The sequence below is a fragment of the Niveispirillum sp. FG148 genome, assembly GCF_057809655.1.
Genome location: NZ_JBMDKJ010000007.1, coordinates 1 through 57,671 on the forward strand (window position 1 = coordinate 1; position 57,671 = coordinate 57,671).

48 protein-coding genes and 1 pseudogene (1 of these 49 running past the window's edge) are annotated in these 57,671 nt (G+C 64.6%); 27 read left to right on the forward strand and 22 right to left on the reverse strand.

Annotated elements, in window-relative coordinates; translation table 11 throughout:
- The 3 genes from ACODTW_RS09670 to ACODTW_RS09680 form a co-directional block, all read right to left on the reverse strand.
- On the reverse strand, nt 1-2,526 hold a 2,526-nt coding region (locus ACODTW_RS09670; protein WP_488945770.1), incomplete at its 3' end, for a calcium-binding protein.
- Nucleotides 2,527-2,673: 147 nt separating this feature from the next.
- Complete coding sequence (locus ACODTW_RS09675) at nt 2,674-5,235, reverse strand: calcium-binding protein (RefSeq protein WP_488945771.1); 2,562 nt, start codon at nt 5,233-5,235, stop codon at nt 2,674-2,676.
- A 152-nt stretch (nt 5,236-5,387) separates the two neighbouring features.
- Entirely contained in the window at nt 5,388-8,696 is a 3,309-nt protein-coding gene (locus ACODTW_RS09680) for a beta strand repeat-containing protein (protein ID WP_488945772.1), read from the reverse strand.
- Nucleotides 8,697-8,946: 250 nt separating this feature from the next.
- Between ACODTW_RS09680 and ACODTW_RS09685 the strand changes: the two genes are divergently transcribed.
- Nucleotides 8,947-9,558 carry an RT0821/Lpp0805 family surface protein gene (locus ACODTW_RS09685; protein WP_488945773.1) on the forward strand — a complete coding sequence of 204 codons (612 nt, stop codon included), beginning with the start codon at nt 8,947-8,949 and terminating at the stop codon, nt 9,556-9,558.
- Between the two features lie 26 nt (nt 9,559-9,584).
- On the opposite strand, the gene ACODTW_RS09690 is transcribed toward ACODTW_RS09685, so the two are convergent.
- Both ACODTW_RS09690 and ACODTW_RS09695 read right to left on the reverse strand, forming a co-directional pair.
- Nucleotides 9,585-10,019, reverse strand: a complete 435-nt coding sequence (locus ACODTW_RS09690; RefSeq protein WP_488945774.1) for a hypothetical protein — start codon at nt 10,017-10,019, stop codon at nt 9,585-9,587.
- A 107-nt stretch (nt 10,020-10,126) separates the two neighbouring features.
- Nucleotides 10,127-10,963 carry a helix-turn-helix domain-containing protein gene (locus ACODTW_RS09695; RefSeq protein WP_488945775.1) on the reverse strand — a complete coding sequence of 279 codons (837 nt, stop codon included), beginning with the start codon at nt 10,961-10,963 and terminating at the stop codon, nt 10,127-10,129.
- 116 nt (nt 10,964-11,079) lie between these two features.
- Here ACODTW_RS09695 and ACODTW_RS09700 point away from each other — a divergent pair, with 116 nt between their 5' ends.
- The gene (locus tag ACODTW_RS09700) at nt 11,080-11,487 is read left to right on the forward strand and encodes a hypothetical protein (RefSeq protein WP_488945776.1); all 408 of its coding nucleotides are present in this window, start codon (nt 11,080-11,082) and stop codon (nt 11,485-11,487) included.
- Between the two features lie 87 nt (nt 11,488-11,574).
- Complete coding sequence (gene dnaE, locus ACODTW_RS09705) at nt 11,575-15,066, forward strand: DNA polymerase III subunit alpha (RefSeq protein ID WP_488945777.1); 3,492 nt, start codon at nt 11,575-11,577, stop codon at nt 15,064-15,066.
- Nucleotides 15,067-15,084: 18 nt separating this feature from the next.
- Here dnaE and ACODTW_RS09710 read toward each other — a convergent pair whose 3' ends face one another.
- On the reverse strand, nt 15,085-15,654 hold the full coding sequence (locus ACODTW_RS09710; RefSeq protein ID WP_488945778.1) for a hypothetical protein: 570 nt from the start codon (nt 15,652-15,654) through the stop codon (nt 15,085-15,087).
- Nucleotides 15,655-15,839: 185 nt separating this feature from the next.
- Here ACODTW_RS09710 and ACODTW_RS09715 point away from each other — a divergent pair, with 185 nt between their 5' ends.
- From ACODTW_RS09715 to ACODTW_RS09795, 17 genes and pseudogenes are all read left to right on the forward strand, one after another.
- On the forward strand, nt 15,840-16,817 hold the full coding sequence (locus ACODTW_RS09715; RefSeq protein ID WP_488945779.1) for a tetratricopeptide repeat protein: 978 nt from the start codon (nt 15,840-15,842) through the stop codon (nt 16,815-16,817).
- A gap of 247 nt (nt 16,818-17,064) precedes the next feature.
- A complete protein-coding gene (rpsB, locus tag ACODTW_RS09720; protein ID WP_488945780.1) occupies nt 17,065-17,838 on the forward strand; it encodes a 30S ribosomal protein S2 in 774 nt (257 codons plus the stop codon).
- 145 nt (nt 17,839-17,983) lie between these two features.
- Entirely contained in the window at nt 17,984-18,907 is a 924-nt protein-coding gene (tsf, locus tag ACODTW_RS09725) for a translation elongation factor Ts (RefSeq protein WP_488945781.1), read from the forward strand.
- Nucleotides 18,908-18,978: 71 nt separating this feature from the next.
- Nucleotides 18,979-19,750: pseudogene (pyrH, locus tag ACODTW_RS09730) on the forward strand (UMP kinase).
- A 1-nt stretch (nt 19,751) separates the two neighbouring features.
- The gene (frr, locus tag ACODTW_RS09735) at nt 19,752-20,312 is read left to right on the forward strand and encodes a ribosome recycling factor (RefSeq protein ID WP_488945782.1); all 561 of its coding nucleotides are present in this window, start codon (nt 19,752-19,754) and stop codon (nt 20,310-20,312) included.
- Nucleotides 20,313-20,343: 31 nt separating this feature from the next.
- Nucleotides 20,344-21,084, forward strand: coding sequence for an isoprenyl transferase (locus ACODTW_RS09740; RefSeq protein WP_488945783.1), 741 nt, complete (start codon nt 20,344-20,346; stop codon nt 21,082-21,084).
- A 4-nt stretch (nt 21,085-21,088) separates the two neighbouring features.
- Nucleotides 21,089-21,994, forward strand: coding sequence for a phosphatidate cytidylyltransferase (locus ACODTW_RS09745; RefSeq protein ID WP_488945784.1), 906 nt, complete (start codon nt 21,089-21,091; stop codon nt 21,992-21,994).
- Entirely contained in the window at nt 21,976-23,172 is a 1,197-nt protein-coding gene (locus ACODTW_RS09750) for a 1-deoxy-D-xylulose-5-phosphate reductoisomerase (protein WP_488945785.1), read from the forward strand. The genes ACODTW_RS09745 and ACODTW_RS09750 overlap by 19 nt, the downstream gene beginning before the upstream one ends.
- A 25-nt stretch (nt 23,173-23,197) precedes the next feature.
- Nucleotides 23,198-24,352, forward strand: coding sequence for an RIP metalloprotease RseP (rseP, locus tag ACODTW_RS09755; RefSeq protein WP_488945786.1), 1,155 nt, complete (start codon nt 23,198-23,200; stop codon nt 24,350-24,352).
- Between the two features lie 17 nt (nt 24,353-24,369).
- Nucleotides 24,370-26,697, forward strand: a complete 2,328-nt coding sequence (gene bamA / locus ACODTW_RS09760) for an outer membrane protein assembly factor BamA (RefSeq protein WP_488945787.1) — start codon at nt 24,370-24,372, stop codon at nt 26,695-26,697.
- Nucleotides 26,698-26,711: 14 nt separating this feature from the next.
- Nucleotides 26,712-27,317 (forward strand): OmpH/Skp family outer membrane protein, encoded by a 606-nt coding sequence (locus tag ACODTW_RS09765; RefSeq protein WP_488945788.1) that lies wholly within the window; start codon nt 26,712-26,714, stop codon nt 27,315-27,317.
- A 32-nt stretch (nt 27,318-27,349) separates the two neighbouring features.
- A complete protein-coding gene (gene lpxD / locus ACODTW_RS09770; RefSeq protein WP_488945789.1) occupies nt 27,350-28,399 on the forward strand; it encodes a UDP-3-O-(3-hydroxymyristoyl)glucosamine N-acyltransferase in 1,050 nt (349 codons plus the stop codon).
- Nucleotides 28,377-28,850 (forward strand): 3-hydroxyacyl-ACP dehydratase FabZ, encoded by a 474-nt coding sequence (fabZ, locus tag ACODTW_RS09775; RefSeq protein ID WP_488945790.1) that lies wholly within the window; start codon nt 28,377-28,379, stop codon nt 28,848-28,850. The genes lpxD and fabZ overlap by 23 nt, the downstream gene beginning before the upstream one ends.
- A 169-nt stretch (nt 28,851-29,019) precedes the next feature.
- Entirely contained in the window at nt 29,020-29,811 is a 792-nt protein-coding gene (gene lpxA / locus ACODTW_RS09780; protein WP_488945791.1) for an acyl-ACP--UDP-N-acetylglucosamine O-acyltransferase, read from the forward strand.
- A complete protein-coding gene (locus ACODTW_RS09785) occupies nt 29,811-30,629 on the forward strand; it encodes an LpxI family protein (protein WP_488945792.1) in 819 nt (272 codons plus the stop codon). The genes lpxA and ACODTW_RS09785 overlap by 1 nt, the downstream gene beginning before the upstream one ends.
- On the forward strand, nt 30,626-31,789 hold the full coding sequence (gene lpxB, locus ACODTW_RS09790; protein ID WP_488945793.1) for a lipid-A-disaccharide synthase: 1,164 nt from the start codon (nt 30,626-30,628) through the stop codon (nt 31,787-31,789). The genes ACODTW_RS09785 and lpxB overlap by 4 nt, the downstream gene beginning before the upstream one ends.
- Nucleotides 31,790-31,833: 44 nt before the next feature.
- A complete protein-coding gene (locus ACODTW_RS09795) occupies nt 31,834-32,616 on the forward strand; it encodes a nickel/cobalt efflux transporter (RefSeq protein ID WP_488945794.1) in 783 nt (260 codons plus the stop codon).
- A 16-nt stretch (nt 32,617-32,632) separates the two neighbouring features.
- Here ACODTW_RS09795 and ACODTW_RS09800 read toward each other — a convergent pair whose 3' ends face one another.
- The 3 genes from ACODTW_RS09800 to gltX all read right to left on the reverse strand — a co-directional run bounded on the left by ACODTW_RS09800 (nt 32,633) and on the right by gltX (nt 35,696).
- Nucleotides 32,633-32,857, reverse strand: a complete 225-nt coding sequence (locus ACODTW_RS09800) for a hypothetical protein (RefSeq protein ID WP_488945795.1) — start codon at nt 32,855-32,857, stop codon at nt 32,633-32,635.
- Nucleotides 32,850-34,178, reverse strand: coding sequence for a citrate synthase (gltA, locus tag ACODTW_RS09805; RefSeq protein WP_488945796.1), 1,329 nt, complete (start codon nt 34,176-34,178; stop codon nt 32,850-32,852). The genes ACODTW_RS09800 and gltA overlap by 8 nt, the downstream gene beginning before the upstream one ends.
- Nucleotides 34,179-34,292: 114 nt before the next feature.
- A complete protein-coding gene (gene gltX, locus ACODTW_RS09810) occupies nt 34,293-35,696 on the reverse strand; it encodes a glutamate--tRNA ligase (protein WP_488945797.1) in 1,404 nt (467 codons plus the stop codon).
- Nucleotides 35,697-35,956: 260 nt separating this feature from the next.
- On the opposite strand from gltX, the gene ACODTW_RS09815 reads away from it, so the two are divergent.
- Nucleotides 35,957-38,038 carry a ComEC/Rec2 family competence protein gene (locus ACODTW_RS09815; protein ID WP_488945798.1) on the forward strand — a complete coding sequence of 694 codons (2,082 nt, stop codon included), beginning with the start codon at nt 35,957-35,959 and terminating at the stop codon, nt 38,036-38,038.
- Nucleotides 38,039-38,054: 16 nt separating this feature from the next.
- Nucleotides 38,055-38,420: a DUF488 domain-containing protein gene (locus ACODTW_RS09820; protein ID WP_488945799.1), complete on the forward strand. Its 366-nt coding sequence runs from the start codon at nt 38,055-38,057 to the stop codon at nt 38,418-38,420.
- 28 nt (nt 38,421-38,448) lie between these two features.
- On the opposite strand, the gene ACODTW_RS09825 is transcribed toward ACODTW_RS09820, so the two are convergent.
- From ACODTW_RS09825 to uvrC, 8 genes are all read right to left on the reverse strand, one after another.
- Complete coding sequence (locus tag ACODTW_RS09825; RefSeq protein WP_488945800.1) at nt 38,449-39,120, reverse strand: CPBP family intramembrane glutamic endopeptidase; 672 nt, start codon at nt 39,118-39,120, stop codon at nt 38,449-38,451.
- Nucleotides 39,121-39,293: 173 nt separating this feature from the next.
- Nucleotides 39,294-39,986, reverse strand: a complete 693-nt coding sequence (locus ACODTW_RS09830; protein WP_488945801.1) for a glutathione binding-like protein — start codon at nt 39,984-39,986, stop codon at nt 39,294-39,296.
- A gap of 131 nt (nt 39,987-40,117) precedes the next feature.
- Nucleotides 40,118-41,800, reverse strand: coding sequence for a methyl-accepting chemotaxis protein (locus tag ACODTW_RS09835; RefSeq protein ID WP_488945802.1), 1,683 nt, complete (start codon nt 41,798-41,800; stop codon nt 40,118-40,120).
- A 491-nt stretch (nt 41,801-42,291) separates the two neighbouring features.
- Complete coding sequence (locus tag ACODTW_RS09840; protein ID WP_488945803.1) at nt 42,292-43,527, reverse strand: sensor histidine kinase; 1,236 nt, start codon at nt 43,525-43,527, stop codon at nt 42,292-42,294.
- Nucleotides 43,528-43,622: 95 nt separating this feature from the next.
- Nucleotides 43,623-44,123: a molybdenum cofactor biosynthesis protein MoaE gene (locus ACODTW_RS09845; RefSeq protein ID WP_488945804.1), complete on the reverse strand. Its 501-nt coding sequence runs from the start codon at nt 44,121-44,123 to the stop codon at nt 43,623-43,625.
- Entirely contained in the window at nt 44,123-44,374 is a 252-nt protein-coding gene (gene moaD, locus ACODTW_RS09850) for a molybdopterin converting factor subunit 1 (protein ID WP_488945987.1), read from the reverse strand. Before moaD ends, ACODTW_RS09845 begins: the two co-directional genes overlap by 1 nt.
- A 7-nt stretch (nt 44,375-44,381) precedes the next feature.
- On the reverse strand, nt 44,382-44,945 hold the full coding sequence (gene pgsA / locus ACODTW_RS09855; protein WP_488945805.1) for a CDP-diacylglycerol--glycerol-3-phosphate 3-phosphatidyltransferase: 564 nt from the start codon (nt 44,943-44,945) through the stop codon (nt 44,382-44,384).
- A 45-nt stretch (nt 44,946-44,990) separates the two neighbouring features.
- A complete protein-coding gene (gene uvrC / locus ACODTW_RS09860; protein WP_488945806.1) occupies nt 44,991-46,925 on the reverse strand; it encodes an excinuclease ABC subunit UvrC in 1,935 nt (644 codons plus the stop codon).
- Between the two features lie 895 nt (nt 46,926-47,820).
- Between uvrC and ACODTW_RS09865 the strand changes: the two genes are divergently transcribed.
- Nucleotides 47,821-48,273, forward strand: coding sequence for a phasin family protein (locus ACODTW_RS09865; RefSeq protein ID WP_488945807.1), 453 nt, complete (start codon nt 47,821-47,823; stop codon nt 48,271-48,273).
- A gap of 20 nt (nt 48,274-48,293) precedes the next feature.
- Here ACODTW_RS09865 and ACODTW_RS09870 read toward each other — a convergent pair whose 3' ends face one another.
- The 3 genes from ACODTW_RS09870 to ACODTW_RS09880 all read right to left on the reverse strand — a co-directional run bounded on the left by ACODTW_RS09870 (nt 48,294) and on the right by ACODTW_RS09880 (nt 52,212).
- Nucleotides 48,294-49,493 (reverse strand): GGDEF domain-containing protein, encoded by a 1,200-nt coding sequence (locus ACODTW_RS09870; protein ID WP_488945808.1) that lies wholly within the window; start codon nt 49,491-49,493, stop codon nt 48,294-48,296.
- A 104-nt stretch (nt 49,494-49,597) separates the two neighbouring features.
- Nucleotides 49,598-50,803: a GGDEF domain-containing protein gene (locus tag ACODTW_RS09875; RefSeq protein WP_488945809.1), complete on the reverse strand. Its 1,206-nt coding sequence runs from the start codon at nt 50,801-50,803 to the stop codon at nt 49,598-49,600.
- Between the two features lie 161 nt (nt 50,804-50,964).
- Nucleotides 50,965-52,212, reverse strand: a complete 1,248-nt coding sequence (locus ACODTW_RS09880; RefSeq protein ID WP_488945811.1) for a helix-turn-helix domain-containing protein — start codon at nt 52,210-52,212, stop codon at nt 50,965-50,967.
- Between the two features lie 369 nt (nt 52,213-52,581).
- Between ACODTW_RS09880 and ACODTW_RS09885 the strand changes: the two genes are divergently transcribed.
- Nucleotides 52,582-53,229 carry a hypothetical protein gene (locus ACODTW_RS09885; RefSeq protein ID WP_488945812.1) on the forward strand — a complete coding sequence of 216 codons (648 nt, stop codon included), beginning with the start codon at nt 52,582-52,584 and terminating at the stop codon, nt 53,227-53,229.
- 68 nt (nt 53,230-53,297) lie between these two features.
- Here the strand turns inward: ACODTW_RS09885 and ACODTW_RS09890 are convergent, their stop codons facing one another.
- On the reverse strand, nt 53,298-54,332 hold the full coding sequence (locus tag ACODTW_RS09890) for an MBL fold metallo-hydrolase (RefSeq protein ID WP_488945813.1): 1,035 nt from the start codon (nt 54,330-54,332) through the stop codon (nt 53,298-53,300).
- Between the two features lie 134 nt (nt 54,333-54,466).
- On the opposite strand from ACODTW_RS09890, the gene ACODTW_RS09895 reads away from it, so the two are divergent.
- Complete coding sequence (locus ACODTW_RS09895; RefSeq protein WP_488945814.1) at nt 54,467-54,682, forward strand: hypothetical protein; 216 nt, start codon at nt 54,467-54,469, stop codon at nt 54,680-54,682.
- 224 nt (nt 54,683-54,906) lie between these two features.
- The gene (locus tag ACODTW_RS09900; RefSeq protein ID WP_488945815.1) at nt 54,907-55,983 is read left to right on the forward strand and encodes an OmpA family protein; all 1,077 of its coding nucleotides are present in this window, start codon (nt 54,907-54,909) and stop codon (nt 55,981-55,983) included.
- A gap of 112 nt (nt 55,984-56,095) precedes the next feature.
- Here the strand turns inward: ACODTW_RS09900 and ACODTW_RS09905 are convergent, their stop codons facing one another.
- Entirely contained in the window at nt 56,096-56,761 is a 666-nt protein-coding gene (locus ACODTW_RS09905) for a LuxR C-terminal-related transcriptional regulator (protein WP_488945816.1), read from the reverse strand.
- Between the two features lie 330 nt (nt 56,762-57,091).
- On the opposite strand from ACODTW_RS09905, the gene ACODTW_RS09910 reads away from it, so the two are divergent.
- Nucleotides 57,092-57,671, forward strand: partial view of a LuxR C-terminal-related transcriptional regulator gene (locus ACODTW_RS09910; RefSeq protein WP_488945818.1) — the 5' portion only. It continues 179 nt past the right edge of the window; 580 of the gene's 759 nt are visible here — the first part of the coding sequence; its start codon is at nt 57,092-57,094; the stop codon falls past the right edge of the window.

Sequence of the window (57,671 nt, forward strand, 5' to 3'; positions counted from 1 at the left end):
GTCGAAGAAGCGCGACGGATCGCGCCCTTCCTTCCAGCCATACAGCGCGTAATGGGTCAGGGCGTCGATGCTGCCCGTGGCCACGGCCGCCGCCACGTCGGGATTGCTGGCCAGATACCAGTCGGTATCGAACAGGATGTTGGGATCGAGCCCTTGCTTTTCCCCGAGCTGCATGAAATGGGTCCAGGCACTGGTGATGGTGCCATTGCGCACTGCGGCGGCAACATCCGGGTTGGCCAGCAGATAGAAATTGCTGTCGAATAGCGCCAGAGATCCGGTCATGGTGGCCGGGGATAGCCGTCCTTCATTCTTGCCAAAAGCCAGATAGTGAGCTTCGCCGCTGATGATCTGATCGGCGGCCACGGCCCGCGCCACGTCGGGATAAAGGGCCAGATAGGCTTTTTCGTCGAACTGCGTATGGTCATAGGGCTGGTTCAGCGACCATCTGCTGGGGGCGATCAGCGGGACGATCTTGTTGTCGAAGATGCCGATTTCAACGCCATACAGCTTGTCCTGCCCCTGGCCCGTCACCCGGTAGTCGGAGACGAGGAAGGGCTGGCTGCCGTCCGTCTCCGTCCGCTGTATCACGCTGACATTGCCGAGCCAGCCATAGGCAACGCTGAAGCGGGCGGCGTCGATTCCGTCGCCGCCGCGCAGAATGTCGTTGCCGTCCCGGCCGGTCAGCAGGTCGGACCCGCCGCCGCCCGACAGGCTGTCATTGCCAAGGCCGCCCGTCAGATTGTCGTTGCCGACGCTGCCGGTGATGGTCTGCGGTTGATATTGCGACAGGATTGACAGGTCATAGTCCTGGACGAAGGCGCTGGAGGTCAGGCTGGAGGCCGTGACATTCTTCAGTCGCAGCAAGGCCCCGGCTGCAGTGTCGTACCAGTTGGATGTGAGATCGGGATCGACCATCAGCATCGTGTCGGCGCCATCCTGCTCCAGCCACAGATATTTGCCGAAGGGATTGCCGCCTTCAAAACCGCGCAGGTTGGCCAGCACCGGCGACAGATCGATCTTGTCACCTTCCGCCAGATTAAGGTCGGTGATCGTGCTGGTGGCGATCGAGTAGCCGCGAAACGCCATCTTCACGCCGTCCAAGACGAATTTGTCGGCACCGGCACCACCCGTCATCTCGCCGCCGAGGCTTTGCAGCCGGTCGTCGCCAGCCCCGCCATTGAGGGAGGCGACACCATTGGCCCGCAGGCTGTCATTACCGGCATCGCCGAACAACTGCATGCCAGCCCCGCCAGCGACATTGATCACATCATTGCCATTGCCGCCATGGATCGTGTCCGCGCCGAATTCGGCGAAATAGGTACCGTTGGTATAGCCGATGCTATCGTCGCCGTCGCCGCCATCAATGGTGTCATTGCCCGAACCACCCTGGATACTGTCATTGCCGTCGCCGCCCAGCATCGTGTTATTGCCGTCGCCGCCCAGAATCTTGTCATTGCCGTCGCCGCCCAGGATCGTGTCATTGCCATAGCTGCCCGCCAGCGTGTCGTCGCCGGTCCCGCCATCCAGACGGTCATCGCCGCCGCGGCCGGACAGATTGTCGAGGCCGGCCCCGCCATTCAGCGTATCGTTGCCACCACTGGCTTCGATCGTGTCATCGCCATCATCGCCCGACAGCAGGTTGTTGCCCGCCCCGTCGGAGATGCTGTCATTGCCGGCCCCGCCGCTGACCGTGTCATTGCCCCAACCCCCGACCAGGGTTTCCGCGGCGGCCGTCCCGGTCTGGCTGCTGTCGGTGGTGATCTTTGTCCGGGTCGGGATATAGCCATTGGCGAAATTGGCGGCCACCAGATCATTGACGAACACGGACGACAGCACCACCAGGGCGCTCGCCGCATAGCGCGTGCCCGCCCCGTCGCGGTCCAACATCAGATTGGTGGTTCCACCCGCCTGCTGTTCCAGCCAGACATAGCGGCCGAACGGATCGCCCCCGCCATAGTCCACCAGACTGGTCAGGATGCCGGACAGGCCCAGCACATCGCCGCCCGTGCCCGATTTGAAATCGGTGATGGTGATAATCCATTGCTGGTCCACGCCAACCGGCCGGTCTTTGGGACCGACGATGAACAGGTCCTGTCCGTCGCCGCCCGTGACGCTGCCAAAGGACAGGGTCATGATGTCGTTGCCAGCTCCGCCATCGACCGTGCCCGCGGCCAGCGTCACGACATCGTCGCCATCCTCCGCACTGACCCAGGCACCTGCATTGGCACCGCTGATCGTGTCGTTGCCGGCACCGCCATAGATATAGGCAGTGTTATTGGTATTGGCGATGAACGCATCATTGCCGGCACCCCCGCGCAACGTGTCGGTACCGTCGCCGCCATTCAGGGTGTCGTCGCCATTGCCGCCTTCCAGAGTGTCCCGACCACCGCCGCCCGACAGGCTGTCATTGCCGTCGCCGCCGATCAGGCTGTCATTGCCGCCGAGACCGCTGATGGTGTCGTCATTGGGGCCGCCCGTCAGCGTATCGTTCCCGGTGCCACCCACCAGGGTCTGTCCAGCTGCCATCATATTCTCCAGGCCATGCCGACAATTTTCAGGAAATATTAAGCAACTCTAATGCCTCCTATCAGGAACAGAAGTTACCCATTGGTCATAGTCCGCCGACGTGGAGGGAGAGGGGCGGCAGGCAACCGCCCCTCATGAATAGTCCGATCAGATCAGATCGCCCGTGTAATGCAGCACGCGACCTTCCGTGTAGCCGTGGGATAGGAAATGCAGCAGGGGGTTGATACCTGCCGCTGCCACGTCCGGATTTTCGGCCAGATAGGCGCTGGTGTCGAAGAAGCGCGACGGATCGCGCCCTTCCTTCCAGCCATACAGCGCGTAATGGCTCAGGGCGTCGATGCCACCCGTGGCCACGGCCGCCGCCACGTCGGGATTGCTGGCCAGATACCAGTCGGTATCGAACAGGGTGTTGGGATCGCGCCCTTCCTTTTCACCGAACTGCATGAAATGGGTCCAGGCGCTGGTGATGACGCCCTGCTGGATGGCATTGGCGACGTCCGGGTTGGACCGCAGATAGAAGTCGTTGTCGAACAGCACGTTGACCGGCCCCGCCTTCGCCGGTGCCATGCGGCCTTCGTTCTTGCCATATATCAGGTAATGGGATTCGCCACTGCTGAACTGGTCCCGCGCGACCGCCTGGGCCACATCCGGATACATGGCCAGATAGGCGCTTTCATCGAACAGCGTGTGATCATAGGGCTGGTTCGGCGTCCATTTCGTGGGCGCCAGCAAGGGCACGATCTTGTTGTTGAAGATGCCGATTTCGACATTGGACAGGGTATCGGTGCCTTCCGCGCCCGTGATGCCGGGGGAAAGGCCGGTGCTGCCCGCCGGCTGGATCGACACGCCATTGCCAAGGGCGGTGAGATAACGGACCGCGTCAATGCCATTGCCGCCATTCAGGACGTCGTTGCCGGCATTGCCATAAAGCAGATCGCTGCCCTCGCCACCGGACAAGGTGTCGGCCGCCAGCCTGCCCGCCAGATAGTCGTTGCCGGCACCACCGGTCAGGCTCTGTGGTTCATAGGGGTTGGACAGCGACGGGGCGAAACCCTGCACGAAGGCGCTGGCCGTCAGGCTGCCAGCCTGCACATTCTGAAGTCGGACCAGGGCTGTCGGGGCGGCATCGTTATAAAGGTTCGACAGGCCCGCGTCGGGATCGACCATCAGCAAGGTGTCATTGCCATCCTGCGCCAGCCACATCGTGGTGCCAAAGGGATTGCCCCCTTGATAGGCCAGCATGTTGATGAGCGAGGGCTGCAGGTCGATCTTGTCACCCTGCGCAGCGTTGAAATCGGTGGTGGTGGTCGTGTGGACAAGGTTATACTGGCTTCCGCGGACGGAGACGGTCTGAACACCTGAAAGGCTGAAAGTATCGGCCCCACTGCCGCCCGTCACGACACCCGAGATGACCTCAAAACGATCATTCCCGGCGCCGCCGTCGAGTGTGGCCCCGTGGCCGCGCAGGATGTCGTCGCCGTCGTCGCCATAAAGCACTGCGGTGGCGGTCGTGGAATTGAAGGCGATATTGCCGGTCAGGATGTCGTTGCCCAGGCCGCCATGCAGCGTGGCCTGCCCGGTCGATACCGTCAGTTGGTCATTGCCGGCCCCGCCATCCAACTGGTCGGTGCCGGCGAAACCGTCCAGCGTGTCGTCGCCATCGCCGCCGGTCAGGCTGTCATTGCCGTTGCCGCCCAGGATGCTGTCATTGCCGGCCCCGCCATTCATCGTGTTGGCACCGCCTTGGGTGCGCAGCGTGTCGTTGCCGTCACCCCCGTCCAGGACGCCGTTGCTGGTGAACAGGTAGTCGTCGCCAGCACCCCCCGACAGGGAATTGGTGCCGGACAAATCGGTGATGCGGTCATTCCCGCCGCCGCCGCTGATCGTGTCATTTCCCCAGCCGCCCGCCAGCGTATCGTCGGCCGCCGTGCCGGTTACCGTAGCGTCCGCCGTGCTTTTGGCCGAGGTCGGGGTGAACCCGTCAACGAAATTGGCGGCGGTCAGGTCATTGATGAAGACGCCCTGGAAGGTCGCCACCGTTTCCGTGGCATAATCCATCCCGGCCATGTCACGGTCGACGCGCAGCAGAGTGTTGCCGCCGGACTGTTCCAGCCAGAAATGGCGGCCGAAGGGGTTCCCGCCGGTATAACCGACCAACTGGGTCAGCACATTGGACAGATCGATCATGTCGCCGCCGCTGCCGCCGGCAAAGTCGCTGATGGTCACGGCCCAAGGGTTCTCAATCACGCCGGGCGTGAAATTATAAAGACCGCTGATGACGATGCGATCCTGGCCAGCACCGCCGACAACCGTTCCGTCGGAGATATTCAGCGTGTCATTGCCCGCGCCGCCCTCAATGCTGCCCCGGAACAAGGTCAGCGTATCGTTGCCGTCATCGCCGAAGATCAGAAGGCTATTCACATTGCTGCTGAAGATCGTGTCGTCGCCCGATCCGCCATGCACGGACTGACTGGTGCTGCCGCCGCTGGCATCCAGATCGATCCAGTCATTGCCGTTACCGCCATCGACCGTGTCCATCCCCAGGCCGGGGAAGATACGATCATTGCCGTCGCCACCGGCAATGCTGTCATTGCCATCGCCGCCGATCAGGCTGTCATCGCCGCCAAGGCCGCTGATGACGTCATCATTAGGGCCACCCGTGAGCGTATCGTTCCCGGTGCCACCCACCAGGGTCTGTCCTGTCGCCATCTTTCTCTCCAGGGCCTTGTCGGCAATTTTGAGGAAATGATAAGCAACTCTATTACTCCCTATTGGGAAATAATAGACGGCCATTGGTTATAGCCTGGTGATCCTGCAGGGGAGGGGCGGCGCAGTGTCGCCTCCCGAATAGATAAGCCCGATCAGATCAGACCGCTGTAATGCAGCACGCGACCTTCCGTGTAGCCATAGGCCAGGAAATGCAGCAGCGGGTTGATGCCGGCCGCTGCGACATCGGGATTTTCGGCCAGATAGACGGAGGTATCGAAGAAGCGCGACGGGTCGCGCCCTTCCTTCCAGCCATACAGGGCGTAATGGCTCAGGGCATCGATTCCACCCGTGGCCACGGCGGCCGCGACGTCGGGATTGTGGCCAAGGTACCAGTCCGTGTCGAACAGGATGTTGGGGTCGCGCCCTTCCTTTTCGCCATAAAGCAGGAAGTGGGTCCACGCATCTGGGATATTGTCGGGACCGATCATGGCTGCGACATCCGGATTTTCCATCAGGTAGTAGCGGCTGTCGAACAGGCCCTGCGGGCTTTTTGTCACGTCAATGGGGGCGATGCGTCCTTCATTGCGGCCCATTGCCAGATAATGGGCCTCGCCGCTGGCAAATTGACCCTTGGCCACAGCGGCGGCGACGTCCGGGTAATAGGCGAGGTATTCCGCCTCGCCGAACAGCGCGTGGTCGTAGGTGCCCGGGACGATGCGCTGCAGCGACGGCGCGTAGACCAGCGATATGCGGTCGCCGACGATCAGCAGTTCGACGCCCGTGGCGCTGTCGGCGCCGAAGCCGCTGGCCAGACGATCGAGGATTGTGATGGCCCCGCCCGGAATGTTCGGACGCTGCATCACGGTGAAGCGGTTGTCGACCGCACTGCCGGGCGCGTCGTAATAGATCGCGTCGATACCGCTGCCGCCATCGATCACGTCATTGCCGTGGCTGCTGACCAGGATGTCGGCGGCGGCGGAGCCGGTGAGGGTGTGCGGCATGAATTGCGCCACCTGGGCAGGGTCCAGCCCACCGATGAAGCTGGCGGCGGTCAGGCTGCCGGCGGTGACGTTCTGCAACCGGGCCAGGGTCAGGTAACCCGTGTCGGTGACACTGAACGCCCCTTCGTTGAACGGGTCGATATCGACCTTCAGCAGCGTGTCGGCCCCATCCTGGACAATCTGGAAATAGCGGGCCAGAGGCATGGTCCCGCCCGCGAAATTGTAGAGATAGGGCAGGGTCTTGCTCAGATCGATCGTATCGCCCTGCGCGGCATTGAAATCGGTGATGGTGACCGCGGCGACAGTGTAGCTGTACCAGGCATAGGTCAGCCCGTTGGGGGCGAACCGGTCGGCTCCGGTGCCGCCGGTCAGGGTGCCTGTCATCGCCTCCAGCCGGTCGTTGCCGGCCCCGCCCTCCAGCGTCATGGTGCCGGTGCCTGCGGTCAGCGTGTCGTCACCGTCATCGCCATATAGCAGGTCGTTCATGCCCGCGCCGATGATGGTGTCGTTGCCGGCCCCGCCATGCAGCGTGTCGACCGCCGTATCAATGTCGTAGTAGTTGAGGTTGCGGACCGATTGCAGCAGGTCGTTGCCATCGCCGCCATCCAGATATTCAGCACCGAAATGGCCATAGATCGTGTCGTTGCCGGCCCCGCCATTGAACCGGCCGCCACCGACCATGGCTTCCAGCACATCATTGCCGGTCCCGCCATCGACACTGGCCTGGCTGCCGCCCGACAGGACATCATTGCCGTCACCACCATCGATAGTGTCGCGCAGGCCCAGGCCGATGATCGTGTCGTTGCCGGCCCCGCCCGACAACTGGTTGGTGCCGACCGTGTCGCTGATCGTGTCGTTGCCGTCGGCGCCCGTGATCGTGTCATTGCCCCAGCCGCCGACCAGCGTGTCGTTGGCCGCGGTGCCGGTCTGACTGCGGTTGCTGGCGTCGCGGGTTATTGTCGGAACGATACCGCCCGTGAAATTGGCCGTCAGATCCGCGGGCTTCACGCCGGTCAGGAAGGCGACGGTGCGGCCGGTATAGGTGCCGGCGGCCGCATCCTCGTCAATTTTGACCATGGTGCCGTCGCCATTATATTCCAGCCAGATGTAACGGCCGGTGGTATCGCCGGGGCGATAGCCCACCAGACTGGACAGCAGGCCGGACAGGTCCAGCAGGTCGCCCCCGGCCCCCGCCGCGAAGTCCGTGATCGTGACCATGCCGGAAATGTAATAATTGCCGGCTGGGATCGGCGTCGGCTTGAAACGGTCGCTGCCGGCCCCGCCGGTGGCCTGGCCCGACGCCAGCGACAGCGTATCATCCCCGTCGCCGCCCGCCATCGTGGCCTGCACGGCCGTCAGCAGATCGTCGCCAGTGCCGCCCTGAATCTGATCGCCATTGGACCCGCCGATGATCGTGTCATTGCCGGCCCCGCCATCGACGGTGGCGGCGGAATAGCTGGCATTATAGGTCAGGTCGATCTGGTCGTTGCCGTCGCCGCCCTGCACCTGGTCTGAACCGCCGCCCGGGCGGATCAGGTCGTCACCGCTGCCGCCATCCAGCGTGTCGGGGCTGCTGCCGCCGATCAGGGTATCGTTGCCGGCCTCTCCCCACAGGATGTTGCCGTAATTGTTGCTGGCGTCGGAGATATAATCATCGCCGCCGCCACCCTTGATCGTGTCAAAGCCCCAGCCCCCGGCCAGGGTGTCATTGCCATCGCTGCCAATCACCGTGGCATCGGTGCTGACCCGCCCGACGGGGGGGATGATGCCGCCGACAAAGCTGCTGGTCTTCAGCGCCTCTGGCAGCAGGTTCTGCAGGACCGCGACGGTCTGGGCGCTGTACTGGTTGCCCGACGCATCGCGGTCATAGATGATCAGCGTGCTGGACTCGGTACGTTCCAGCCAGATATAGCGGCCATAGGGGGACCCGGAACGGTCGCCGATCACCCCAGACAGCAGGTTCGACAGGTCCAACTGGTCGCCACCAATGCCTGCGGCGAAATCGTTGATGGTGACGGTCCAGTTCTGTCCCTGAAGCTGGTCACCGGGCAGGCCCAGCACGAACCGGTCGGCCCCTGCACCGCCGCTGGTGAACCCGTTGGACAGCGTGATCATGTCATCGCCGGCCCCGCCCGTGACGGTTCCGGCAACGGCGGACAGCACATCATTGCCGTCGCCGCCTTCGATCGATTCGTCGCCCTGGCTGCTGGTGATGGTGTCGTTGCCGTCGCCGCCACGGCCGATATCGGTGTCGCCGAACTGTCCGTCCGACAGGTCAATCCGGTCATCGCCGGCCCCGCCCAGGACGGTGTCGAAACCCAGACCACCGGAAAGGCTGTCATTTCCAGCACCACCGCTGAGAAGGTCGTTGCCGGACAGGCCCGATATCGTGTCATCGGCCGTGCCGCCCTGGATCAGGTCGTCACCATTGGTGCCCGTCATCGTCAATCCCGTCGTCATTTTCGACCCGACTCCCTTTGGCTGACCGCATCCCCATTGGAAACCCTATGGAAAGAGAAAGACAATGTCGAGTACAGCAAGAGAGTTGAAAACTATCGATTTGGGAGCCCCCGCGCCGGTTTGCCGCCCTCTGGTCCGTGCAAGGTCAGGGTGGGGATCCGCGTGGCGCCATAAATTCGCCGCTGCGGTCCCCCAGATTGTGCGGACGGGGCATCCCCAATGGATGCGATGGGATCGTGAAGAGGACATCATGCGGTTTCGGAATCTGGGCACGCTTGTCATCGGTGCCACGCTGGCCGTGGCGTTGGCCATACCGCCGGCCTTTGCCGACAATGACCGCGACGGCCATGGCCATGGCCGCGGACAGCACGATCATGACCGCCGTGGATCGCCCGACCGTCCCTCCTATGTGCCGCCGCCCGGCTGGTACGACCATGGCGGTTACCCCGTCCGCCACTGGGACGTGCCGCCGGGACGCCGCCGCGTCTATCACGATGTCATCGTCGTCCGGCCATTTGGGCACTGGTACTATGGCTATGGCCATTATGTCCGGGACGAGGATGCACTGTTCTTCCTGGGCTTCACGGCCATCACGCTGATGGCACTGAATTCGTTGAACGAGGCGCAGCAGCGCGCGCATGAGGATGCACAGATCCGCGCCACCGGCGCCCCGATCGGCCAACCGATCATCTGGTCGGACGGGTCGACCAGCGGGTCGGTGACGGCCCTGCGCGAAGGCCACACGGCCGACGGCGGCTATTGCCGGGAATTCCAGCAGACCGTGACCATTGGCGGCAAGCAGGAACAGGCCTATGGCACGGCCTGCCGCCAGCCTGACGGGGCGTGGAAGGTGGTGGAATAAGCCGCACCGCCTTCGGGTATCCGCGGTCAGTCCGCCAATGCGGCCAGCCGCGCCTGCACGGCGGTGACCCGCAGGGGCATCCGCCCTTCCGGCACGGCCTGGCCGGGCTTGCAGCCTTCATCCAGCAGGAAGCGCAACTTCAGGTCGGGATGGGTGCTGTTGAATGCATGGAAGGGCACCGCGGCATCGAACCACAAGGTGCCGTCATCGGCCGGCTGTTCGGGATCGCGCATGATCTGGGCCACGAAGGCCGGGCCCGTCGGGACATCAACGATGATGTGGCGGCCCTGATAGAAGCTGTCGGCAGCGATGCCGATGCGCAGGGCCACCGCCTCCTGAGAGGTTGGTACCCTGTCCAGTGGCACCTTGCGCCAGGCGGGCAAGGTCGGGACCACTTGCGTCACCTCTTCCGCCTGGGCCGCCGGCCCCAGCATCCAGGTCCCCAGCAGCAAAATCCCCATCCACCGCATGTTCCCGCCCCCTTCTTGATCCGTGGCCGAACGGATCGGAGAATGAGTATATGGGCATTCGATGAAAAATTTATATGATTTTCTCGCGCTTAGGTGGTTCAACGTGGCAGTGATGCCCGCCGGAACCAATCGGCGGTGGCGTCATCGGCGGGATAGAACAGTTCCACGCGCACATCCTGCAAACCGGCGTCCAGCGGGGTGCCCAGCATGGCGATGACGGAGAACAGCGACAGCCGCACCCCGTCCTTCCGGAAGCGCAGAGACAGGGCGGGGGCGGGCGGCCGGGATTCCAGATCGCCGGGCCGCAAGCCCGTCACGGCCGGATCGTCCAGCAGCGTCAGCAATTCCCGGTCGGTATCCAGCGGGTCGGCCAGCAGCGCCTCCGCCCGGATGCGGCGGATCATCCAGGCCGCCACGTCCTGAAAATTCTCCAGCAGCGGCCGCAGGGCCGGGTCCAGGATCAGGCGCAGCAGGTTGGGGGCGGGCGCATCCGCCGGGGCCGGACCCAGCAGGAAATCCATCAACCGCCCCGCGCCTTCATTGGCCTGCAACAGGGTGTAGCGCCGGTCGACCAGAATGGCGGGGTAGGGCGCCTGTCGGTCCAGCATATGGGCGATGGCCGCGCGCACCGGTTCCATGGCAGGTCCATCCAGTCCGCCCTCATCCCAGGCGGGGGCGAAGCCGGCGGCCAGCAGCAGGGCATTCTGATGGCGCAGCGGCACCGACAAGGCGTCGGCCAGTTGCAGCACCATGCCCCGCGATGGCCGGGCCCGGCCAGACTCCAGAAAGCTGAGATGGCGCTGGCTGGTGGCGCAGGTGAGCGCCAGATCCAGCTGGCTGGCTCCGCGGGCCTGCCGCCAGCGGCGCAGCAGGGTGCCGAAGCCGTTGGACGGCGGGCGGCGGGCAGGACGCGGGGTGGGGGTGGTCGTCGGCATTGTCATCGGGCAACGGTCGCATGGGGACGCGCGCCCGTCTATTACCTGACTGGTAATTGCGGGACCATCGCCGCCGGTTCAGCCTGTCCGTCACGAACCCAAGCAAGGAGGATGTGATGACCACAATCGACAATCGGGCCCTGGTGGGCGGCCGGTCCCGCCGCCCCGTGCAGATCTATGCCGGTGTCGTGGGGCTGCTGGGCCTGGACCTGCTGTTGCTGCCGGCCTGGATTGCCCCGCTGGCCTTTGCCGACCCGGCGCTGGCCGGTCTGGTGCAGATCGACTGGCTGCTGCGCGGGCTGGGCGGAAGCTGCCTGGTGCTGGCGGCCATCCTGATGATCCTGGCGCGCACGCCGGCGGCCGGCATTGCCCCGCTGCTGGCCTTTGCCGCCGGCGTTTCCACCCTGGCGCTGCTGGCCATTGGCTGGGGGCATTTGTCGCTGGCGGGGGAGGGGGCGTTGCTGCTGATCGCGGCCAGCGATATCGGCTTCGGCCTGTGGATGCGCCGCGCCCTGGGGACGTGATGGGAGAGTCGCTTCCGGTGACGGCTTTGGGGTAGGGTTGGGGGGCCGGCACGACCGGCCCCCGTTCCGCAGCCTGAACGTTGCCCCATGCCCGCCGATCCCGGTTTCATCCATCTGCGTGTCCATTCCGCCTATTCGCTGGCCGAAGGCGCCATCAAGACCAAGGAACTGGTGAAGCTGTGCAAGAAGCACGGCTATCCGGCCGTGGGCGTCACCGATACGGGCAACCTGTTCGGCTGTCTGGAATTCGCCATGGCCGCGTCCGATGATGGCATCCAGCCCATCATCGGCTGCCAGATGTGGGTGACGCCCTTCGGCCCCTTGAAGAAGATTGCGGGCCGCGTGATGGGGCCGGGGGCGGACCAGCTTGTCCTGCTGGTACAGAGCGAGCAGGGCTATCGCAACCTGATGCGGCTGGTCTCCCGCGCCTATATGGAGACGGAGACCGGCCTGCTGCCCCAGGTCTCGCTGGAGATGTTGGAGGGGCTGACCGACGGGTTGATCTGCCTGACGGGCGGGGTCGGCGGCGGACTGAACCGGTTGCTGCTGGACGGGCAGAAGCCGCACGCGCTGGACCTGCTGGAAAAGCTGAAGGACCTGTTCCCCGGCCGGCTTTACATTGAGCTGATGCGCCATGTGGAAGGGCCGCTGGCCCAGGCGGAGGCGAAGGTCGAACCCGACCTGATCGATCTGGCCTATGAGCATGACATCCCGCTGGTCGCCACCAACGACGCCTATTACGCCACCGCCGACATGTACGAGGCGCACGATGTGCTGCTGTGCATCGCGGAAGGCGCCTATGTCATGCAGGAGGAGCGGCGCCGCGTCTCCCCTCACCATTATTTCAAATCACCGGCCGAGATGCGCGAACTGTTCGCCGACATCCCGGAGGCGGTGGACAACAGTGTCGTCATCGCCAGACGCTGTGCCTATATGCCGCGCAAGGTCAATCCGATCCTGCCGCCCTTTGCCTGTGAAGGCGGGCGGCTGGAAGCGGATGAGTTGCGGGTGCAGGCCCATGACGGCCTGACCTATCGCCTGACCCGATATGTCTTCACCAGCGGCATGGGTAGGGACGAAAAGGAGAAGGTCGAGAAGGAATATCGGGACCGGCTGGAATTCGAGCTGGAAACCATCATCAAGATGAAGTTCCCAGGATATTTCCTGATCGTGTCGGACTTCATCAAATGGGCGAAGGACAATGGCATCCCCGTGGGACCGGGCCGCGGGTCGGGCGCCGGCTCGCTGGTCGCCTGGTCCTTGCTGATCACCGACCTGGACCCCATCCGCTATGGTCTGCTGTTCGAACGCTTCCTGAACCCGGAACGCGTATCGATGCCCGACTTCGATATCGACTTCTGCCAGGATCGCCGTGAAGAGGTGATCAAATATGTTCAGCAGAAATACGGTACCGACAAGGTCGGGCAGATCATCACCTTCGGTAAGCTGCAGGCCCGCGCCGTGGTCCGCGACGTGGGGCGCACATTGCAGATGCCCTATGGTCAGGTGGACCGTATCTGCAAGCTGATCCCCAATAATCCGGCCAACCCCGTCACCCTGCAACAGGCGCTGGACGGCGAGCCGCAATTACAGGAGATGAAGCGCAGCGATGAGACGGTGGATAGGCTGATCACGATCGCGCTGCGGCTGGAGGGGCTGTACCGCCATGCGTCGACCCACGCCGCCGGCGTGGTGATCGGTGACCGGCCGCTGGATCAGCTGGTGCCCATGTACCGCGATCCGCGTTCCGACATGCCGGTCACCCAGTTCAACATGAAATATGTCGAACTGGCCGGGCTGGTGAAGTTCGACTTCCTGGGCCTGAAGACGCTGACCGTGCTGAAAACGGCGGTCGATCATGTGCGCGACCTGGGGCCCGAACTGGACCTGCTGGACCTGGATATGGAGGACAAGAAGTCCTACGACATCCTGGGCCGGGCCGAGAGTGCCGGCATCTTCCAGCTGGAAAGTTCGGGCATGCGCGACGTGCTGCGCCGCATGAAGCCGAACCGGATCGAGGACATCATCGCCCTGGTGTCACTGTACCGTCCCGGCCCCATGGACAATATCCCCAAATACATCAAGGTGAAGTTCGGGCAGGAGGCGCCCGATTACATGCACCCGGCCCTGGAACCGATCCTGAAAGAGACCTTCGGCATCATGGTCTATCAGGAACAGGTGATGCAGATCGCCCAGGTCCTGGCCGGCTACAGCCTTGGCGGCGCCGACCTGCTGCGCCGCGCCATGGGCAAGAAGATCAAGGAGGAGATGGAGAAGGAACGGGCCAAATTCATCGCCGGCGCCAAGGAAAAGCGCGGGGTGGAGGAGGAGCAGTCCGGCCTGATCTTCGACCAGGTGAACAAGTTCGCCGGCTATGGCTTCAACAAGTCGCACGCGGCAGCCTATGCCCTGGTCGCCTACCAGACGGCCTTCATGAAGGCCAATTACCCGGTCGAGTTCATGGCCGCCACCATGACCTATGATATGGGCAATACCGACAAGCTGAACCAGTTCCGCCAGGAGCTGGTGCGGCTGGGCATCCGGCTGCTGACGCCGGACGTGAACGCATCCGGCCCGCGCTTCAAGGTGGAGAAGCTGCCCGATGGCAGCCGGGCCGTGCGCTATGCCCTGGCCGCCGTGAAGGGCGTGGGCATGCAGGCCATGGAAGCCGTGGTGCGCGAGCGCGACGCGAACGGCCCCTTCAAGGACATTTTCGATTTCGCGCGGCGCGTGGACAGCAGCGCGCTGAACAAGCGCATGCTGGAAAAACTGGTCTGCGCCGGTGCCTTCGACAGCTTGAACCGCAACCGGCAGCAATTGTTTGCAGGGTTGGAAATGGTGGTGCGCTACGCCCAGTCGGAGGCGCAGCAGCGCGACAGCGGCATGGCCAGCCTGTTCGGCGCGACGGAAGCGTTGAAGGCCCCGGACCTGCCCAAGGTCCCCGACTGGGAGCCGCTGGAACGGCTTCGGCACGAGTTTGAAGCCATCGGCTTCTACCTGTCGGCCCACCCGCTGGACAGTTTTGCCGCCGCCATGACCCGCATGCGGGTGGTGCGGTTCGCCGATCTGCCGCGGCAGTTGCGCGACGCCAAGTCGACGCGCTTCAAGCTGGCCGGCATCGTCGTTGCCCGGCAGGAACGCACGGCCAAAAGCGGCAACCGCTTCGCCTTTGTCAGCCTGACGGATGCGTCCGGCGTCTATGAGGTGACGCTGTTCGCCGAAACCCTGGCCCAGAGCCGGGAGATGCTGGAGGCGGGCAGGGCCGTGCTGCTGTCGGTCGATGCCCAGCGTAATGGCGAGGAACTGCGCCTGACCTGCCACGGCGTGCAGTCGCTGGAAGACGAGGTGTCGAAGAGTGCGGCGGGCCTGCGCATCCTGCTGGAAGACGCCGCAGCATTGCCGGCCATCAAGACCACCATCGGCCGCCTGCCCCAGGGGCGGGGCAAGGTGACCCTGGCCGTTGAACTGGACGCGCTGCGCGAGGTGGAGATCGCCCTGCCCGGCGGGGTTATGATCAATGCGGCCAGCCGCGGGGCGTTCAAGTCCATTCCCGGCGTGGTAGAGGTGCAGGAGCTTTGACGGGGGCTGGCCGCCGGGTCAGCCCGGCTGATGCCCGCTCAGCAGTTCGACGGCATTGGCCAGGACCTTGCCGTCGGCCTGGGCATACAGAGTGGTGGCGCGACCATGGATGGCCGAACCCGGCGTGACGCGCAGCAGTCGCGCCAGTTCGTCGTTGGCCACCAGCCGCAGGAAACCCGCCGGCCGGCTTTTGAAGCCGACACCGCAGGCCGACAGGATGGCGCCGAAGGGGATGCGCCGCTGACGCACCGCGAACAGCGCGCCGGCCGGCAACGCGTCGAGCCGGATTTCAATCAGGCCCAGTTCCGCGGGCAGGCCGCTGTTCGCGCCTGACAACAGCACATGCCGACGCAGCAGGTTGGACACTTCCTCCGTATGCAGGACGGCCAGGCGCATCTGTTCGCCCCAGAAAGCTTCCAATGTTGCGGTCATGCCATGGTCATGGACCAGCAGCCGGCGCGGCACCTCCGGCAGACCGGACGCATCCAGCCACAGCGGTTGCGGCGGCTCCGCGTCCCGACAATTCAGGCGCAGGAAACCCGTCAGCAGGTCGGGTGTCGCTTCGGTCGGACGGGCGGGAGCGGTCATTCTGGACAGAGCTTATGGTGCAAAGGCGGCGGGTCCGGCCGCGCGGGGTCCGGGACCATAAGCCAGCGCCGCGCCCATGCCAAGGCATGTCCGGTCGCTGGATACGTATTGACCTCATCCGCCACGAAAGCGTCACAAGCCCATGTCAAAGCGTTAACGCAGATTAAACTTTTTGGGACAAACCGATGCGCCGCATCCTTCCCGCCCTGGCCTTCCTGCTGATCGGCGCCGCGATGCCGGCCGCCGCCCAGATGCTGCCCGACTATGCCAGCCTGGCCGAACCCGACGACCGGGAGGAGGTGGCGGCAAAGCCGCTGCAGGACCGGCTGGCGGCCAATCCCGAGGACCGGGAGGCGGCGATGCAGCTTTTGCAGATTTACCAGCGTTACGGGGATTTCGAGAAAGGCCTGCCGCTGGGGGCCAGACTGGCCGCCGCCCAGCCCGACGACCGCGAGGTGCTGGAGGCGCGCATCGTGCTGGCGACGCGCCGGATCGACGATGCCTCCCTGTTCGGCAAGAAATCCGCGGCTGAAGAACTGCTGTCCCTGTGCGAGGGCGAACGGGCCCGCGACCCGCACAACAGCCTGGCCCTGAACTGCGTGGCCCAATACCATCTCGTCGCCCCGTCCATCGCCGGTGGGGACGAGAAGAAGGCGGAAGAGGCCATCGCCCAGATGCAGCCGCTGAACGAGGGGCAGTATCTGCTGCTGCGGGCGACTCAGGCCTTTGCCAACAAGGATGATGCCAAGGGCATGGCGACCCTGACCGAAGCGCTGCCCAAGCTGACCGATGCATCGGATGTGGCGGGTGTCGCCTTGCGCCTGGGTATAAAGGGTGACATGGAGGGGGCCTTTGCCGCCTTCAACCGCGCCAGCAGCTTGGACCCGGCCGATCCCTTCACCCTGTATCAGCGGGGCCGCGGCGCCGCTGTCGCCGGGCAGCATCTGGAGGAAGGGCGCGACTCGCTGCTGCGCTTCCTGTCCGGGTCGGCCTGGATCAGCGGCGTCAATTACCGGCCGGGTGCCCATTGGCGCCTGGGCCAGATCTTCGAGAAGATGGGGGACAAGGGATTGGCGGAGAAGGCGTTCCGCCGCGCCCTGGCGCTGGACCCCAAACACAAGGAAGCGCAGGCTTCCCTGAAGGCGTTGAAGAACGCGGGGTGAGGAAAACAGCCGCCATGCTTTCATGGCGGGGCCGGCGGGCGCAAATCGCGGCTGGCCGGGGTTGCAATGACGGCGTGGCTGCGGTATTCCACCGCCCGTCGTTAATCCCACACGTGGGCTTGCGGTGCGATGGCTTTTATCCGGGGAACGGTTTCCCGGCGAGGCCTTCCATCGATCCGGTGTCTGGCGGGCATGGTGCCCAACGGACGTCGCCCACGGAGGAAGAACCGGAAAAGGAAGTTTTCCTATGGCTATGCCGATTTTCACGATGCGTCAGCTGCTGGAAGCTGGTGTCCATTTCGGTCACCACACCCGCCGCTGGAACCCGAAGATGTCCACGTACATCTTTGGCGCCCGCAACGGCGTGCACATCATCGACCTGGAACAGACCGTTCCGCTGCTGCATCGCGCCATGCAGGCCGTGCGTGACGTCGTCGCCGGTGGCGGCCGCGTCCTGTTCGTCGGCACCAAGCGCGCCGCCCAGGAGCAGGTTGCCGAGAGCGCCAAGCGCTGCGGCCAGTACTATGTCAACCATCGTTGGCTCGGCGGCATGCTGACCAACTGGAAGACCATCTCCCAGTCCATCCGCCGCCTGAAGGAAATGGACGAGGCGCTGGCCCATGGTGAAGGCTCCGGCCGCACCAAGAAGGAACTGCTGAACATGACGCGCGACCGCGATAAGCTGGAGCGCGCGCTGGGCGGTATCCGTGACATGGGCGGCCTGCCCGACCTGCTGGTGATCATCGACACCAACAAGGAAAGCCTGGCCATCCAGGAAGCCAACAAGCTGGGCATCCCGGTCGTCGCCATCCTGGACAGCAACAGCGATCCGGACGGCATCACCTTCCCGGTGCCGGGTAACGACGACGCGCTGCGCGCCATCGAAACCTACTGCGAACTGCTGGCCGGCGCCGTGCTGGACGGTCTGCAGGCCGAGATGTCGGCCGCCGGCATCGATATCGGCAGCCAGGAAGTCGCGCCGGCAGAGGTTCTGCCGGAAGAAGTCGCGGCCGAGGCCTGAGTTTAAGGTGCGACGGCCGGGCCGCGACCCCCAGTTCGGGTCCGGTCCGGCCGTTGTGCTGTCCGGGGTTGGCGTCGCGAAGGCCGGTCCCGTTTCCCACGAACTACCCTGACCCCGTCACACCCCGACGATTAGAGAGGCGAAAATGGCCGAGATCACCGCTGCCCTTGTTAAGGACCTGCGCGAGAAGTCCGGCGCCGGCATGATGGACTGCAAGAAGGCGCTGACCGAGACCGCCGGCGACCTGGAAGCCGCCATCGACTGGCTGCGCAAGAAGGGCCTTGCCGCTGCCGCCAAGAAGGCCGGCCGCGTCGCCGCCGAAGGTCTGGTCGGCGTTGCCACCAGCGGCCTGTCCGGCGCCGCCGTCGAGCTGAATGCCGAGACCGACTTCGTGGCCCGCAACGAAGCCTTCCAGGGTGCCGTTGCCACCGTCACCAAGCTGGCCGTTGAAGGCAATGGCGACATCGAGTCGCTGAAGGCCACCGATTATCCGGGTACGGGCCGCAATGTTGCCGACGAACTGACCCACCTGGTCGCCACCATCGGCGAGAACATGAACCTGCGCCGCATCGCCAAGCTGTCGGTCACCGACGGCGTGGTCGCGTCCTATGTTCACTCCGCCCTGGTCCCGGGCCTGGGCAAGATCGGCGTGCTGGTCGCCCTGGAATCCACCGGTGACAAGGCCGCCCTGGCCGATCTGGGCAAGCAGATCGCCATGCATGTCGCCGCCGCCCGTCCGGAAGCCCTGGACGTGGCCGACGTGTCGACGGCCAACCTGGAGCGTGAGCGCGCCGTTCTGGTCGAACAGGCCCGCGCGTCGGGCAAGCCCGAGAACATCATCGAGAAGATGGTCGAAGGCCGCGTCCGCAAGTATTATGAGGAAGTGGTCCTGCTGGAGCAGCTCTACGTCATCGACGGCGAAACCAAGATCCGCAAGGTCGTGGAAAACGCCGCGAAGGCCATTGGCGCCCCGGTGGCCCTGACCGGTTTCGTCCGCTTCCAGCTGGGCGAAGGCATCGAGAAGGAACAGTCCGACTTCGCCGCCGAAGTGGCCAAGATGGCCGGCTGATGCGGTTCCGGAGCCGGACTGGTGCCGGCGCCGGAGCGATATTCTGTCGGGGCCGGTTCGCCGGCCCCGATATGAACACCCGTTTGAAGACCGGATTTCCAACCCGAAAGGACCAACCCCGTGCCTGAAGCCCGATACAAGCGCGTTCTTCTGAAACTCTCAGGCGAAGCCCTTATGGGGGAGCGGGAATACGGGATCGATCCCAATGTCGTCAGCCGCATGGCACGGGAAATCAAGTCCGTCATCGACATGGGTATCGAGGTCTGCGCCGTCATTGGCGGCGGTAATATCTTCCGCGGCATTTCCGGGGCCGCGTCGGGCATGGAACGCGCCACCGCGGACTATATGGGCATGCTGGCCACCGTCATGAACGCGCTGGCCGTGCAGAACGCCCTGGAAAAGGCCGGCGTGCCGACCCGCGTGCAGTCGGCCATCCCCATGGACAGTGTGTGTGAGCCCTATATCCGCCGCCGCGCCGAGCGCCACATGGAAAAGGGCCGGGTGGTGATTTTCGCCGCCGGCACGGGCAATCCCTTCTTCACCACCGATACGGCCGCCGCACTCCGCGCCTCCGAAATGGGCTGCGATGCGATGTTGAAGGCCACCAAGGTGGACGGCGTCTACAGCGCCGACCCGAAGAAGGTGAAGGATGCGATCCGCTATGATCGCCTGACCTATATGGACGTGCTGTCGCGCGATCTGCAGGTCATGGACGCCTCGGCGATTTCGCTTGCCCGCGAGAACAAGATTCCCATCCTTGTCTTCTCCATCCAGAAGGACGGCGGTTTCGCCGAAGTGATGGCCGGGCAGGGTAAATTCACCATCATAACCGAAGAGGCATAAGGTGGCCGCTCCCGATCTGATCAAGGATATCGAGCGTCGCATGGCCGGCGCGCTTGAGCAGCTCCGCAAGGAATTCGCCGGCCTGCGTACCGGTCGCGCTTCCGCCAACCTGCTGGAGCCAGTGACGGTGGAGGCCTATGGCACGGCCGTGCCGCTGAATCAGGTGGCCAATATTTCCGTGCCGGAGCCGCGCCTGATCAATGTGCAGGTGTTCGATCGCAGCACGGTGAAGGCTGTGGAAAAGGCCATCCGCGACAGCGGCCTGGGCCTTAACCCTCAGACCGAAGGTTCCACCATCCGCGTGCCGATTCCGGAGCTGAATTCCGAGCGTCGCAAGGAATTGTCCAAGGTCGCCGCGAAATATTCCGAGGCGACGCGCGTTGCCGTGCGCAATGTCCGCCGCGATGCCATGGACGCCCTCAAGAAGCTGCAGAAGGCCGGCGAGCTGTCCGAGGACGAGCAGAAGACCTGGTCCGACAAGGTGCAGGCCGTGACCGACGCGCACATCAAGAAGATCGATGACGCGCTGGCCACCAAGGAAAAAGAGATCCTGCAGGTCTGATCGAACCCGGTCGCAGGGAAGGACCTGCCGCATGCCCGGCTCTGCCGCATCCGCCTATCTTACGCCCCCGGCGCACATCGCCATCATCATGGATGGCAATGGGCGCTGGGCCACGGCGCGGGGTCTGCCCCGCACCGCCGGGCACAAGAAGGGCGTGGACGCCGTCCGCCACGCCATCGAAGGTGCGCGTGAACTGGGCGTGCGCTACCTGACGCTCTACAGCTTCTCCACCGAGAACTGGAGCCGTCCGGAAGACGAGGTATCGACCCTGATGCAGCTCCTGCGCTTCTATCTGCGCGGGGAGATCGCCAAGCTGCACAAGAACGGCATCCGGCTGCGCGTCATCGGTGACCGGTCGCGTCTGTCTGCCGATATCCAGGCCCTGATCGAGAATTCGGAAAGCCTGACGGAAGGCAATACCGACATGACGCTGGTGCTGGCCCTGTCCTATGGCGGGCGCCAGGAACTGGTCGACGCGGCGCGCAAGCTGGCCGAGGCGGTGGCCCGGGGCGAGATGACGCCCGCCGACATCACGTCCGACCGTTTCGCCCGCGAACTGACCACGGGCAGCGATATCCCCGATCCCGATCTGATGATCCGCACCAGCGGGGAAAAGCGCATCAGCAATTTCCTGCTCTGGCAACTGGCTTATGCGGAACTGGTGTTCCTGGACACGCTGTGGCCGGATTTCACCCGCCGCGACCTGGAAGCCGCCATCGAGGAATATCACCGGCGCGACCGGCGCTTCGGTGCCACGGTCGGAAGCCGCTGATATCGTGACTGATCTGCAAACGCCCCCAAAGCGCCCGTCCGATCTGAAGCTGCGCGCCCTGTCGGCCATCGCGCTGGCCCCGCCCGTGCTGCTGGCCGTCTGGTGGGGCGGGGTGCCGTTCCAGGCGCTGATGGTGCTGATGGCCGCGCTGTCGGCCTGGGAATATGCGCGACTGGCCGTACCGGACACGCCCAAGGCCGTTTCAGCGCTGCTGGTTTCCGTACTGCTGGTTCTGGCGAACGCCATTATCTATGAAAATGACGCGGGCGGCAGACATGTGGCCGCCACGCTACTCGCCTTTCCGGGCTTGCTCTATGGCGTGGCCAAGGCCCTGCGGTTTCCTAGCCCCTGGCTGTTCGTTTTCGGTCTGCCCTATGTGGCGCTGCCTTTCCTGTCCATGCATTGGCTGCGGCTGGATAGCGGGCCCTATGGGCTGGCGCTGTTCCTGTTCCTGATGCTGGCCATCTGGGCCACCGATATCGGCGCCTATGCCGCCGGGCGGACCATTGGCGGACCAAAGCTGGCGCCGCGTATCAGCCCGAAAAAGACCTGGGCTGGCCTGATCGGCGGCATGGCGTCGGCGGCGACGCTGGGCGGGCTGTTCGGCGCGGCGCAGAGCGGGGACTGGCTGCCCGGCTGGCTGGTGCCGCCGGCGGCCACCGACGTGCCGCATGTCGTCCACACCACCGCCATCCTGGCCTATGCCTTCATCGGCGCGCTGATCGCGGTGGCCGGGCAGGTGGGTGACCTTTTTGAAAGCCATCTGAAGCGCCGGGTGGATGTGAAGGACAGTTCCCACCTGATCCCCGGCCATGGTGGTATTCTGGACCGGATCGACGGGCTGCTGTTCGCGGCCCCGCTCTATGCGCTGTTCGAACTGGTGGCCGGGGAATGGGTGAGATTTTGGTGATGCCTGGTCCGAAGCGCCGCGTCACTGTGCTGGGCAGCACCGGGTCGGTGGGTAGCAACACGGTGGAACTGCTGGCCGCATATCCCGACCGCTTTCAGGTGGAAGCCCTGGTCGCCGGCCGCAATGTGCCCAAGCTGGCCGAGCAGGCCCGCCTGCTGCGTCCGGCCCTGGCCGTGGTGGCCGATGAAGGCGCCTATGCCGACCTGAAGGACGCCCTGGGCGACACCGGCATCGAACTGGCGGCCGGCCCTGCGGCCGTGGTGGAAGCGGCCAGCCGGCCCGCAGCCGACTGGGTGATGGCCGCCATCGTCGGTGCCGCCGGTCTGGCCCCCACACTGGCCGCCATCCGACGCGGGGCCACGGTGGCCTTTGCCAACAAGGAAGTGCTGGTCTGCGCCGGAGATCTGGTGATGGCGGAGGTGCGCCGCCACGGCGCCACCCTGCTGCCCGTCGACAGCGAGCACAGCGCCATCTTCCAGGTCTTCGACGAGGCCCGGCGCGAGGGCATTTCCCGCCTGGTCCTGACCGCGTCGGGCGGGCCGTTCCGCACCTGGACAAGGCAAGCCATGGACGGGGTGACGCCGGCCCAGGCCTGCGCCCACCCCAACTGGTCCATGGGCGCCAAGATCAGCGTCGACAGCGCCAGCATGATGAACAAGGGCCTGGAACTGATCGAGGCCCATCATCTGTTCGCCATGCCGGAGGATCGCATCGACGTGCTGGTCCATCCGCAGTCGGTGATCCATTCCCTGGTCGAATATGTCGACGGGTCGGTACTGGCCCAACTGGGCACGCCCGACATGCGCACGCCCATTGCCGTGGCGCTGGCCTGGCCGGACCGGCTGCCCACGCCGGGCGAGCGGCTGGATCTGGTCAAGGCCGCCAGCCTGACCTTCGAGTCGCCCGATCCGCTGCGTTTTCCAGCATTGGAGCTGGCCCGGCGCGCCTTGCAAAGCGGGGGGGCGGCCCCTACAATCCTGAATGCCGCGAACGAGGTGGCGGTGGCGGCATTCCTGGCCGGAAAGCTGGGCTTTCTGGATATTCCGCGCGTGGTCGAAAGCTGCCTGTCGGCCCTGCCGCATGGGACGCTGGATACGCTGGCGGCGGTGGAAGATGCGGATATGGCCGCACGCCGCCACGCGAAAGCCGAAATTGCCGTATTAGGTCGGCGCAACTGAGTCCGGGCCCCTGGAGGCGCACTGAATGGAAGTCTTCGGCTTCGTCTGGAATTACGGGGTGATGTTCCTCGTCGTGCTGACCATTCTGGTCTTTGTGCACGAGATGGGACATTTCCTGGTCGCGCGCCGCAACGGCGTGCGGGTCGAGGTGTTTTCCATCGGCTTCGGGCCGGAGATTTTCGGTCGCACCGATCGTCACGGCACACGCTGGAAGTTCAGCCTGATCCCGCTGGGCGGCTATGTGAAGATGTATGGCGATGCCGGTGCCGCCAGCACGCCCGGCAGCGGCCTGGACAAGATGACACCGGCCCAGCGCGCCGTGTCCTTCCACCATAAGCGGGTGGGGCAGCGCATGGCCATCGTCGTGGCCGGACCCTTGGCGAACTTCCTGTTCGCCATCCTGGCCCTGGCCTTCATGTTCATGGTCTATGGCCAGCCCTACACCCCGCCCGTGATCCGGGACGTACTGCCCGACGGGGCGGCGGCCCAGGCCGGCATGCAGGCCGGTGACCGCATCGTCTCCATGGATGGGCGGGATACGCCGCGGTTCGAGGATGTGCTGGGCGTCATCGTCATGAATCCCGGCCGCACGGTCACGATGGTGGTCGAACGGGCCGATCCGGCCGATCCGGACAAGATGCAGCGCCTGGAACTGACCGTCACGCCCCGTCCGGAAAAGATGGAAGACCGGTTTGGCAATATCCATACGATAGGCCGGCTGGGGGTGATGCGTGTCAGTGACGAATATCGCCGCCAGACGCCATTGACGGCCCTTTGGGAGGCCGCCAAACAGACGGTGCAGATGACGGAAGGCACGCTTGATGGCGTAGCGCAGATGGTGATGGGGATCCGCAGCACCGCCGAACTGGGTGGTCCGTTGCGTATTGCCCAGATGTCGGGCCAGGTGGCCCAGACCGGCTTTGTGACCATGATCTGGTTCATCGCCGTTCTGTCCATCAATCTGGGCCTGATCAACCTGTTCCCCATTCCGATGCTGGACGGGGGGCATTTGCTGTATTACGCAGTGGAGGCCGACCGCGGACGGCCTCTCGGCGAGCGGGCTCAGGAATATGGTTTCCGGGTCGGTCTGGCTTTGGTATTGACCTTGATGATTTTCGCGACGTGGAACGACCTTGTCCAACTGCGTGTCGTCGATTTCATCAAGGGTGTCCTGTCTTAGCCTTTTTGGGGGAACAGTTGGTCTCGGTTTCCAGGTTCGCGCTGTGCCTGCTCCTGGGCGGCACCGCAACATCCGCCATCGCGCTGTCGACCGGCGCCATGGCCCAGGAGGCGTTTGATGGTGGCATCATTCGCGAAATCCGTGTCGAAGGCTCTCAGCGTATCGAGGGCGCGACCATCCGTTCGTACCTGACGGTACAGGCGGGTGACAGCTTCGATCCGGATAAGATCGACCAGTCGCTGAAATCGCTGTTCGCCACGGGCCTGTTCGCCGACGTGTCGATCCGGCGCGACGGCGGCGTGATGCTGGTATCGGTGGTGGAAAACCCCATCATCAACCGCATCGCGTTCGAGGGGAACAAGCGCATCAAGCTGGAGGACCTGAACCAGGAGGTCCAGCTGCGCCCCCGCACGGTCTATACCCGCACCCGTGTGCAGAATGATGTGGAGCGGATTCAGGAGCTGTACCGGCGCAAGGGCCGGTTTGCCGCCCGGATCGAGCCCAAGATCGTGCAGCTGGAACAGAACCGCGTCGACCTGATCTTCGAGATCGAGGAAGGTCAGATGACGGGCGTCCAGGCCATCAATTTCGTCAACAACAACGTGTTCGACGATGATGAGCTGCGCGAGATCATGATCACCAAGGAATCGCGCTGGTGGCGGTTCCTGTCGTCCAACGACAATTACGATCCCGAGCGCCTGCGCTATGACCAGGAGCAGGTCCGCCGCCACTATCTGCGCAACGGTTATGCCGACTTCAAGGTGCTGACCTCTGTCGCGGAACTGACGCCCGACCGCGAGGAATTCTTCATCACCATGACGGTGGATGAAGGCAAGCGCTACAAGTTCGGCAAGATCGAGATCCAGTCCGACATCCCCGACGTGGATGTCACCCCGCTCTATGAGGCGATCAACGCCTATAGCGGCGAGTGGTACAATGGCGACAAGATCGAAGAGAGCATCACGGCGCTGACCAATCGCCTGGGCGATCTGCAATATGCCTTCGTCGATATCGATCCGCTGCTTCAGCGCAATCAGGAAGACCAGACGATCGATGTGGTGTTCGAGCTGAAGGAGACGCCGCGCGTCTTCGTCGAACGCATCGACATCATCGGCAATTACAATACCCTGGACAAGGTCATCCGCCGCGAGATGCTGGTGGTCGAAGGCGACCCGTTCAGCATTTCCAAGGTCAAGCGCTCCGAACAGCGCATCAAGGACCTGGGCTATTTCATGGAGTCCGGCGTCGAACTGAAGACGGCGGAGGGCAGCAGCCGCGACCAGTCGGTCATCACCATCGAGGTCGAGGAACAGCCCACCGGTGAAATCCAGCTGGGTGCCGGCTATTCGTCGACCGACGGCGCCTTGCTGGACTTCTCCATCCGTCAGCGCAACCTGCTGGGTACCGGCCAGGATCTGCGCCTGTCGACCATGGTGTCGTCGCGCAGCTTCGAGGTGGATCTGGGTTATACCGAACCCTATTTCCTGGATCGTGATCTGGCGGCCGGTGTGGACGTGTTCCGCGTCGTGCGCGACAGCCGCGACACCATCACCTATGATCTGGAAAGCACGGGCGTCGTGCTGCGCGCCGGCTATCCTTTGTCGGAGAAGCTGCGCCAGCGCGTCAGCTACTCGCTGTCGCAGAACACCATCAAGAACGTCTATTACGGCAGCTCCCGCTTCCTGCTTGACCAGGAAGGCACGACGGTCACGTCGTCGGTGGAAAGCCAGCTGCTCTATGACGAACGTGACAGCAAGCTGGAGCCGACCAGCGGCTATTACTTCCTGTGGTCGGTGGAGTTCGCCGGTCTGGGCGGCGATACCCGCTATCTGCGCAACCGCGTCACTGCCGCCCAATATTGGGCGCCGTTTGAACAGATGGTGCTGAGCCTGACGACCGAAGCCGGCCATATCTGGGGCATGGGCAAGGATCTGCGCATCAATGATCGCTTCTTCATCGGTGGCGACACGCTGCGCGGCTTCGAAATCGGTGGTATCGGCCCGCGCAACGTGCCGGACCTGTCGAACCCGTCGGCCAGCGATGCACTGGGCGGTACGATCTTCGCCCGGTCCAGCCTGGAACTGACGTCGAAGCTGGGTCTGCCGGACGAACTGGGCGTGAAGGCGCATGTCTTCTACGATGCCGGTACCCTGACGCAGGCCAAGACGACACCGGGCCAGGGCGATGTGTTCTATGACAGCTCTAAGATCCGCATGTCGGCCGGTGTGGGCGTGTCGTGGAAGTCGCCCTTCGGTCCGATCCGTCTGGATCTGGCCAAGCCGCTGGCCAAGGAACCCTATGACCAGACCGAAACGCTGAAATTCAGCTTCGGTACCCGGTTCTGACGCGGGGTGCGGGGGTGATCCGGCGCCTGACGGCCCTTTGCTTCGGCCTGGCCCTTGTGGCCGGGCCGATGGCATCTGCGGCGTCGGCGCAGGAGGCGCAGACCCAGCCGGTGGCCCAGGCACGCCGCACCCTGCCCTATGCCCAGGTCGCGGTGGTGGACATCCCCAATGTCTTGCAGCAGGCCACGGCCATGCGTGCCATCCAGCAGCAGCTGGATACGCAGAAGGAACAGCTGCAGCGCGACGTGGGGCACCAGCAGGAAGGCCTGCGCCAGGCCGAGCAGGAACTGGCGCAGCTGCGCCAGACCGTGTCGGTGGAGGAGTTCGATCGCAAGCGGACGGAGTTCGAAACCCGCGTGTCGGCCACAGGCCGGGCGTTGCAGGAACGGACCCGCCGGCTGGACATCGCCTTCAACCAGGCACGCAACAGCGTCATCAATATCCTGGACCAGGTGATCGCCGAGGTTGCCAAGGAATCCGGCGCCACGCTGGTCATCTCCCGCCAGTTCATCGTCTATCAGGCGGGCGGGTCGGCCGATATCACGGCCGAGGTGCTGGAGCGGCTGAACAGCCGCCTTCCGCAGGTTACCGTCAATGTGCCGCCGCCGCCGGCCCCCTGACCGGGCCGCAGCCAACATTTGAGAGGTCATCCATGGCCGATCCCCGCTTCTTCGACCGTGCCGGTCCCTTCACACTTGGCCAGCTGGCTGCCCGGTCGGGCGCCAGCGTGGCCCCCGGTGGTGACCCGGACTTGCTGCTGCATGACGTCGCGCCGCTGGATCAGGCCGGCGCCGGGCATTTGAGCTTTCTGGACAATCGCAAATATGTCGAGGCGTTCCAGGCCAGCCGCGCCGCCGCCTGCGTCGTGCATCCGTCGCTGGCCGACAAGGCGCCGGCGGGCATGGCGCTGCTGCTGTCCACCAAGCCCTATCGCAGCTATGCGCTTTGCGCCCAGGCCTTCTATCCGGTGCCGGTGGGCGATGGCCATGTCTCCCCAGCCGCCCATGTCGACGCGACCGCCGTTCTGGGCGATGGCGTGGAGGTGGCGGCGGGTGCCGTGATCGAGGCCGGGGCGGAGATCGGGGTCCGTACCCGCATCGCCGCCAATGCCGTTATCGGCCGCAATGTCCGGGTGGGGGCCGATTGCGTCATCGGCGCCGGCGCGTCGCTGTCCCACTGTCTGGTCGGGGACCGGGTCACGCTGTATCCGGGTGTGCGCATCGGGCAGGACGGGTTCGGCTTCGCCATGGACGTCACGGGCCATGTCCGGGTGCCGCAGATGGGCCGCGTCATCATCGAGGATGATGTGGAGGTAGGCGCCAACAGCACCATCGATCGCGGCGCCGGCCCCGATACCGTGATCGGACGGGGCTGCATGATTGATAATCTGGTCCAGATCGGGCACAACGTCACGCTTGGTGCCGGCTGCGTCATCGTGGCCCAGTCCGGCATTTCGGGAAGCACGAAGTTCGACCATCATGCCGTGCTGGCGGCGCAGGCCGGGGTGGCCGGCCACCTGACCATCGGGGCCGGGGCCCGCATCGCCGCGCAGAGCGGCGTCATGCGGGATGTGCCGGCAATGACGGAAGTGTTCGGCACGCCGGCGCAGCCCAAACGGCAATATTTCCGCCAGGTGGCAATGATGGCCCGAATGGCGAAGGGTAAAAGTGGACGGGGCGATGAGCACGACGGAAACGAGTAAGGAAGAACTGGCCAGCCTGGATATCAACCGGATCATGCAACTGATCCCGCACCGGTATCCGATGCTGCTGGTCGACAAGGTGAAGGACATCGTCCCCGGTGAAAGCTGCACCGGCATCAAGAACGTGACGATGAACGAACCCATCTTCACGGGCCATTTCCCGCAGAAGCCGGTATTTCCGGGCGTGATGATCGTGGAGGCCATGGCCCAGACATCCGCCATCCTGGTCATGCAGACGCTGGGACAGGAAGCGGAGGGTCGGCTCGTGTATTTCATGGGGATCGAGGAAGCCAAGTTCCGCCGCCCCATCGTTCCGGGCGACCAAATCCACATCAAGGTCCAGAAGATCCAGAACCGCCGCAATGTCTGGAAATTCCGGGGTGAGGCGTGGGTGGACGGCAACCTGCATGCCGAAGCCACCTATACGGCCATGATCGTCATGGGGGAGTGAGTTTTGTCTGTTCCCTCAGACGCCGGGCTCAGACGCCGGGCTGGTGCGGTCACAAAAATGACCGGCGGGCCGGGCGCCGGACGCAATTTTGTCAAACGCCTTTGATAGGCACGGGGCGGGGGCGGAGCATCCGCCCCTTCTCATGTCAACTGATCCGAGGTTCCGGCCGATGAGTGCGAACATCCATCCCAGTGCCGTGGTTGATCCGGGTGCGCGTCTGGGCGCCGGTGTGGAGATCGGTCCCTTCTGTGTGGTCGGTCCCCATGTGGTGCTGGGGGATTATGTCCGTCTGGTCAGCCATGTGGCCGTCGACGGCCGTACGACCATCGGCGAGGGCACCGTGGTCTATCCTTTCGCCTCGCTGGGTCATGCGCCGCAGGACCTGAAATACAAGGGCGAGCCGTCGGAACTGATCATCGGCCGCAACAACCGCATCCGGGAGAATGTCACCATGAATACCGGCACCGAGGGTGGCGGCATGGTGACCCGTGTGGGCGATGGCGGCCTGTTCATGGTCGGTGTCCATATCGGCCATGACTGCATCGTCGGCAATAATGTGATTTTCGCCAACAATGCCACCCTGGGCGGGCATGTGGTGGTGGGTGACCATGCGGTGCTGGGCGGCCTGTCGGCCGTGCATCAGTTCGTGCGCATCGGCGCCCATGCCATGATCGGCGGCATGTCGGGCGTGGAAGCTGACGTGATCCCCTATGGTCTGGTCAAGGGCGACCGCGCCTATCTGGCCGGGCTGAACCTGGTGGGATTGCAGCGCCGCGGCTTTGCGCGTGAGGAGATCCACGCGCTGCGCAACGCCTTCAAGAAGCTGTTCGAGGGCGAGGGCGACCTTGCCAGCCGTGCCGCCGCCGTGGCGGAAGAGGCGGGCGAGGTCAGCACCGTGGCCGAGATGCTGTCCTTCCTGGGCGACCGTGGCAGCCGAGCCCTGACCCTGCCGCGCGGCTGATGACGGGCCGGCTGGGCATCATCGCCGGCGGCGGCGACCTGCCGCGCCAGTTGGTGGCGACCTGCCGGCGGGCCGGGCGGCCCTATTTCGTGGTGGCGCTGGAAGGGCAGGGGGCAGATGCCTGGCTGTCGGCCGACATGCCCCATGGAACCTATCGCATGGGGGCGGCCGGGGCTGTGCTGGAACGGCTGCGGGCGGAAGGGGTGACGGAGATCGTCATGGCCGGTGGTGTGCGCCGGCCGTCCCTTTCCGATCTGCGGCCGGACTGGTATGCGGCGCGGTTCTTCGCCCGGCTGGGGCTGAAGGCCCTGGGCGATGACGGCCTGCTGCGGGCCGTGGCCGCCCTGCTGGAAGAAGAGGGGTTCCGGGTCGTGGCTGTGCAATCCCTGATCGATGATCTGCTGATGCCGGCCGGGGTGCTGACGCGGGCGGCACCGGATGCGCAGGGGCTGGCCGACATTGTCCACGGGATGGGTGTTGCCCGTACGTTGGGTGCCGTCGATGTGGGGCAGTCCGTGGTGGTGCAGGCGGGGCTGGTGCTGGGCGTGGAGGCCATCGAGGGCACGGACGCCCTGATCGCCCGCTGTGCCATGCTTAAGCGCCAGGGACAGGGGCCCGTGTTGGTGAAGCGGGCCAAGCCGGGGCAGGACCGGCGGCTGGACCTGCCCACCATCGGGCCGGATACGGTGGCAGCCTGTATCGCCGCCGGCTTTGCGGGCATTGCGGCGGAAGCGGGCGGCACGCTGCTGGTGGGGCGTGAAACCGCCCTTGCGGCGGCGGACGCGGCCGGCCTTTGGATCGTTGGGGTGACGGAATGACGGCCCCGTTGATCTTCCTGATCGCCGGTGAACCCTCTGGCGATGTGCTGGGCGCCCGGTTGATGGCGGCGTTGAAGCAGGCGACGGGTGGGCAGGTGCGCTTTGCCGGCGTCGGGGGTGAGCGCATGATCGCCGAGGGGCTGGACAGCCTGTTCCCCATGGAGGAACTGACCCTGTTTGGTCTGGCCGAACTGCTGCCCAAGCTGCCCAACCTGATCCGCCGCATCAACCAGACGGCGGGCGCCATCCTGGCAGCCCGACCCGATGCCGTGGTCACCATCGACGCGCCGGATTTCTGCTTCCGTGTGTTGAAGAAAGTGCGGCGGGCCGATCCATCGATCAAGCTGATCCATTATGTCGCGCCCACCGTCTGGGCCTGGCGGCCGGGCCGGGCGGCGAAGATCGCCAAATTCCTGGACCATCTGCTGGTCCTGCTGCCGTTTGAACCCCCCTATTTCGAGGCGGTGGGCCTGCCTGCCACCTTTGTCGGCCATTCCATCGTGGAGGCGGGGGTGGAGAAGGGGGATGGCCCCAGCTTCCGCGCCCGCCATGGCATTCCCGATGATGTGCCGCTGCTCTGCGTGCTGCCTGGCAGCCGGCGCAGCGAGATCAAGGTGCTGCTGCCCGATTTCGCGGCCACGCTGGCGCTGCTGAAGCAGCACTTCCCCAGCCTGCGCGCCGTCGTGCCCACCTTGGGCAAGGTGGCGGCCCCCGTGCGGGCGGCGGCATCCGGCTGGCCCGTGCCCACCATCGTGGTGGAGGGCGACGGGGAGAAGTATGATGCCATGGCGGCAGCCGATGCCGGCCTGGCGGCCAGCGGCACGGTCGCGCTGGAGCTGGCGCTGGCGCGGCTGCCATCGGTCATCGCCTATCGCATCCATCCGCTGACCTATCGCCTGTACCGCCGGCTGATCCGGGTGAAATACGCCAATCTGGTCAATATCATGCTGGACCGGATGCTGGTGCCCGAACGGTTGCAGGGCGATTGCACGCCGCCAAAGCTGGCCGACGCGGTCATCCAGCTGCTGGAGGAACCGGCGGCGCGGCGGGATCAGGTTGACGGCGTGGGCCAGGTGGCGCGCTGGCTGGGCCAGGGGGGCGACAAGACGCCCAGCCAAAGGGCGGCCGATGCCGTGTTGAATGTGGTGAAAGGTGGCTGAGCGAATGGCATGATGCCGGCCCTTGCCACCGGATGCCGTTGATCATGCCTGAATTCGCCGAATTGATCCGTCAGGGCAGTACCCATGCCTGGCTGTTCGTGCCCTCCGCCATCCTGCTGGGGGCGCTGCACGGGCTGGAACCCGGTCATTCCAAGACCATGATGGCCTCCTTCATCGTCGCCGTGCGCGGGACCGTGGCGCAGGCGGTGATGCTGGGTGTGTCCGCGACGATCTCCCACACCGCCGTGGTCTGGCTGGTGGCGCTGCTGGGCCTCTATCTGGGGCGGGAATTGCAGGGCGAGAAGGTGGAAGGCTGGTTCCAGCTGCTCAGCGCCGTCATCATGCTGGGCATGGCGGCCTGGCTGTCGGCCCCGCTCTGGCGCCGGCATCTGGCGCATCAGCATGGCCATCATGATCATGGCCACCACGACCATGCTGCGTTCGAGGATGCGGACGCGCATGCACGGCACCATGCCCAGGAGATCCAGCAGCGGTTCGCCAGCGGTCAGGCGGCGACGGGACAGATCATCCTGTTCGGCCTGACCGGCGGGTTGATCCCCTGCCCCGCGGCCATCACGGTGCTGCTGATCTGTCTTCAGTTGAAGGAAGTGACCCTGGGCGTGGCCCTGGTCCTGTGCTTCAGCATCGGCCTGGCCCTGACCTTGACCGGGTCCGGCGTGGTGGCGGCACTGGGCGTACGGCACCTGTCACGGCGTGGCATCGGGTTCGAACGGCTGATGAAGCGGGCGCCCTATCTGTCGGCGCTGCTGATCCTGCTGATTGCCGCCTATATGGGCTGGCACGGGATATCGGCGCTGCGGGCGTGACGTCACGCCGCGGACTTTACCGGAAATAAACCGCCGACCAGACCAGGCTGCCCAGGATCGCGACGATGGTCAGCAGGCGCAGGGCGCGGCTGATTCGCTTGCCGATCGGGGCGGGGTTGTCATTGGCCGGTGCGGATGGGCGCCACAGGAACGGGCTGGCGCCGGGATGCGCGAATGCGCCACGGGCGGCCCCGAAGGGACCGCCCGCCTTGCCGGATTGGCTATGCTTGCGCTCAGCCACGCTTCTCGACCGGGACGAAATCGCGCGTCTTGGAGCCCATATAGAGCTGACGCGGACGGCCGATCTTCTGACCGGGATCCTCAATCATTTCCTTCCACTGGCTGATCCAGCCGACCGTGCGGGCCAGGGCGAACAGCACGGTGAACATGCTGGTCGGGAAGCCGATGGCCTTCAGGATGATGCCCGAATAGAAGTCGACATTCGGGTACAGCTTCTTCTCGATGAAGTACGGATCGGACAGGGCGATCTTTTCCAGCTCCACCGCGATATCCAGCAGCGGATCGTCCTTGATCCCCAGTTCGGCCAGCACGGCGTCGCAGGTCTGCTTCATGACCTTGGCGCGGGGGTCGTAATTCTTGTAGACGCGATGGCCGAAGCCCATCAGGCGGAAATTGTCGTTCTTGTCCTTGGCGCGCTTGATGAATTCCGGAATGCGATCAACGGACTTGATCTCTTCCAGCATCTTCAGCACGGCCTCGTTCGCACCGCCATGGGCAGGGCCCCACAGGCTGGCGATACCGGCGGCGATACAGGCGAACGGGTTGGCGCCCGACGAACCGGCCAGACGGACGGTGGAGGTGGACGCGTTCTGCTCGTGATCGGCGTGCAGGATGAAGATCTTGTCCATCGCCTTGGCGATGATCGGGTTCACCTTGAACGGCTCGCACGGGACGCCGAAGGTCATGTAGAGGAAATTCTCTGCATAGCCCAGGTCGTTGCGCGGGTACATGAAGGGCTGGCCGACCGAGTACTTGTAGGCCATGGCGGCGATCGTCGGCATCTTGGCGATCAGACGATGCGACGCGATCAGGCGCTGCTTGGGATCGTTGATGTCGGTGCTGTCATGGTAGAAGGCCGACAGGGCACCGACGACGCCGCACATGATGGCCATCGGGTGGGCATCGCGACGGAAGCCACGGAAGAACTGCGTCAGCTGCTCATGCACCATCGTGTGGCGGGTGATGGTGGCCTCAAACGTCTTCTTCTGCTCCGCGTTCGGCAACTCGCCGTGCAGCAGCAGGTAGCAGGTCTCAAGGAAGTCCGACTCTTCAGCCAGCTGTTCGATCGGGTAGCCGCGGTGCAGCAGCACGCCTTCATCACCGTCGATATAGGTGATGGCCGAGTCGCACGAGGCCGTGGACGTGAAGCCCGGATCGTAGGTGAAGCAACCCGTGGCGCCGTAGAGCTTGCGGATGTCGATGACATCCGGCCCAGTCGAGCCTTTCAGGATGGGCAGGTCAAGTTTCTTGCCCGTCCGGTTATCGATCAGGGTCACCGTATCGGCGGTTCCAACGCCCGCCGTCTGGGTTGTCTGGCTCATGGTCGGCACGTCCTCAAGGGTTTAATTTGGGGGGTACTTCAGACCCCGCCTTTATAGGTAGGCGGGGCGGAGTTTAGTGCCGCGCCGCAGCGAGTGCAACGCAACACCATCGTCTTAACCACGGTTTTTGATATCTTCCAAACGTCCAAGCGCCTCGGCGCGTCCGAGAATTTCCGCCACCTCGAAAATCGGCGGAGAGACGGTGGTTCCGGTCAGGGCGGCGCGCAGCGGCTGTGCCACCTTGCCCAGCTTCAGGCCGTTGGCTTCGGCAAACTCGCGCACGATGCCTTCCAGCGTGGCAGCATTCCATTCCGCCGCACCTGCGAACTTCTCCGTCAGGGCCGCGATCTGGCTGGCGACATCGGCCGTCAGCAGGGCCGCGGCCTTGTCATCCAGCGCCAGCGGGCGGGCGGCGAACAGGTAGAGCGCGCCGTCAGCCAGTTCGATCAGGGTCTTCACCCGCGGCTTGAAACCGGGGATGGAGCGCAGGAACCGGTCCTTCTCCACATCCGACAGGGCGCGGCCGATCTTGGCCTCGATAAAGGGTGCGGTCAGGGCGACCAGACGCGCATCGTCTGCCTCGCGGATATAATGCGCGTTCAGGTTTTCCATCTTGGCGAAGTCCAGGCGCGAGGGCGACCGGCCGATGCCTTCCAGCGTGAACCAGTCGATGGCCTGGCTGGTGGAGATGATTTCCGCGTCACCATGGCCCCAGCCCAGACGCAGCAGGTAATTGCGCATGGTTTCCGGCAGGAAGCCCATGTCGCGATAGGCCTCGATGCCCAGGGCACCATGGCGCTTGGACAGCTTGGCCCCATCCGGCCCGTGGATCAGGGGGATGTGGGCGAATTCCGGCGCCGCCCAGCCCATGGCATTGTAGATCTGCAGCTGGCGGAAGGTGTTGGTCAGATGGTCGTCGCCACGAACGACATGGGTGACGCCCATGTCGTGGTCGTCCACCACCACAGCCAGCAGATAGGTGGGCGTGCCATCGGAACGCAGCAGGATCAGATCATCCAGCTGGCTGTTCTGCACCTTCACCTCACCCTGGACATGGTCCTTCACGATGGTTTCGCCATCGCGCGGGGCCTTCAGGCGGATGGCGGGGGCCACACCGGCCGGCGCTTCGGACGGGTCGCGGTCGCGCCAGCGCCCGTCATAGCGCGGCTGCTGCCCGGCGGCCTTCTGCGCCTCACGCATGGCGTCCAGTTCTTCCGGGGTGCAGTAGCAGCGATAGGCAGTGCCGTTGGCCAGCATCTGGTCCACCACCTCGGCGTGGCGGTCCTTGCGTTCAAACTGGCTGATCGCCTCCCCGTCCCATTCCAGGCCCAGCCATTTCAGCCCGTCCAGAATGGCATCCACGGCGGCCTGGGTGGAACGCGCGCGGTCCGTATCCTCAATCCGCAGCAGGAACTTGCCCTGATGGTGCTTGGCAAACAGCCAGTTGAACAGCGCCGTGCGGCCGCCGCCGATATGCAGATAGCCGGTGGGGGAAGGGGCGAAACGGGTGACGATCATTGCGAAACTCTTATGGTTCCCATACGGGAAGATGATTGTTTGCGGGCTGGTGTAGCACAGGCCCGGCGGCCCTGAATAGCGCACGACCGGGGCCTCACCCCCCGCAAAAAGTCGTGGGTGCCGGTCCGGTTTCACCCCCGCCCTGGATTGAACGGCCGGTGGACCGCGCCAAGGGGCCGGCGCCACCATTTATGCCCAACCGGATGGTGATATCGGGGGAATTTTCATCTACTTTTATGCCGCAGACGGGGGGAGGCGGCATGGGGGTATCTGCGGTTCTGTCACATTGGCCGGGGCGGTTCCTGGCGGCGCTGTCGGCGGAGCGGTCACGCTGGGTCCTGTGGTTTCCGGTGCTGGTCGGGATCGGTATTGCTGCCTATTTCGCGTTGGAATGGGAGCCGGCGGGATGGGGCGGGGGCGTATCGCTGGTCCTGGCGCTGTCCGCGTCCGGTGTCGTGCAATGGCGCCGGCCGGAATGGGCGGCCCTGGCCTGGATCGGGCTGGTCGGGCCCGCTCTGGGCTTCACGGCGGCGCAGGTGCGCACCGCCCTGGTGGATGCGCCGCAGATGCAGGCGGAGATCGGGCCGACCGGCGTTACGGGTCGGGTCACCAGCATCGAACGCCTGACGGCCGGATTGCGGCTGGTGCTGGATCAGGCGATGATCCAGGGGGTGGCGCCCCCGGACACGCCCGCCGCCCTGCGCATTTCCGTCCGCAAGGCCAGTGTGGTGCCGGAGGCGGGGGACCGGGTCCGTCTGTTCGCCGCCGTCGGGCCACCGGGCGATCCGGTGGAACCCGGCGCCTTTGATTTTCGCCGGCACCTGTATTTCCAGAGGATCGGTGGCAGCGGCTTTGCCCTGGGGGCCCTGCGCATCCAGCAAAAGGGCCCGGCCGATGCGTTCGTGCTGGAACGCTGGCGTCAGATCATCGCTGAACGGGTATCGCAACGCCTGCCCGGTGCCGTGGGCGGGATGACGGCGGCCCTGCTGAACGGGGAGGTGGCGGGTATTCCGGAAGAGGACATGGTGGCGATGCGCCAGTCCGGCCTTCAGCATCTCCTGTCCATCTCCGGCCTGCATGTCGGGCTGGTGGCAGGGCTGGTCTTCCTGATCCTGCGTGGGGGCATGGCCCTGATCCCGGCCCTGGCGTTGCGCCATCCCATCAAGAAATATGCGGCCGTGGCGGCGCTGGCGGCGGCGTTCTTCTACATGCTGCTGGTGGGGTCGCCGGTACCGACGCAGCGATCGGTGCTGATGACGGCTGTCATGTTGCTGGCCGTGCTGGTGGACCGTAACCCCTTCTCCCTGCGGGTGGTGGGGGTGGCGGCCCTGGCGGTCATCCTGGTCCAGCCCGAAGCCCTGGTCGGGCCCAGCTTCCAGATGTCGTTCGCCGCCGTCATCGCCCTGATCGCGGCGTTCGAGGTCATCACACCCTGGATGGCCGCGCGACGACAGGAGGGGGGCGGGGGGCGGCTGGGCCGGATCGCCACCTATGTCGGCGGGCTGGCCCTGACCTCGCTGGTGGCGGGGTCGGTGACCATTCCCTTCGGTCTGCACCATTTCCAGCAGATGCAGAATTACGGCCTGCTGGCCAACATGGTGGCGGTGCCGATCACCAGCTTCTGGGTGATGCCCTGGGGCCTGATCGTCTGCCTGCTGATGCCGTTCGGGCTGGAAGGCTGGGCCGTGACCGCCATGGGCTGGGGCGTGGAGCTGATCCTGGAAACCGCGCATCGTGTCGCCGACCTGCCGGGGTCGGCCGTGCCGCTGCCGCTGCTGCCGGGCTGGGGGCTGGCGCTGTTCACCCTGTCGGGCCTGTGGCTGTGCCTGTGGCAGGGGCGGGTGCGGCGGCTGGGCTTCATCGGCATGGCCTTGGGCCTGCTGGCGCTGCCGCTGGCCGACCGGCCCGATCTGCGGGTCAGCGGCGATGGCAAGGTGGTGGGTGTGCGGATGGCCGATGGCGGCATGGCCGTATCCACGCGCCGGGCCGGCCGTTTCGACAGCGATGAATGGGCCCAGCGCGACGGGTTGACCGACAATGTGCGCAGTTGGCCCAAGCAGGGAACCAAGGATGGACGGTTGCGCTGCGATGCCGGCGCCTGTGTCTATGCCGCGGACGGCCGCCGCGTCGGTATCGCCCTGATGCCGGATGCGGTGGCAATCCTGTGCGGGCAGGAGGTGGAGGCGATCGTCGCCCGCTGGAATGTGCGCGATTGTCCGGTGCCGTTGATCATCGACGGATCGGCCCTGGCCGCCCGCGGCGCCCATGCCCTATATTTCCAGCCCACCGGCATCCAGGTCGAGACGACCCGGCCGGCACCGGGGGCGCGGCCCTGGAACTGACGCGAAGGGGGCAGGAATGGACCAGCGGGGTGATTTCCGCGTGAAGCGTGTCTATGCGGCGTCGGCCGAGGCGGATGGCATGAGGGTGCTGGTCGATGCGCTGTGGCCGCGCGGTATCGCCAAGGACAAGGCCCGCATCGATCTGTGGCTGAAAGAGGTGGCGCCCAGCCACGATCTGCGCCGGCGCACCCATGCCGATCCGGACAACTGGCATCTTTTCCCGCCCGCCTATGCCGCTGAACTGGCGGGACCGGCAGGTCAGGCGGCGCTGACCCGGCTGCGGGAACTGGCGGCGGCGGGGCCGGTGACGCTGCTGTTCGCGGCCAGGGACGAAGCGCGCAACAATGCCACCGTCCTGGTCGACATCCTGACCGGGGCGTAGTGCGTATTTCCACTGACCAGAAACAGCGTTAATCCGCACCCAGCAGCGGCAGCAGGATGTTGGGCATGAAGTCGATGAGGAAATGCGCCAGGATGGCGGCCGGCAGGTTGCGCTTCCAGGCATAGAAGCCGGTCAGGATGCTGCCCAGGATCAAGGCGATCAGCATGCCGGCGATACCGCCATTGGCATGGGACAGGGTGAAGGCGGCCAGCGGCAGCAAGGCGGCGACCAGACGGCTTCCCGTCAATGCGCCCAGGCGGTCCATCGCGTAACCGCGATAGAAAATTTCCTCCACCAGCCCCGCACGTATCACGATCAGCAGTTTCAGCCAGATCGGGGTGACGAAGGCGCCCTTGGCCTCGCCGCCATAGGAGAGCCCAAGCGCGCTGATCAGGCCCAAGGCGCCAAATGTGCCGGCCAGAAGCGCGACGCCCAGCCCCAAGCCCATCAGGGCCGTGCGGCCCGGCCTTTCGATGGTCAGCCCGATGGACGCCAGCGGCAGCCGCTCGCCCCGCCGGACAATCCACAGCAGGGCCCCCAGCAGCAGGAACGCCGCGCCTTCGCGCAGCAATATCGGCAATTCGGAAACAGGCGTTCCTACCAGCAGCCGATAGTTACCCATCAACAGCGGCAATCCCGCCATGGCAATGCAAAGGCCGGCCACGGTCCAGCCGCGACCCGTCTGATGCTGTTCAATCATGGAACTGCCCCATCTTTCCCCATCCCCGGCGCCGGTCAACGCCGATTGCTGGCCTGACAGCAAGCGGTGGGCCAAAGGGAAAAGAGGCGGAAACCCGTGCTTTCCGTCGGATGGGCCGACGACCCCCTGTTCGTTTCTGAACAGGGGGTGTCCGGAAATGAACAGGGCCCCGGTTACGGCTTCTTGCCGTACAGGTTTTCACGCTCCTTGTCCGACATGGGCGTGCCGACGGGCTTCACCTTGTCCGCCAGCAGGCCCAGGCCGCGCTGCACCGCCGGCCGGGCGGCGATGGCGTTGAACCAGCGCTGCACGTTGGGATAGTCGTTCAGGTCGATTTCATATTTGGGGGCGCTGCGGACCCAGGGGAAGGTCGCCATATCGGCGATGCCGTAATCATCGCCGCCCAGATAGGCGGCCTCGCCCAGCCGGGTATTGGCTACCTTCAGCAGGCGCTTGGCCTCGTTGCGGTAGCGTTCGATGCCATAGGGCACCTTTTCCGGGGCGTAGAGGATGAAATGGCCGGCCTGGCCGAACATCGGGCCGACGCCGCCCATCTGCCACATCAGCCACTGGATGTGCGTGTACCAGACGGCGGGATCGGCGGGCCGGAACTGCCCCGTCTTTTCCGCCAGATAGATCAGGATGGCGCCGCTTTCAAACAGGCTGAACGGCTTGCCCCCGGGGCCGTCGGGATCGACGATGGCGGGCATACGGTTGTTGGGGGCGATCTTCAGGAAGTCGGGCTGGAACTGTTCGCCGGCGCCGATATTCACGGGATGGACATCGTAATCCAGGCCCATCTCCTCCAGGGCGATGGAAACCTTATAGCCGTTGGGTGTCGGCCAGGCATGAAGCTGAATGGTCATCGAAGGCTGATCCTTGCGTGACAGTGGGGGGAATAACCGCACCCTATCGGCAAAGAAACGGTGGGGGAAGTGAGGGGGCGCACACAAGCGCCCTCACTTCCCCCGCCATTGACTGGCTTTGCAGCCTTGGATCAGGCGGCGCGGATGTCCGCCAGGAACTTTTCCACCTGACCGCGCAGCTGCTCCGATTGCAGGGCCAGTTCGCGGGCGGCACCCAGTACTTGGTGGGCCGAGGTGCCGGTCTGCGAGGCGGCTTCGGTCACCTGGCTGACATTGGCCGATACTTCCTGGGTTCCCGATGCCGCCTGGGTGACGCTGCGGGAAATTTCCGTGGTCGATGCGCCTTGCTGCTCCATGGCGGCGGCAATGGAGGCACCGATTTCCGAGACCGACTGGATGGTGGTGCCGATGGAGCGAATGGCGGAGACTGAGCTGTCCGTTGCCTGCTGCACCGATGCCACCTGTGCCGCGATCTCTTCCGTTGCCTTGGAAGTCTGATTGGCCAGGGCCTTCACCTCCGACGCTACCACCGCAAAGCCCTTGCCGGCTTCCCCGGCACGGGCAGCCTCGATCGTCGCGTTCAGGGCCAGCAGGTTGGTCTGTCCGGCAATGTCCTGGATCAACTGCACGACGGCGCCGATGCGGGACGCCGCCTCCGCCAGTCCGGCCACGGTGTCATCGGTGTGGCGCACCTCCGTATAGGCCTTGTCGGAGATGGTCTTGGACCGGTTGACCTGATTGTTGATCTCCAGAATGCTGGCGGCCATTTCCTCGGCAGCGGCGGCCACGGTCTGCACATTGGCTGTTGTCTGCTCGGCAGCGGCGGCGGCGGCCGTTGCCTGGCGATTGGTTTCCTCTGCGATGGCGCTCATCGATTGGGCGGTGGCGTCCAGTTCTGTGGCGGCGGCGCTGACGGCACGCAGGACAGACGAGGCCTTGCTGTCGAATTCCTGGATCATCTCCGCGACCACGGCGGCGCGGCGTTCCTTGGCGGCCTGCTCAGTCTTCTGTGCGTCAGCCAGTCGGTCCGCTTCGATCAACCCTTCCTTGAACACCTCAACGGCGCGGGCCATCGCACCCAGTTCATCCTGGCGTGCTGCGCCGGAAACATGGGCAGACAGGTCATGCCGGGCCAGGCGCATCATGATATCCGTAAGGGTGCCCATCGGCCGTACCACGCTGCTGATCAGGGACCAGCCGGCGCTGACGCCGACGACCAGGGCGATGACGATGGCGATACCGATGCCAATCTGCGAATTGCTGATGGATGTGTTGATGTCGTCAGCGGCGGCCTTCGCGGCCTTGGTGTTCAATTCTACCAGGGCTTCCAGGTCGGCCTGGGCGTCGCGATAGAGCGGCGACAGCTTCTCTGTCATCAGGTTGCCGGCCTGCTCGGTCTGATTTTTGTAGGAGAGTTCCTGAACCGTGGGCCACAGGGAGAGATAATTCCGCCACTTCTCGCTGAACCGGCGATAGATCTCGTCCTCCTCCTTGGAGGAAATAAGCGGTTCGTACTTGAGCCGGTTGGCGTCGAAGCTTTTCTGGAAGCCATCAATCCGCCCTTCCGCAGCCTTCATGTCCGACTGGGTCGTCGCGATGATGTGCTGGAACTGCGTGGACCGGACGCGCAGGACATCGACATTCATCGCGCCAAGATACTTGATGGATGGCAGGGCATTGTCACTGACCAGGATGGAGGCGTTGTCGATACCTTGCAGACGCCAGAGGCTGAATCCACCCAGCAAGGCAGTGACGACCAGAATTCCCGCAAAAGCCAGGAAGACCTTAGCTTTGATAGTTAGTTTATCGAACATCTTGCCCTGCCATTGTATGTTCAGCGGAGATTGCGTGCAGGGCTTACGGTTAAATCCGTTGCCCTCTGCGCTACAATCTATGCTCAGGGATAGCGGACCGGGCGCGCCTGTCCCGATCCGGTCAGGGAACGTCCGCCAAGCCGTCGAACCATTCCCCAGAATCTGTGGATAAGTGTGTGGCTAACTGCGTTGGGAACCCTGTATGGGCGTTGCGGGCTGCGGGTCAGATGAAAATGCACAAAATATAGGCAACGAGAGGGCCATAATCTGGGTTATCAGATCCGTGCCAACACGAAAGCGTGAAAATTCGTTTATTCACAACAGGATAGTGACGAACGCGCCATATCGGGGCATCGGCCGGGCCAGGCGGCTGTTGCGGTTGTGTCGCCCGGGCGTTATGCGCCGGACGATCGGCTTATGCTGTTTCCAATGCAAAAACACGCATGCCAGATTCAATGTGCGGGGTATCGCGCACGGTGGACAAGTGCAGGTCAAGTCATCGCCGGCCGCGTGCCCTGGTCATCATTGGGGGCGCTGGCGGGAAGTCTGACGCTGACCACCGTTCCTTTGCCGGGAACGGAATTGATGTCCAAGACGCCACCCAGCATCTCGACAAAGCGACGGGTCAAGGGCAGGCCGAGACCCGTACCTTTTGGATGGGGCCGGTCGGTGCGGCGGACCTGCCCAAACGGCTTCATCGCCATGGGCATGTCGTGTGCCGCGATGCCGATGCCGGTATCGCGGATGATCAGGATGACAGCCCCGCCATCGTCAATGCCACCAACCTCTACCGTCACGCGTCCACCCCGGGGGGTAAATTTGATGGCGTTGGAGGCCAGATTGATGACGATCTGGCGGATCTTGTCCGGGTCGGTGCGGATGCGCAGCGGTTTATCCGGAATGACGACATGAAGGTCGACACCGCTGCCGTCGGCCAACTGGCGCAACATGCGCGTGCTGTCCCGGACGGCGGCGCCAATATCGATGTCGCGCACATCCAGCGTGTCGGCCCCTGCCTCTGCCCGCGCCAGATCCAGGGTGCCATCGACGATGGCCAGCATATGCGTGGCGGCCTGATGAATATCGACGGCGTATTCCCGGTATCGGTCGTCCGCGTGGGGGCCGTGCGCATCATCCCGGATCAGTTCGGAGAAGCCGATGATGGCGTGCAGGGGCGTACGAAGCTCGTGGGCAGCACCTGCCACCACTTCGGCATTGCGCCGGCTGTCCTCCGTCGCGCGCCCCCCCTGATCCAGCAGCTTGCGCTCCGCTGCCTTCAGCAGCGCCAGGGCGTCTGCCAGCTTCTGCGACCGATCGGCGGCGCAGCGTTCTGCCAGGGCCAGCCGATGGCGCAGACGGACGCAGGACAACAGCCGCAGGGACAGCTCTTCCATGCTGTCGGGACGGTCCATCACCTCGGCAACGCCCAGTTCCAGTGCCTGGATGCGCTGATCGGGCGTAATGGTATCGCCGATCATGATGATGGTGGGGTCGACCGGCAGGTCGGCGGCACGGATATTGGCCGTCAGCCCCAGCGGCGCCTCGACATGGTGCAGATCAACAATGATCAGAAGCGGCCGACGGTCCCGGCAAACGGCAAGCAGATCTTCCGTTTTGCGCAGGAAGCGCAGGTCCACGGCCGGGGTCGATCGCTTCAGCGCCGCGGGAGCCGGATATCGGTCTTTGTCACCCCCGACGACCAGGATCGTCGGGGGATCGTCTTTCACGTACATTTCAAGTCAGGATGGCTGGATTGACCCTATCAATGCCATGCTTCAGGCGACTTGTCGCCTGCAACCTTTGCCCGGGTAGCGCATAGGCGTTACGAACCAGATGGGGTATCTCCAACGGCTGTGGGGCCGTCCCAGGACCGCGCCGCCGCGTCATCACTGTCGCGGGCTTCGATCCAGCGGTCGCCACCGCCCGTTTCTTCCAGCTTCCAGAAGGGCGCTTTGGTCTTCAGCCAATCCATCAGGAACTGGCAGGCGGCAAACGCCGCCTCCCGATGTGCCGATGCGCAGGCAACCAGCACGATGCGGTCGCCCGGGTCCAGCCGCCCGTAGCGATGGATGATCAGGCAGGACCGCAAGGGCCAGCGTGCCCTGGCCTCGGCCTCTATCGCCTCCAGTTGCCGCTCCGTCATGCCGGGATAATGTTCCAGCGTCAGGGCGCGCACTGTGCCCGGCACCTCCCCCGCGTCGGGGTGCAGGTCCCGCACCAGCCCTACAAAGCTGCACAGACCGCCCACGCCGGTATCGCCATCGGTCAAGGCCGCCAGTTCGGCGCCGATGTCGAAATCCTGCCGCTGGACCTTGACGGTCATCAGCCGCCCGTCACCGGCGGGAACAGCGCGACCTCGTCCCCCGCTGCGACGGGGTGGGAGAAGGGCACATATTCCTGGTTCACGGCCACCTTCACCACGTCCAGGTTGGCCAGGGCGTCAGCATAGCCGGGCCCGCGGCCGCGCAGCCAGTCGATCAGGCCGGCGACATCGGCCACGCCGTCCGGCAGGGCCACCCGTTCCTCCGCCATCCCGATCTTGGTCCGCAGCCAGGCGAAATACAGCAGTTTCAACATGGTCTCACCCTTCCGCCTTCAGCATGTGGCGCAGGCCCGCGCGCAGATAATCCCAGCCCGTCAGCAGGGTCAGGGCCGCCGCCAGCCACAGGCCGACCTCCCCGATCTCCGTCACGGGCCAGCCTTCCGGCCCGTCATGGCCCACGATCAGCCAGCCGATGGCCCCCATCTGGATACCCGTCTTCCATTTGGCAAGGCGGCTGACGGGCAGGGAGACGCGCAGTCCCGCCAGGAATTCGCGCAGGCCCGATACCATCACTTCCCGCAGCAGGATGATGATGGCGGGGATGGTGGCCGATCCTTCGATCTTGCCTACGGCCACCAGCATCATCAGCACGGCCGCCACCAGCAGCTTGTCGGCGATGGGGTCCAGGAACTTGCCGATCAGGCTCTCCTCCCGCCAGATGCGGGCCAGATAGCCGTCGAACCAGTCGGTGATGCAGGCAGCCGCGTACAGGCCCAGGGCCGTCCAGGCACTCAATTTGCCGGGGAAGAAGAACAGGGCCACGACCAGCGGGATGACCGCGATGCGCGACAGGGTCAGGATATTGGGCAGGCTGGTCAGCATGGGCGCCAAGGCAGAAGGGGAGGGGTCGGCCGTCGGGGCCGCATCCTATCCTTCCCCATGGAAATGGTCATAGATGATTCTGGCGACGGCCGCACTGATCCCCTCCACGGCCTGCAGATCGGCCAGGCCGGCGCGCGAAACGGCGCGGGCGGAACCGAAATGCAGCAGCAGCGCCTTCTTGCGCCGAGGCCCGATTCCCTGGATCTCGTCCAGGGGGGAGGTGGTGATGGCCTTTTCCCGTTTGGCCCGGTGGGTGCCGATGGCGAAACGGTGCGCCTCGTCCCGCAGGCGCTGCAAATAGTAAAGCACGGGGCTCTTATGCTCCATGCCGAAGGGCGGGCGGCCGGGCATGAAGAATCGCTCCCGCCCGGCATCGCGGTCCGGACCCTTGGCGATGGCAACCAGGGGTACATCCTCGATCCCCAGTTCGGCCATCACTTCCATGACCACGCCCAGCTGTCCTTCACCGCCGTCGATCAGCACCAGATCGGGCCAGCTTTCGCCCGCCCGCTCCGGATCCTCTTTCAAGGCGCGTTCGAATCGGCGGGTGAACACCTCCCGCATCATGGCGAAATCATCGCCGGCGGCTCCTTCGGTCTTGATGGTGAATTTGCGGTAGGCATTCTTGATGAAGCCGTCGGGGCCGGCCACGATCATGCCGCCAATGGCATGCGCGCCCTGGATATGGCTGTTGTCATAGACCTCGATGCGCTGGGGCGGTTCGGCCAGGCAGAAGGCGTCGGCCACGCCGGCCAGCAGTTTGGTCTGGCTGCCCGTTTCGGCCAGACGGCGCCCATGGGCGTCGCGGGCATTGTTGATGGCGTGGTCGACCAGCCGCTTCTTGTCGCCGCGCTTGGGCGTGTGCAGTTCCACCTTCGAACCGGCGCGCACAGACAGCGCCTCTTCCAGCAGTTCCTGTTCAGGCAGGTCGTGGCTGACCAGGATCAGGGCGGGGGCGGCCTTGTTATCGTAGAACTGGGCGATGAAGGCGGCCAGAACCTCGTCGGCCTCCATGACCTTGTCATGGCTGGGGAAATAGGCGCGGTTGCCGTAATTGCGCCCGCCGCGGAAGAAGAAGACCTGTACGCAGGTGCTGCCGCCATCCTGAAAGGCGGCGATGATGTCGGCATCATCTACGCCCTCGACATTGATGTCCTGATGCGCCTGGATGGCAGTCAGGGCGCGGATACGGTCACGCAGCTTGGCCGCGCGTTCAAATTCCAGGGCCTCGGCCGCTGCCTGCATATCGGCGGCCAGAGCGGCCTGGATATCGCGGCTGCGGCCTTCCAGGAACTGCCTGGCCTCGCGCACCTGCTCGGCATATTCGGCCGGCGTCACCTTCTCCACGCAGGGCGCGGTGCAGCGCTTGATCTGATATTGCAGACAGGGGCGGGTGCGGGTGTTGAACACCGTGTCGGCACAGGTCCGGAGCTGGAACGCGCGCTGCAACGCCGTCAGCACGCGGTTGACGGCCCCGGCCGAGGCAAAGGGACCGTAATAGGAACCAGCCTCCGTCCGCGTGCCGCGATGCTTGGTCAGTTGCGGGAAATCCTGCCCGCCCGTGATCAGGATATGGGGGAAGGTCTTGTCGTCGCGCAGCAGCACATTGTAGCGCGGCATCAGCTTCTTGATCAGGTTCGATTCCAGCAGCAGCGCCTCCACCTCCGTATGGGTGGTGACGAACTCCATCTGCGTGGTTTCGGCGATCATGCGCTGCAGCCGGATGGGCAGCTTCACCGGCATCGTATAGTTGGTGACACGCTTCTTCAGGCTGCGCGCCTTGCCGACATAGAGCGCATCGCCCTCGTCATTCAGCATGCGATAGACACCCGGCCGGTCGGGCAGGGTGCGCAGATAGCCCTTGATGATGTCCACACCGCGGTTCAGGTCGGCCACGGCGCGCTTGCGCCGGCCAGGCGCAACCGGCGCGGCATCCGTGTCGGGTCCGGGGGGCGGATTATGGTCGGCATCGTCATGCATGGTCCAAGCATGTGGCCGATCCGTCGTCGCCGGTCAATCGGTGATGCATCTGCCGGGAAAAAGCGACCGCCATGGCCGAAGGTGGTAGCAGACCACCGCAACGGGAGAGGCCCGCCATCGACACCCTGTCCTTTCGACGGGCGAAGCCGGTCTGGTGATTGTCCCGGGGGATTTCCACGGAATCTGTGGATAAGTCTGCGGACAAGTGCGGTGGGGAGTGGTGCGGAGCCAGGGAGTCTGCGGCTTTGACGCGATTGCCTAAAATCTAGGCATAAAATATCATGTTATTGATTTTATTGAATGTTTTGTAAGTCAAGGAGACATTGAACTGTCATGATCGATATTCGGGGGCTTGACTCTGCCGATGATGCCTGTGTAGCGCGGTTCATTGTCGGCCTGTGTAAAAGTTTAGGACCGTGGGCGCAGCGGGCAGGACGGGATTCGCGCGGCGATGGGACGGGACACCCTGTCCCAGTCCGTTAAGAATTGGTTTACGGAAGGTGCCGCGCGTTAGTTGTGACTTACCCCCTGCTGGCCCCCCGCTGACAATGACAGCGGTCACCAGCGATGGGCAAAGGGTCACCTTGTGTAGGAATGCATGCCCCTGTCCTCAGCATCACACGCGTGCAGCCACCGCATCCCATTCCGCTCCGACCCGGAATGAACACGTCATCGGACCGGATCGGCGGGTTTCAGGGCCAACATATCGGATCGGAACAAGCAGGCGGTTGATTTCCCAGGATTTTTGTGCGGCGCAACAAAGAAGTTGACGAAAAAAGCGGCAAAGCGCATTATCTGCTTCAGTCATATTGCGGTGCAGCAGGACGCTGCCGGCGTGACGCTATGCTGACGACAGCCCCAGGGGATGATGATGGCCACCGTTAAGAACCCGTTTATGGACTTCGATCCCACGAAGTTCTTCGACCTGAGCCGCCTGACGGACTTCCAGAAGGCCTTTACGGAATTCAAGCTGCCCAGCCCGGATTTCGAAGGCGTGGTCGCCGCGCAGCGCCGTAACGTCGAAGCCATCGTCGCCGCCAACCAGCTGGCCATCGAAGGCTATCAGGCCGTCGCCCGCCGTCAGGCCGAGATCATCCGCCAGTCCCTGGAAGAGACCTCCTCCATCGTCACCGAGCTGCTGGCCGCCGGCACGCCGGAAGACAAGGTCGCCAAGCACGCCGCCCTGGTGAAGTCCTCCTTCGAGAAGGCCTCGGCCAACCTGAAGGAACTGTCGGAACTGGTCGCCAAGTCGAACAGCGAGGCCGCTGAGGTCCTGTCCAAGCGCGTCAAGGAAAGCATCGAGGAATTGCAGGCCGTTCTGGCCAAGGTCGGCGCCAAGAAGGCCTGATCCGCATAAGCCGGATGCCGTCAGTTGCGGGCCGCCCCTCCGGGGCGGCCCTTTCTGTCTGTGGGGAACGGCAGAACAACACCGCTTTCGGACGGCGGGTGGGCGGCATGGCGATGCCGCTTGTCGAGATACATGGTGGCATCGGCGTGGCGCAGCAGGCTGTCAATGTCGCGCCCGTCCCCGGGGGCATGGGCAGTGCCCAGACTGATCCATGCCTGCATCTGGGCGTCGTCGAACGGAACCGGGCCTTCTACCAGCCGGCGCAGGTGGTCGCCGGCAGCGGCCAGTGCCTCCGCCCCATCGATATCGTTGAAGAACACGACGAATTCGTCCCCGCCGATACGGGCCGCCAGCTCGCCGGCGCCCAGACCCGCGCGCAGCCGGTCGGCCACGGCCACCAGCATGGCGTCCCCGCCGGCATGCCCATAACGGTCGTTCACGGATTTGAACCGGTCCAGATCGAAAAAGCACAGGCCGAAGCCCGGACCTCCGCGGGCAAGCCGGGCCAAAGCCCGCGTCAGCACCGTTTCCAACTGATGCCGGTTCGCCAGCCCGGTGAGGGGATCGATCTGGCTGATGGCCAGCATCTGCTGGCGCACCCGTAAATTGACCGACAGCATCAGCCCATAGACCCAGCCGAGGGCGCAGAGGGCGACCAGGGTGAACAGGGTGGCGTTGAGGTGCGGATAGGGGAAGCCTTCCCCCGCCGACCGCGTCCAAGTGACCAGCCACCGGTAGGCGGCGGTGGCGGCCACCAGCAGGAAGAACCCGGCGGCCATGCCATGGACAATGCGTTCCTGGGCATTTGTCCGCCACATCATGACCAGGGCCGCGACAATCAGGGCCACGACACAGATCCCGTCATGCCAGAGATATCGCCATTCCTGCGCCTCGCGGTTCAGAATGGAGATGGTCACCACCAGCAGAATGGCCAGCGTCAACAGGGGCTTATAGGCCGCAGGACGGCCAAAGTCCCGAAACCGGACCGCCCCGTCGATCAGAAGCAGCATGGCGCACAGGTTGAACGAGTTGCTGATGGCGATTATGGCATAGCCGTTCAGAATGCCGGCCATCCCCAGCACGGCCAGCAGCCAGGCGCCGACATGCAGGCACTGCGACAGGGACCAGCTGCCCAGGCCGGGAACCGTGGGGTTGATGCGCCAGACAACGATGAAGGCAATGGCGTTGATCCCCGCCAGGGCCGCCACGATCGTCGACATGTCAAAGAAATCCAGTCCCGGCATCGCCCCCGCCCCGGACACCATCCCCGCTTGTAATTGTATGTGCAGGACGCGCCGGGGCACCAGCGCCGCTATCCTATACGTCAGGATGGGAGAGGATCGTCCAGCCGGTCCATGATGGGTTCGGGCGGCGGCATCTGGGAATTCTGTCGGCCCCGTTTATCCTGGTACATGTCGGCATCAGCCTGCTGCAGCAGTGTCGCCGGTTCCTGTCCCCGGCTGGGGGCCATGGCGATCCCCAGACTGACGCGAATCTGAATATCCATGTCCAGATCCGATGGAACCGGTCCTTCCACCGCCCGCCGCAGGCGCTGGGCAACTTCATCCAGGGCCGCGGCGTCCGGCAGATCCCGCAGCAGCACGACGAATTCGTCGCCCCCCATGCGCGCGGCCTGATCCTGGATGCGCAGGGAACGGCACAGCCTGTCCGCCACAAGCTGAAGAACCTTGTCACCGACGGCGTGGCCATATCGATCATTGATCGATTTGAAACCATCCAGGTCAAGATAGACGATGCCCTGCAATCCGCTGCTGCGGGACCGTTCGGCAAGTACCCGTTCCAGCCCCAGCAGCAGGGCCCGTCTGTTGTCGAGCCCGGTCAGCGGATCAATCAGGCCCATCAGTTCCACCTGATGCCGCGCCGCCGCATTGATCGACAGGATCAGGCCGTAAAGCGTGCCCAGACTGCACAGGGTGATGGTGCCGAAGACAGCATAGTTCAGGGATTTGGCCGACATGTCGGTCCAGCCCAGCAATACCGCTGCCGCCAGACCCCAACGGCAGGCGAAGGTCAGGGCCTGGGCCCCGACATAGAAGGCGGTCAGAAAATGGGGCAACCGCTGATACGGTTCCGTCCGCCACAGCATGGCAGCCGCGGTGCCACCCAGCAGCAGCATGGCCACGGCGTCGTGGAACAGATAGCGGGCGGCCGCATCCTCCCGGTTGACCAGGGACATCACGATGGTGATGGCGAAGGTGACGAACAGCCAGGGTCGGCGTGTCGCCGCACCCGCAACCGCCCGGAACCGCAAGGCCCCTTCAAACAGCAGGATCATGCTGCCTAGATTCAGCATGTTGTTGAAGGCGGTGTAAAAGGGGTCGTTCAGAAGCCCCAGATTGACGAACATGCTGGGGATCCAGGCCACGGTAGCCGCAGCCTGCGCGCCCGCCCACAGACGCAGCCCCGCCATCCGGGGCTGTATCCGCCAGACAATACACATGGCAACGCAATTGATCAGGGCGACCGCCCCGATCAGCGTCGACAAGGTGAAGAACTGCACCATCGTCATTTGACCGCCCGCGGCCAGTCGATCCAGCGTCAATAAAAGGGATTATTACAGAAACAAAGTGACGTGTGTCATGCCCAATTCGTCAACAGCCGGAAAAACAAAGGGCCCCGATTTCAACATCGGAGCCCTTTATCTGATCATGCCGGTCGAGACCGCAATATTCAGCCGCGCGGCTGTTGCGGCGGCGGCAGATTGGTCCGATAGGACGGGAATGCGATCGGCCGCTGCTCTTCCTTGCGGCTGGCAGAGATTTCAATCTCCATCCGCGCGATGACCTTGCGCAACTCGTGCAGCGCGTCGGTCAGCCCCTGTACACCGCCACCCGTCTGGCCCTTCCAGGCGCGATAGGCTTCGGCACAGACCTTGGCCGCCGCGTCCATGCGTTCATCCGCCGGTGCCGTCGGCGTCTCCGCGGCTTCCAGACGGGCCGGGTTACGCTGCTGCTGACGATAGGGATAGACAACGTCGATCGGTCCCTCGCCAGCGGCGGCGAAATCCACATTGGTGCGTTCAGCGGGCGGCTGACGGTCACGCTCGAAATCGCGCGGCGGGCGGTTGCCGCCTTCAAAACGATCCCGACCTTGGCGTTCACCGCCCTGACGCTCGCCGCCCTGACGGTCACTGCCGAAGCGGTCGCGCTGCGGACCCGGCTGCCCCCCCTGCGGGAAGCGTGGAACATTGGCCGTCAACTGGCGGCGCGGTTCACCCGGCTGACCACGGCTTTCCCCGCGGTCACCCCGTTCGCCCCGACCTTCGGCGCGAAATTCAGGACGATCGCCCCGTTCGGGACGCGGCTCGCGCGGCTCGCGCGGCTCTCCCTGGAAACGGCCTTCCCGTTCCGGCCGCGGCGGACGGCCTTCACGGCCTTCAAACCGGCGGGCGGCGGGCACGTCGCCATTGCGGCCGCTGTCATGCGTGAACGTCGGTTCACGCGACGGCGTCTCGGCGGGCGGCGCGTCCGTTGCGGGGATGGCAGCGGGTGCGTCGGGTGCAGCGGCAACCGGCACCGGAGCCACGGGGGCCTCTTCGGTTCGCGGCGTTGCCACGGCGGGCGGTGCCTGCACGGCCGGCGACGCTTCGACCACCGGGCGGGGGGCACGCCGGGCGGGGCGCGCGGCCTCTTCCACCACGGGTGCTGCCACGGGAGGGGCGGCGGCCACGGGCGCCTCCACCTTCTCGATCACAGGCGCGGCCGGCGGGGTCTCTTCCCCCTCGGTTGCGGTCATGCCAGCAGCTTCGGCCTTGCGGACGATATAGGAGATGGCGCTGGGCGTGCAGTCGAATTCCCGGGCGATGGCGGACAGGGTTGCACCCGCCTTGTAACGCTCCAGGATTCTCGGCCATGCGGACTGCGGAATTCGGCCCCGGCGCTTGGGGGACTCCGCATCACCTTCGGTTTCGGCGTTCAAGATGTCACTCGGTTGCCAGAGAGGCTCATGCGTCATTGAGCGGATTCACGAGAATGGCAGCCCATGGGACGGATGAGGTGCAAAGGTGTCGGAAGCCGGTGCGGAATCCAGTAAACCAAGCGTGCCGCCAATGGAAAGCTGCCAGATTTTGTGCGTTCAGATATGGGCGAATTGTGAATGAAATGAAAGAAAGAAGAACGCGGCTGCGAAAAAAAATCGGCAGGCTAGACCTGCGCGACACGAATGGTTCGTCCGCGCAACGATCGCGATCTGACGCACCCTTCACGCCGGCATCGCACGCCCTTGCATCTACAGGGCGGCTTGGGGCACAGTCGCCGCAGCTCCCTTCATCCATTACAGGCTGTCATCATGACTGTCTTTCACCCGGTCCTGCGTGCCGTCGCCGCTGTTGCGACCATCGCCACATTGGCCGCGACACCGGCCCTGGCCGCCCCGCCCCCATCCAAGGGGCCGTGCTATTCGGTGGCCGAGTTCGAGGCGGAACAGGGCATCCGGCTGCACACCGAGCTGATGGTCGTCGGCCTGACCTGCCAGTACATGGACGTGAAGGGCGAGGCCAGCCTGTTCAACCAGTACAAGCTGTTCACGTTGAAACACCAGGCCCGCATCCAGGCCTGGGAAAAGACGCTGGTGGACTATTACAAGCGCACGGCCAAGGGCAACCCGACGCGCAATTTCGACACGTTCCGCACGCGTCTGGCCAACGAGACGTCGCAGCGCGCCATCGCCCTGTCGACCCCGGTCTTCTGTGGCACGCATGCGCCGCTGGTGGCGAAGGCCATGGCGGCCAGCATCGAGGATATCCAGAACGGCTTCTCCCCCGACCGTGATGGCGTGCGCGTGGCCAATGCCCCGCGCTGCGATCGTCCGGCGCCGCCGAACCTGATCGCCGACGCCACGCAGGCGCCGCCCACCCGCGTCGCCACGGCCACCCCGGCCCCGGCGCCCGCCGCGGCGGCCCCGGTCAAGGCGAAGGCAAAGGCCAAGGCGCAGTAGTCGGCACGCGGGGTCGGTCGCACGGGTCCCGCAGTCGCGATCCCGCCTTGTCCGGCCGGCCGTCAGCGTCAGGCGGTCGTGCTGAACATCAGGATGCCGTCATCGCGGCGCTGCTGCTGCAGGCGCCCCTGTCGGACCAAATGGTTGAGATGGGCCAGCGCCTCCCCCGCGGCGAACACCATCTGATGCACGTCCAGCGGCCGGCGGAACATCATGCGGGTGATGTCGGCGATGCTGCGCGGCTGGTCCGCGCAGCTATCCAGGGCTTCCTGCAACCGCTCCTGATGATGGCGGGTCAATTCATCGATCCGGTCATGCAGGCTGCTGAACGGTTCCCCGTGCGAGGGCAGGACCAGTGTATCGGCCGGCAGAAGCCGCAGTCGCGCCAGCCCGTCCAGGAAGTCGGACAGCGGATCTGCCAGCGGCTCGGCGGGAAAGACGCTGACATTCGGACTGATCCGCGGCAGCACCATGTCGCCGGCGATCAGCACCCTGTCACCTTCACTGAACAGGCAGGCATGTTCAGGTGAATGCCCGCCGGACGTGATGATGGTCCAGTCGCGCGTCCCGACGCGCAGCCGCATGCCGGCGCGCAGACGGTTGTAACTGGCCGGGACGCCGGGCACGGCATGCGCATAGGCGTGGCCGCGTTCTTCCAGCCCCACCAGCATGGCCGGTTCCAGCCCCATGGTGGCGTAGAATTCCCGGCTGGCCTGTGCCGACCCGTCAGACGTGTCCAACGACAGCAGCCGGGCCAGCAGCCATTCCGCCTGGGTCATCCAGAGCGGTGCCGGGAACCGGTCGCAGAACCAATGCGCCAAGCCGATATGGTCGGGATGGAAATGGGTGACGATCACCTTGGTCACCGGCTCCCCCGCCAGGGGGCCTTCCAGGATTTCCTGCCACAGCGCGCGCGTCATCTTGGACGACACGCCCGTATCCACCACGGCCCATCCCGGTTCGCCGGCCGGTGTGGCATCGCGTAGAAGCCAGACATTGATGTGGTTCAGCGCGAAAGGCAGCGGAAGGCGCGCCCGCAGGATGCCGGGCGCCATCTCCGTCAAGGTGGGGGGCGCGGCGATGGGGGAGGCGAGGGCGGTCACGGGAGGCAGGCCTTTCAGGCTGGGTCGGTCGGCGAACCATCCTGCAACTGCACAAAAGCAATCACCAGCGATTATTCCGGCGGTGGTCCTTTGTCATGACGGCATGATGGAAACTGTCATGATCGCTGCGGTACATGCCCGTCACCATGCGGGAGGAAACGGCGATGGACGGCCGACGGGACTATATTATCGAAATCGAGGACGAAGCCGTGGGGCTGGCGGTCGGCGAGCAGGACGAGGTTGTGTTTCACGCGGTCCATCCAGCCGTGCAGCGACTGCATGGCCGGCACTTCCCCGACGCCGCGACAGCCCGGCGTGAAGCCATGAAAGCCTTTCGCAGCGCGGCATAGAACAGCTTCAAATCCTCATCCTTAATTGTTCAGCCAAATGGGCTAGCATCTTTGGCCATCTAGTTGCCTCCTTGAGTTGGCAGCACAATTTCTGTAAGCCTAGTGTGACCGGGCTGCGTGTGGTTGATACCAGACGGCCCCGTGACAGAATATGCCGCCGTCGGCCCGGCCCCTTGATGGGCCTCGTACAAGACGGTAGCCCCAAGGGCCCTTAAGGAGAATGAATGATGAAGCTGCACCATTTGCTGATGGGGACCGCCCTCGCGCTCATGCCGGCCGTTTCCGCGACGGCGCAGAACCTGCCGGAAGGCCCGTACATCGCTTCCCAGGTCGGTGTTGACTGGCTGCAGGACTCCAAGTTCCAGAACGCCACCACCACGAACAAGGTCGATACCAAGGAAGCCATCACGGCGACCCTGGGTGCTGGCTATCAGTTCGGCACGGGCCTGCGTCTGGGCATCGAAGGCGGGTACAATATCCACCAGACCGACAGCATCAAGGGCGGTCCGGTTGGCAACGCCATCGGCGACATGACCACCTTCACCCTGATGGGTGTGGTGCAGAAGGAATTCGACATCGGTTCGCCGTTCCGCCCCTATGTCGGCGCCGGCGTGGGCTGGGCCTGGGTGGATACGGACAATGTCGGTCCGCTGTTCACCGCTGCCAACTATTCGAACGCCCAGCAGGACAATTTCGCGTATCAGTTGAACGCTGGCGTGTCCTATGCGCTGACCAGCGATCTGGATCTGACGCTGGGTTATCGCTATCTGGCCGTTGACGACCTGAAGTTCAAGTCGGAATCCCCGACCTACAAGTCGGATTACAACAGCCACAGCGTGCTGATCGGTGTCCGCGCCGTGTTCGGCGCTGCCCCGATGAAGGCCGCTCCGGCTGCAACCACCGTGGTCGCCGCGCCGCCCCCGCCGCCGCCCGCTCCGGCTCCGGTTGCTGCGCCGGCCGCGCCGACCATCACCCGCAACTTCACGGTCTTCTTCGACTGGGATCGTTCGGTGCTGTCGGCTGATGCCCAGCAGGTTCTGCAGAACGTCGCTCGCGACGCCAAGGCCGGCAAGATCGTGCAGATCAGCATTGCCGGCCATGCCGACACGTCCGGTCCGGCCGACTATAACCAGAAGCTGTCGCAGCGTCGCGCCGAAGCCGTGCGCGAATATCTGGCCAGCCAGGGCCTGCCGGCCGCCCAGATCGCCGTCGAGGCGAAGGGCGAGACCGACCTGCTGGTCCCGACGGCCGACGGCGTGCGTGAGCCGTCGAACCGCCGCGCGGTCATCGTGTTCCCGTAATCCACCGGGCATGTCCGCCGGTCCCTCGGGACCGGCGGATCGTGGATATGCAAAGGGGCCGCCGGTCGAAGGACGGGCGGCCCCTTTTCTGTTCTATTCTTTCAATGCACGATCACGCCATGGGCGCGATGCCATGTTCCATGGCCCAGATCGCGGCCTGGGTCCGGTTTCCGGCATTGATCTTCCGCATCGCATTCTTGAAATGCATCTTCACCGTGGATTCGGTGATGGAGAGACGGCGTGCGATCGCCTTGTTGGAATGGCCGCTGATCACGCAGGCCAGAATCTGGGTTTCCCGCGGGGACAGATCGGCCCCGTCGCCATTGGCAATCGGTTCGGTGCCGGTTGTCACCGGTACCGGGGACTGCCCCATGGCCTGCGTCGCCGACACGGGGTAAACGGCCTGTCCCATCTGAATCAGCTTCACCGCCCGTAACACGGCGTTGAACGAGGCGCCCTTGGACACATGACCATGGGCGCCGGCCGACATGCTGCGCGTCAGGGCGGCCTGGCTGAGGTCGGAACTCAGCACCAGCAGCCGCGCGTCGGGCGCCAGGGCGCGCAGGCGGGTCAGCGGATCTGTATCCTCCTGCCGGTCCAGTCCCGCCGGATCGGTGATGATCAGGAAGGGTTCGATCCCGTCTTCCAGCAGGGCTTCCGCGGCATTCAGGGAGGGCAGGGGAGACTCCACCACCAGCCCTTCTTCTTCAAGCAGGGCGGCCAGAGCCGCGCTGAACAGCTGATCGTGGTCAACCAGCATCACAGAACCGGATGTCATCGCCCCTCACCCTTTCGGTCCAGCCAGTCCCCATCGCCGCCGATACTGAGTGCCGCGCATCCGACGGGAATTTTTCCCATGATTCCAAGCCATTTGGGCTTTTCGTTCGAATTTTAGTTAAAATACAATCAATCGCGCGAACTTCGAAGTAACCAACAAGGATAAATGCTTCGAAATTCGATCTAATTTCATAATAATTCCGTTCCCTTCAAGAATATAAACAGATTCTTGTCGAACTTACCAGAAGGAGGTTGCGATTGGACTTAATCCATACGAATATGAATGGAGAATTAATCAGACGGGCTGGGTGCCCACTAGCAGGAGGTCAGGATGACCATCGCTGTACGCCGCGCAGGCAGCCCGTTGCGTGTCGTGAACACTGACAGCTATGTGCGGTCCATGCCGTCAGGTGGCGATATCGCGATGTCGGCGCGGCGGCGCTGCTTCCTGGTCATCGATCCGCAGGCCCTGGTCCGCCATGGTCTGGCACTGACGCTTGCCTCCCTGCATGACGGGGCACAGACCTGGCAGGCAGGCACCCCGGCAGAGGCGCTGGCGCTGCTGGCGGGTGCCACCAGCATTCCCGATGTCGTGCTGATGGATGCCGACGGGCTGGGGTCCGAACGCATGACCGTCATTGCCGATTTCATGGGGCGGCTGCAGGGCGTGCCCGCGATCATCATGTCGTCGGCCTTTACGCCGGCAGAGACCCGCACGTTGCTGACGGCCGGGGTCACGGCCTGCCTGCTGAAAAGCGACCCCAGCGCCGTGCTGGCAGAGGCGGTGGGGCTGGCGCTGACCCGTGAAGGCTATGTGCAGATGCCCTATGCCATGCTGCAATCGGCGGCCCCGTCCCGGGCGGCGGAAGATGTGGCGGGTCAGGCCAGCGTTGCCCGCCTGACCAACCGTC

Excerpts from the sequence above, each read along its gene's own strand:
- ACODTW_RS09675 (WP_488945771.1), bottom strand. The coding sequence starts at position 5,235 with ATGGCGACAGGACAGACCCTGGTGGGTGGCACCGGGAACGATACGCTC.
- ACODTW_RS09680 (WP_488945772.1), bottom strand. The coding sequence starts at position 8,696 with ATGACGACGGGATTGACGATGACGGGCACCAATGGTGACGACCTGATC.
- ACODTW_RS09685 (WP_488945773.1), top strand. The coding sequence starts at position 8,947 with ATGCGGTTTCGGAATCTGGGCACGCTTGTCATCGGTGCCACGCTGGCC.
- ACODTW_RS09690 (WP_488945774.1), bottom strand. The coding sequence starts at position 10,019 with ATGGGGATTTTGCTGCTGGGGACCTGGATGCTGGGGCCGGCGGCCCAG.
- ACODTW_RS09695 (WP_488945775.1), bottom strand. The coding sequence starts at position 10,963 with ATGCCGACGACCACCCCCACCCCGCGTCCTGCCCGCCGCCCGCCGTCC.
- ACODTW_RS09700 (WP_488945776.1), top strand. The coding sequence starts at position 11,080 with ATGACCACAATCGACAATCGGGCCCTGGTGGGCGGCCGGTCCCGCCGC.
- dnaE (WP_488945777.1), top strand. The coding sequence starts at position 11,575 with ATGCCCGCCGATCCCGGTTTCATCCATCTGCGTGTCCATTCCGCCTAT.
- ACODTW_RS09710 (WP_488945778.1), bottom strand. The coding sequence starts at position 15,654 with ATGACCGCTCCCGCCCGTCCGACCGAAGCGACACCCGACCTGCTGACG.
- ACODTW_RS09715 (WP_488945779.1), top strand. The coding sequence starts at position 15,840 with ATGCGCCGCATCCTTCCCGCCCTGGCCTTCCTGCTGATCGGCGCCGCG.
- rpsB (WP_488945780.1), top strand. The coding sequence starts at position 17,065 with ATGGCTATGCCGATTTTCACGATGCGTCAGCTGCTGGAAGCTGGTGTC.
- tsf (WP_488945781.1), top strand. The coding sequence starts at position 17,984 with ATGGCCGAGATCACCGCTGCCCTTGTTAAGGACCTGCGCGAGAAGTCC.
- ACODTW_RS09740 (WP_488945783.1), top strand. The coding sequence starts at position 20,344 with ATGCCCGGCTCTGCCGCATCCGCCTATCTTACGCCCCCGGCGCACATC.
- ACODTW_RS09750 (WP_488945785.1), top strand. The coding sequence starts at position 21,976 with ATGGGTGAGATTTTGGTGATGCCTGGTCCGAAGCGCCGCGTCACTGTG.
- rseP (WP_488945786.1), top strand. The coding sequence starts at position 23,198 with ATGGAAGTCTTCGGCTTCGTCTGGAATTACGGGGTGATGTTCCTCGTC.
- lpxD (WP_488945789.1), top strand. The coding sequence starts at position 27,350 with ATGGCCGATCCCCGCTTCTTCGACCGTGCCGGTCCCTTCACACTTGGC.
- fabZ (WP_488945790.1), top strand. The coding sequence starts at position 28,377 with ATGAGCACGACGGAAACGAGTAAGGAAGAACTGGCCAGCCTGGATATC.
- lpxA (WP_488945791.1), top strand. The coding sequence starts at position 29,020 with ATGAGTGCGAACATCCATCCCAGTGCCGTGGTTGATCCGGGTGCGCGT.
- ACODTW_RS09785 (WP_488945792.1), top strand. The coding sequence starts at position 29,811 with ATGACGGGCCGGCTGGGCATCATCGCCGGCGGCGGCGACCTGCCGCGC.
- lpxB (WP_488945793.1), top strand. The coding sequence starts at position 30,626 with ATGACGGCCCCGTTGATCTTCCTGATCGCCGGTGAACCCTCTGGCGAT.
- ACODTW_RS09795 (WP_488945794.1), top strand. The coding sequence starts at position 31,834 with ATGCCTGAATTCGCCGAATTGATCCGTCAGGGCAGTACCCATGCCTGG.
- gltA (WP_488945796.1), bottom strand. The coding sequence starts at position 34,178 with ATGAGCCAGACAACCCAGACGGCGGGCGTTGGAACCGCCGATACGGTG.
- gltX (WP_488945797.1), bottom strand. The coding sequence starts at position 35,696 with ATGATCGTCACCCGTTTCGCCCCTTCCCCCACCGGCTATCTGCATATC.
- ACODTW_RS09815 (WP_488945798.1), top strand. The coding sequence starts at position 35,957 with ATGGGGGTATCTGCGGTTCTGTCACATTGGCCGGGGCGGTTCCTGGCG.
- ACODTW_RS09820 (WP_488945799.1), top strand. The coding sequence starts at position 38,055 with ATGGACCAGCGGGGTGATTTCCGCGTGAAGCGTGTCTATGCGGCGTCG.
- ACODTW_RS09825 (WP_488945800.1), bottom strand. The coding sequence starts at position 39,120 with ATGATTGAACAGCATCAGACGGGTCGCGGCTGGACCGTGGCCGGCCTT.
- ACODTW_RS09830 (WP_488945801.1), bottom strand. The coding sequence starts at position 39,986 with ATGACCATTCAGCTTCATGCCTGGCCGACACCCAACGGCTATAAGGTT.
- ACODTW_RS09835 (WP_488945802.1), bottom strand. The coding sequence starts at position 41,800 with ATGTTCGATAAACTAACTATCAAAGCTAAGGTCTTCCTGGCTTTTGCG.
- ACODTW_RS09845 (WP_488945804.1), bottom strand. The coding sequence starts at position 44,123 with ATGACCGTCAAGGTCCAGCGGCAGGATTTCGACATCGGCGCCGAACTG.
- pgsA (WP_488945805.1), bottom strand. The coding sequence starts at position 44,945 with ATGCTGACCAGCCTGCCCAATATCCTGACCCTGTCGCGCATCGCGGTC.
- uvrC (WP_488945806.1), bottom strand. The coding sequence starts at position 46,925 with ATGCATGACGATGCCGACCATAATCCGCCCCCCGGACCCGACACGGAT.
- ACODTW_RS09865 (WP_488945807.1), top strand. The coding sequence starts at position 47,821 with ATGGACTTCGATCCCACGAAGTTCTTCGACCTGAGCCGCCTGACGGAC.
- ACODTW_RS09870 (WP_488945808.1), bottom strand. The coding sequence starts at position 49,493 with ATGTCGACGATCGTGGCGGCCCTGGCGGGGATCAACGCCATTGCCTTC.
- ACODTW_RS09875 (WP_488945809.1), bottom strand. The coding sequence starts at position 50,803 with ATGACGATGGTGCAGTTCTTCACCTTGTCGACGCTGATCGGGGCGGTC.
- ACODTW_RS09885 (WP_488945812.1), top strand. The coding sequence starts at position 52,582 with ATGACTGTCTTTCACCCGGTCCTGCGTGCCGTCGCCGCTGTTGCGACC.
- ACODTW_RS09895 (WP_488945814.1), top strand. The coding sequence starts at position 54,467 with ATGCCCGTCACCATGCGGGAGGAAACGGCGATGGACGGCCGACGGGAC.
- ACODTW_RS09900 (WP_488945815.1), top strand. The coding sequence starts at position 54,907 with ATGATGAAGCTGCACCATTTGCTGATGGGGACCGCCCTCGCGCTCATG.
- ACODTW_RS09905 (WP_488945816.1), bottom strand. The coding sequence starts at position 56,761 with ATGACATCCGGTTCTGTGATGCTGGTTGACCACGATCAGCTGTTCAGC.